This window comes from Phenylobacterium sp. LH3H17 (assembly GCF_024298925.1).
Lineage (GTDB): Bacteria > Pseudomonadota > Alphaproteobacteria > Caulobacterales > Caulobacteraceae > Phenylobacterium.
Genome location: NZ_CP101283.1, coordinates 4106576 through 4159789, shown reverse-complemented (window position 1 = coordinate 4159789; position 53214 = coordinate 4106576). Strand labels below are relative to the sequence as shown.

Below are 53214 nucleotides of genomic sequence, written 5' to 3'. Positions count from 1 at the left end.
TACGCCGCCGGCCAGTTCAAGGCCTATGGGCTGCAGCCGGCGGGAACCGACCTCTACCTGCAGCCGGTCACCTTCGCGGTGCAGAAGATCGACGCCGCCCGGTCGAGCGTCGTTCTGACGGCCGGGTCGCAGATCGCGCCGCTGCAGGTCGGCCCTGACATCATCCTGGGCTCACGCGTCCCGCAAAGGCCCAAGGTGGAAGCGCCCCTGGTGTTCATCGGCTACGGCCTGCACCTGCCCGAGATCGGCGTCGACGACTTCGCCAAGCAGGATCTGAAGGGCAAGATCGCCGTCTATATCAATGGCGGGCCGGGCGACATCTCCGCGGCGCTCAAGTCTCACTCCCGCGGCGCCCAGACCTGGCGCGCGGCCGAGGCCGCCGGCGCCGTGGGCCTGATCTCGCTCACCAGCCCCAAGACCGCCGAGGCGCCCTGGACGCGCAATATCGAGAACTCGGTGCAGCCAGGCATGTACCCGGCCGACCCGTCCCTGCAGGACGCGGCGGCGCCGAAGTTCTCGGCCTCGTTCAACCCGGCCACCGCCGAGAAGCTGTTCGCCCGCTCCGGCCACAGCTTCGCCGAGGTCCTGGCCCTGGCCGACGCGGCCAAGCCGATGGACGGCTTCGACCTGAAGGTCGGCCTCAAGGCCGATGTCGCGGCCACCGTCTCGGCGGTCACCTCGCAGAACGTCGTCGCCAAGCTGCCGGGCTCCGACCCCACGCTCGCCGCCGAGCATGTGGTGATCACCGCCCATCTTGACCATCTGGGGCTGAACGAGACCGGCAAGGGCGCGCCCTACTATCCCGGCGCCATGGACAACGCCTCGGGCGTGGCCAGCGTGCTGGAGGTCGCCCGGCAGATGGCGGCCGCCGAGATCAAGCCGAAGCGCTCGGTGCTGTTCGTCCTGGTGACCGCCGAGGAGAAGGGCCTGCTGGGCTCGAAATACTTCGCCGAACGCCCCAGCGTGCCGAGGGGTTCAGTGGTCGCGAGCCTCAACATGGACATGGCCCTGCCGCTCTGGCCCTTGACCTCGGTGATCGTCCTGGGGGCGGACGATAGCACCCTGGGCGACGCCGCCCGCGCGGCGGCCAGGGACCAGGGGCTCGAGGTGGTGGCCGACCCCTATCCGGACCGCAACTCGTTCATCCGCTCCGACCAGTACAGCTTCATACGCGTCGGCGTGCCGGCGCTCGCCTTCAAGTTCGGGTTCAAGCCGGGGACGCCGCAGGCGGAGATCGAAAAGGCCTGGCGGTCCAGCCGCTATCACGGCCTGGCCGACGACCTCAGCCAGCCTGTGGAGCGGGCCGAGGCGGTGAAGTTCAACGCCTACATGGCCGCCGTCGTCCTGCAGGCGGCCAACGCCCCCAAGCGGCCGGCCTGGAAGGACACCAGCTTCTTCAAGCGGTTCGCCGACTAAGGCGCTCCGGCGCGCAAGCTGCTAAGACCGATCCTTCGACGCGAACCCAGGATTTCCGATGCTGCTCCACCTCTCCACCTGGCAAGAGATCGAGACCTATCTCGAACACTCCAAGAGCGTGGTGATCCCGATCGGCTCCAACGAGCAGCACGGGCCGACGGGGCTCCTGGGCACCGACTGGCTGTGCCCGGAGATCATCGCCCACGAGGCCCAGAAGACCTCCGACCTGCTGATCGGGCCGACCTTCAGCATCGGCATGGCCCAGCACCATCTGGGCTTTCCGGGGACCATATCGCTGCGGCCCTCGACGTTCATCGCCGCCATCGGCGACTGGGTGCGCTCGCTGCACGCCCACGGCTTCGAGAAGATCTATTTCCTGAACGGCCACGGCGGCAACGTCGCCACCATCGAGGCGGCCTTCTCGGAGCTCTACGCCGAGGCGAGCTTCGCCCGGGTCGAGCGCGGCTTCTCCTGCAAGCTGAAGAACTGGTGGGAATTGCGCGGCGTCCTGGCGCTCGCCAACCGCCAGTTCCCCACCGGTCACGGCAGCCACGCCACCCCCTCGGAGATCGCCGTCACCCAGTGGGCCTATCCCGACCACATCAAGACCGCGAACTACGCGCCGCAGATCGCGCCCACCGGTCCGATCCGCGAGGCCAAGGACTTCCGCGCCCGCTATCCCGACGGCCGCATGGGCTCCGACCCTGGCCAGGCCACCCCGGAAAAGGGCGGCGAGTTGGTGGCGATGGCGGCCCAGGGCCTGATCGCCGACGTGGCGGAGTTCGTCGCCGAGCCGTTCCCGGCGCGGGGATAGGAGGTCGGAGTCAAAGTCCCCCTCAGTCGGCTTCGCCGACAGCTCCCCCAGAGGGGTAGCATCTGTCGTTTTGCGCTGACCTAGATCCTCCCCCAGCGCGAAGCGCGGTTTGGGGGAGGTGTCGCGTCGCCCTCTCCGGCGACGTGACGGAGGGGGCCTGGCCCTACACGGCGTAAGCGATGGCCCTACCGCGGGATGTCGCGGATCTTGGTCAGGGCCACCTGCCGGTAGACGGCGGTGATCTCGAAATACTGGCGGAAGACGGCGTGGAAATGGTCCACGGCCTGCTTCACGCCGGGGCCGCCGATCTCGCTCTCGTCGTGCCAGTAGTCGTCCAGCACCATCATGCCGCCGATATCGAGCAGGGCCGCGCAATAGGCCAGGTCGACGCCCACCGCCCACGCGGTATGGGAGCCGTCGATATAGATGAGGTCCAGCTTCTCGCCGGCCTCAAGCATCTTGGGCAGTTCGTAGGTGGAGAAGCCCTTTCGGGCGGTGAGCTTGTCGAACTTCAGCTTGGCCACGTTGCGCTGGAAGCGCGGCTCGACGGCCAGGTACTTCTCTTCCGGATTGAGCTCTTCGTCGAACCAGGGGTCGATGACCGTGACGTCCAGCCGGGCGGGCAACAGCCAGTCCATGAAGGCCAGGTTCTTGCCCTCATAGGCGCCGATCTCGAGATAGCGGATCTGGCCCTTGTCCTTGGCGAACTCGCGCAGCAGGGGCGAGACGAAGCGGAAATTGTTGTCGGCCCAGGCCTCGGTGAACTCGAAGCCCTTGGTGTCGCAGTGGGCGGCGAAGGCCGCGGCCTCCTCGTCGGCGCGCGGGGTGGCCAGCATGGTCCTGGCGAATTGCGGCGCGAACCGTCCGTTGAACGTCGCGAGCGCGCGAAGGGCGTCGGCCATGAGAGCCTCTCCTTGAAGTCGCGCCACGGTTTAGCTGGTAGGCGTTAAGGAAGCTTCTCAGGCGGTGACGATGCGAGCCCCGATGACCGCCACGGGCCAGGGACTGAGACGCTCGTCGGCGCAGGGCCCGGCGACGCAGACTCCGTCCAGGGGCCGGAACAGGGCGGCGTGGCCGCCACAGAGGATCAGGTCGCCCTCGCGGGTCAGGTAGCGGTCGTCCCAGGCGGCCAGCGGCCAGCCGGCGTGGGGGCAGGAGTCCACATAGCCCCGCACCTGGTCGCCGACCCGCACCACGAAGCCGGCGAACATCAGCCGCTCATGGCGGAAGCGAAAGCCCTTCGATCCAGGATCGGACAGGTCGGTCAGGGCGCAGAGGTCCTGGCCGGCCGCGGGCCGGGCGAGATTGTCCGGGCCGTCGCGGGTCACCCCAGGGTTCCCAGGGTGGGCTTGAAGGCGGTGACGTGCACATGGTCGAACAGGCCCGCCTGCCGGTAGGGGTCGCCGGTGCTGAAGGCCTGGGCGGCGGCGAGATCGTCGGCCTCGATGAAGATGATCGAGCCGGCCATGTCGCCCTTGTCGTCCAGCATCGGGCCGCCGAGGCGGAGCTGGTCGCGGAAGCCGCCCACATAGGCCAGATGGGCCTCGCGGGTCGCCATGCGCAGGGGCAGGGAGTTCGGCTTGTCGACGCAGAACAGGGCGAAGAGCGGCATGGCGGTTCCTATCGTTCTGTCTTGAGGGGGCGCGAGAGCAGGCCCGCGATGGCGTCGTCGACATCGGCCTCGCCGGCCAGGATGGCGGCGACCGCCTCGCAGATCGGGGTCTCGACGCCGAGCTTGGCGGCCAGGGCGCGGACGGCGGGCGCCGAGGCGACGCCCTCGGCCACCGAGACCTTGCCGGCCAGGGCCTGGTCCAGGGTCTGGCCGGCGCCAAGCGCCAGACCGACGCTCATGTTGCGCGATTGGGGGCTGGAGCAGGTGAGCACCAGGTCGCCCAGGCCGCAGAGGCCGGCCACGGTCTCGGCCCGTCCGCCCAGGGCCACGGCCATGCGGGTCATCTCGGCGAAGCCGCGGGTGATCAGGGCCGCGTGGGCGCTGCGGCCCAGGCCCCGGCCCTCGACGATGCCGCAGGCGATGGCCAGGACGTTCTTCAGCGAGCCGCCGATCTCCGCGCCCACCATGTCGGTGGCCAGGTAGGGGCGAAAGGTGGGCGTGGCGATGGCCTCGGCGAGGGCGCGGCCCAGCGTCTCGTCTGGACAGGCCAGGGTGACGGCGGTGGGCAGGCCGCGGGCCACCTCGCCCGCGAAGCTCGGCCCCGACAGCACGGCGGGCGCGGCGCCCGGCAGGGTCTCGGCCAGCACCTCGGTCATCAGTTTCAGGGAGGCCTGCTCGACGCCCTTGGCGCAGAGCAGCATGGGTATCCCGTCCCGGGCGTGGGGCGCGAAGGCCGCGAGGCTGCCGCGCAAGTGCTGCGCGGGGGTGACGTTGAGGATCAGGTCGGCCTGGGCCAGGTCGGCCAGGTTTGCGGTGGCGCGCACCGCCGGATCGAGCGCCACGCCGGGCAGGAAGATGGGGTTCTCGTGGATGCCGTTGATCCCGGCCACCACCTCGGGCTCGCGCGCCCAGAGCGTGACCGAGAGACCGGCCCGCACGCAGACCAGGGCCAGGGCCGTGCCCCAGGCTCCGCCGCCGATGACGCCCGCGCTTTTCATGCCTTGGCGCCCTTTCGGCCGTGAACGTGGATGGGATTGGCCAGCGCCGCGGCGGCGTCCAGCGGCCAGCGCGGCCTGGCCGGCGCGTCCAGCGGGTCGCTGATCCCGAGCGCCAAGCGCTCGGCGCCGGCCAGAGCGATCATGGCGGCGTTGTCGGTGCAATAGGCCAGTGGCGGGGCGTCGAAGGAGAAGCCCTGAGCCTCGGCGGTCTCCTTGAGCTTGGCGCGCACCGCGCCATTGGCCGCGACCCCGCCGGCGACCACGAACCGCAGCGAGCGTCCCTCATGTCGGCGAGCATAGGCGACCATGGCGCGGTCGGTGCGCTCGGCCAGCTGGCGGGCGATGGCGGCCTGGACCGCGGCGGCGAGGTTCTTGCGGGCGGGTTCGTCGGTCACGGTCTCCGCCAAACGCGCGGCGGCGGTCTTCAGGCCCGAGAAGGAGAAGTCGAAGCCATCGCGGCCCAGCAACGCGCGGGGCAGGGTGAAGGCCGAGGCGTCGCCGCCCACCGCCAGTTCTTCGAGCGCCGGGCCGCCGGGATAGGGCAGGCCAAGGGTCTTGGCGATCTTGTCGAAGGCCTCGCCCGCCGCGTCGTCGATGGTGGTGCCCAGCCGGCGGCAGGCGCCCACCCCGGCGACCTCCAGCAGTTGGCAATGGCCGCCCGAGACCAGCAGCAGCAGGAAGGGATAGGGAATGTCGGCGGCCAACCGCGCGGAGACCGCATGGCCCTCCAGGTGATTGACCGCCACCAGCGGCAGGCCTCGCGCCAGGGCCACGGCCTTGCCGAAGGACAGCCCCACCATCACCCCGCCGACCAGGCCCGGCCCGGCGGTGGCGGCGACGCCCGAGAGCTCGCCGTAGCTGAGGCCGGCGGTCTTGAGCGCCTCGGCGGTGATCGCGTCGATGGTCTCCACATGGGCGCGGGCGGCGATCTCCGGCACCACGCCGCCATAGGGCGCGTGGTCGGCGATCTGCGTTCCGACGATGGAGGACAGCACCGTCACGTGGCCGTCGGCGTCCAGGCGCACGACCGCCGCGGCGGTCTCATCGCAGCTGGTCTCCAGGCCAAGGACGGTCAGCGATGCGGTCATTCAGTTGCGGCCTGCGGTCCCGTCCTGTAGCGGACGGGCTCTTCCTTTCGTTCGCCGAGGTAGACCGCGCATCGTGCCCATGCAACCGCCCGTCCGCATCGGGGCCCGCGGGTCCAAGCTCTCCCTGGCCCAGGCCGGGATCATGCAGCGTCGGATCGCCGCCGCCCTGGGCGCCGATCCCAGCGACGCCGACGCAGTCGAGCGGGTCGCCCCGCTGATCGTCATCACCACCTCCGGAGATCGTATCCAGGACCGCCGGCTGCTGGAGGTGGGCGGCAAGGGCCTGTTCACCAAGGAGATCGAAGAGGCCCTGCTCGACGGCCGCATCGACTGCGCGATTCATTCGCTGAAGGACATGCCCGCGGCCCTGCCGGACGGGCTGTGCATCGCCGCCATCCCCGAGCGGGAGGATCCCCGCGACGCCTTCCTCAGCCCCAAGGCCCAGCGCATGGAAGACCTGCCCCAGGGCGCGATCCTGGGCACGGCCTCCCTGCGACGCCAGGCCCAGGCCCTGCACAGGCGGCCCGACCTCGACGTCCAGATGCTGCGCGGCAATGTCGACACCCGGTTGGCCAAGCTGGCGGCCGGGGACGCCGACGCGATCCTCCTGGCCTTGTCTGGCCTGAAGCGCCTGGGGCTGGGCCATCTGCCGCAGAGCCTGCTCGACCCCGTGGAATGCCCGCCGGCCCCAGGTCAGGGCGCCCTGGCCATCGAAACCCGGCTCGCCGACATCGGCGCGCCCTGGCTGGAGGCGATCCGCCATGCGCCCAGCGCCGTGGCCGTGGCGGCCGAGCGTGGCGCGATGGCCGCGCTGGAGGGTTCGTGCAAGACCGCCATCGGCGCTTTCGCCCGCCTGCAGACCGGCGGCCTGCACCTGATCGTCGAGGCCCTGTCGCAGGATGGCGTCCACCGGTTCCGCCGCGAGGGCTCGGCCGAACTGTCCTCGGCGCGCGATCCGCAGGAGGCGGCGCGGGCGCTCGGTCTCTCCCTTGGGGAGGCGATCGCCGAGGAAGCTGGCGATTTGATCCTGCCGCCGCATTGATTCCCGCGGCGTCCGCCGTCAGGGTTGCGAACGGTGAAGGTTCTCTCCCCTGCCATGAGTAAGACGCCCCGACGGATATGGATCACCCGCGCCCAGCCGGGTGCGGCGGCGACGGCCGCCCGCGTGCGCGACATGGGGCACGAGGCCTTCGTGGCGCCGCTGCTGGAGATGCGGACCCTCCCAGACGCGGTGATCGACCTCGAGGGCGTCGGATCGCTGGCCTTCACCAGCTCAAACGGGGTGCGGGCCTTCGCCGAGCTTACCAAGGACCGTTCCCTGCGGGTGTTCGCGGTGGGGCAGGCCACGGCCCAGGCGGCCAAGGCCGTGGGGTTCAAGCGCGTGCTGTCGGCCGACGGCGACGTCGCGGCCCTGGCCGAGGGGATCGCGGTGCGCCGCGCCGAGCTGACCGGGGCGGTGCTGCATCCCGGCGCGGCCGAATTGGCCGGCGACCTGGCGGGGGTCCTGGCGCGCAACGGCATCGAGGCCCGGCAGGCTGTGCTCTACGACACGGTGGCCGCGACGCTGGACGAAAAGACCCTTGCGGCCCTGCCCGGACTGGACACGGCCCTGGTCCATTCGCCGAAGGCCGCCGAGGCCCTGGCCGCCCTGCTGCGAGCCCAACCCCTGCCGCAATTGCGGGTTCTGTGTCTCTCCAAGGCGGTGATGAAGCCCTTGGCCCGGGCCAAGGTCGCCGCGCGGGTTTTCTCGCCCTTCCCCCTCGAAGCGGCGCTGCTGAATCTGATAGACCGTTAGGCCATGAGCGTGTCGCCCGATCCTGCCGAGCTCTCCGCCCCCCGCGATCCGGGGTCGTACGGCCGCGCGCGGGTGATGGGCCCGGCCTTCTGGGCGATGATCGTCTTCGGCCTGTTGTGCATCGTCGCAGGCTACGTCCTGGCCAGCTTCGGGCCCCGGCTGTTCCCGGCCAGGCCGCGCCCCGCCGCCGAAGCCGTGGGCTTATCCAGCCCAGCCCCCGTGCAGCCCGCGGCTGCGGTCCTGACGCCGGCGGATCCGGAGCCGGCGCTCGACGCCGGGACGCCGTCGGCCGACCTCGCGCGCCTGGCGGAGCGGCTCGAGACCCTGGAAGGACAACAGACCCGCGCCGCCCAAGCCGCGGCCGGGGCGCTCGCCGCCGCGGCCCTCATGGAGGCGGCCCAGACCTCGCGGCCCTTCCCTGGCGAGCTCGCCGCTCTTGCCGCCGTCGCCCCGCCCTCGGCCGATCTGCGCTCGCTCCGATCCTATGCCGAGCAGGGCGCGCCCAGCCGCGCCGCCCTGGCGGCCAGCTTCCCGGACTACGCCGCGCGTGCGGCCGCCGCGGCGCGTTCGCCGCAGGAGGACGCCGGCCTGCTGGCCCGCATCGGTCACGCCCTGTCGCGAATCGTCACCCTCCGCCGGGTAGGCGACGTGCCGGGAACCGGCGTCGACGCCGTCCTGGCCAAGGCCGAGCTCCAGGTGGAGGAGGGCGACATCGTCGCGGCGCTGAACACCCTCGACGGTCTGCCGTCCGCCGGCAAGACGGCGCTCGCCCCCTGGCGCGTGCGGGCCGAGCGGCGGGCCGACATCGACCGACGGATCGCCCAGGTCCGCGCCCTGGCGCTGGAGGACCTGGCCGGTCTCGCCCGGAGCGGCGGATGATTCGCACGGCCATCATCTTCTTCCTGGTGGCGGCGCTGGCCACCGCCATCCTGGCCATGACCGGCGAGCCCGGGCACGCCACCCTGGTCTGGCTGGGCTGGCGCGCGGACATGACCGCCGCGGCCTTCGTGCTGATCACCCTGTTCGCGGCCCTGGCCGCCATGATCGGCTGGCGGCTGCTGCTCTGGGTGGCGGAGACTCCGCGCCGGACCGAACGCGCCAGGGCCGAGGCCCGCCGCCGGCAGGCCAATGAGGTGCTGACCCGCGGCTTCCTGGCGGCTGCGGCCGGCGATGGGCTGGAGGCGAGGCGCCTGGCGCTGAAGGCCGCCGATCTCGCCGACGAGGCGCCCGGCCTGGTTCGGGTCCTGGCCGCCCACGCCGCCGATGCGGCCGACGATCCGGTCGCCGTCCAGGCGGCCTATTCGGCCATGCTGGGCTTCCCCGAGATGCGGCTGGCCGGTCACCGGGGCCTGATGCAGGCCGCCCTGGCCCAAGGCGACCGCGCCGCAGCCCTCAGCCACGCCGAGCAGGCCTACGGCCTGGCGCGCACCGCCCGCTGGGCCTGGCGCGCCCTGCTGGAGGCGAGGCTCGAAGCCGGTGACTGGGACGGGGCGCTCGATCTGGTGAAGGGTGCGCTCGCCCGCAAGATCGTCTCTCCCATCGTCGCCGAGCGGGCCCGCGCCGCCCTGCTGGCCGCCTCGGCGGCCCAGCTCGAAGGGTCCGCAGATCCCAAGGCCCGTGGCCAGGCCCAGGACTTCGCGGTCGAGGCCGCCAAGCTGCAGCCCGGCTTCGCACCCGGCGTGGTCATGGCCGCGCGCCTGCTCGCCGCCGACAACAAGGCCGGCCGCGCCGCCCAGGCCCTGGAAAGCGCCTGGAGGGCCGCGCCGCATCCCGCCCTGTGGCTGGCCTATCGCGACCTGAAGACCGACGAGACCCCCCGCCAGCGCGCCGGGCGCCTGGCCGAACTCGCCCAACTGAACCCCGAGGCGCGCGAGAGCCGCATCCTGGTGGTTGAGCAGGCCCTGATCGCCGGCGACGCGGACCGGGCGTTGAACGCGGCGCGGATCCTGGAGACCGAACCCCTCACCGCCCGGACCGCCGGCCTGCTGGCGCGCGCGCACTTCGCCGCCGGCCAGCCGGACGAGGCGCGGGTCTGGATGGCGCGCGGGGTGTCGGCCGCCCAGGAGCCCGACTGGTCCGACCTCGACCCGGAGGGCCGCGCCTTCGCCTATCAACCGGCCGACTGGGCCCGGCTGGTGGCCAGCTACGCGGAAACCGGCGAATTGCTCCACCCCCGCCACGAACGGCGCGAGCGGACCATGAGCGAGCTGCCGCAATTGCCTATTTCCTACGCGGATTCCGCGGCCTTTCTCTCGGCGCATGAGGGTGCGCAGGCGTCGCCCTATCCGATCGGCGAAGGCGTCTACGAAGACGAGGAGCCGCCGGCGCCCATCCCCCCTCGGGCCGGAGAACGTCGCTCGCAAGCGAGGCGGCGCTTGGCGAGCGCGCCGAGAGCCGCTAAGTAGGCGCTCGCTCGCGAACCGCAGGGTCCGCGACAGCCTTCGGGCCGCCTTAGCTCAGCCGGTAGAGCGGCGCATTCGTAATGCGTAGGTCAGGTGTTCGAGTCACCTAGGCGGCACCACCCCTGCCCTGAAATTGCACGGCAATCGGGCCAAATAACACCATTCGTCGAACAAAACGCACGTATTTGGGGAATCCCGTTGCGGTGCGGCATAGGTTCGGATTTAACCAATTGTGAACCACTGAGTTACGGGCGGGCTACTTGCGTCCGGGGGGCGTTACTCGGAGGGGCATTGGACATGTGGTTTATGGAGGGCTCCCAAGTGAGCAACTTTAAGAAGATTTTGGCCGGAGCCGTTTTCGCGGCCACGGCCACGGTCGTGGCGACTGCGGCTAGCGCCGCCGTCATTGTGACTTCGACGAATGGTCCCGACGCCCTGCCGCTTCCGGCCGGTCAGACGGTCCTGCTGGACTTTGAAAGCGGTCCCTATCCGCTTAGCGTTCTGTCGGGCAACTACAGCATCCAAACGGGCGGCCTGCCCAACCAGTACGCCGCGCCGTGGCAAGACCTGACGAACTTCATCGTCGTTCCGGCGACCGGTTCGCCTTCGCCGCAGTCCGCCACGATCCACGTTGGCAGCCTGATCAGCGGTCCGGTCCACACCTTCAGCTTCTACTGGGGGTCGAACGACCAGTTCAACGAGGTCCGCCTGCACACCGCCGGCGGCACCACGATCATCCCGGGCTCGGGCTCCGGCCAACAAGGCCTGCCGCAGACCAACCAGCGCTATAACTTCACGCTGAGCGGCCTCGACACCCAACTGGTCGGGATCGAACTTTACTCGAACGGGAAGGCCTTCGAGGCCGACGATTTCGCGTTCAAGTCAGGCGTTCCTGAACCCGCCACCTGGGCGATGATGATCATGGGCTTCGGCGGCGTCGGCTCCATGGTGCGCAGTGCGCGCCGTAAGCAAGCGGCCATGTTCGCCTAAAGCGTTTGACCGAACAAGAGAAGGCGCCGCCGATCTCACGATCGGCGGCGCTTTTTTGTTCGCAATCCACAAGACACCCGACGCGGCCCAGCCGCGCCGGTTCGCTCGCGTCCCTACGTCTTAGGGACGGCGGACGGAGTGGCCGGAGTGGTCGGAGCCGGGGCGCCGGGCTTGGCGGCCGGGGCGGCCGACTTGCCCGCTGGGGCCTTCGGGGCCGGCTTGGGCTTGTAGGCCTCGTTGTACTGGATCTTGGACGCGGCCCCCTTCTCCAGGATCTCCATCTTCTTGCCGACGGATTCCTGGACGCGGAGGCTCTTCAGGCCGGCCAGGGCGTAGGTCACCGCCCGATCGCCGACGAAGGGCGTGGAGCGAGTGTCGCGGATCTGGTTGACGATCACCGCGCCGGGGCGCGGGAAGACGAAGATCTCGCCCGGCGGCAGCTTCTCGAGGGTGGTGATGAAGGCCGGCGGCGCATTCAGCGTGTCCAGGACCACCGTGGTGCGCTGGAAGTCGAGATTGTTCGCCCGGAAGACGGCCTCGACCTGCTCGAGGGTGGTGGTCGGCTCCAGCTGCTTGCTGACCGCGGGGCTGATGGGGGTGGTGACGATCTGATCGACCACCATGACCCGGCGGTTGGCGAACATGGCCGGGTGCTCGGCCACGAACTTCTCGGCCTCGGCCTTCGGTGGATCGGCGATCCCTTGGGACATCTTCTTCTGCATCATGCCGGCGAGCAGGTTCTCCTCGGCGCGGTCGCGCTGCTGGGAGAACGCCGGCGTCTTGTCGAGCTTCTCCTCCTTGGCCTGTTGGACGAGGAGTTTGCGCAGGATGATCTGCTTCAGGGCCGCCTGCTCGGCCTGCTTGCGCTGGGTGGCGTCGGCGATCTGCACGCCGGCCAGTTCAGCGTTGAGCTCCATGGCCGTGATTTCCTCGCCGTCGACGGTGGCGACCACCTGGCCCTTCGGCGCCTTGTCGCCTCCCAGGCCGCAGCCGCTGATCGCTACGCTGGCGAGCAGGGCCGCGCCATGGGTCCAAGTCAACTTCATGGGTTCTCTCCCCCGGAATTCATGTACGTGGCAAGGCATCTCGCCCGCGTGTCGTTAGAAGAATACTACCGCTGGCAGTCTTGACCAGCCGTTCGCCCTGTTAAGCGATAAAGATGTTCAAGCGGTTGCCATTATTCGACGACTTCGCGGCGAAACGTCGAACACCTTTCCTGTTGCATGGGGGCGATGGACGGGAGAGAACGCCCGGCGCCCGCGCGCGCTGGGCCATCTCGGAACCGCCGCCATGACCGACGAGCCTCGACGCCGCCCGATCCTGAAGCTGAAGAATCCGCCCAAGGTGATCGTGCCGGGCGCGCCCGCGCCGCCGCCTCCGCCGCCTCCGGCTCACGAGTGGAAGTGCAAGCCGTGCGGGGCCGGGCTGTCGGTCGCCCCCGGGCTGGAGGACGCCGCCGAGGTCCGCTGTCCCTCCTGCAACGCCAAGCTGGGGACGGCCGGAGACTTCCGCGCCGACCCGCCGCCCGCCAGGCTGAGGGCCCGGCCCGCAAAACGGTGATCCCGACAGCGGCGCAGCTCGTCGCCGGGGATGCAGGTCCCGCCCCCCGCCGCGCGGCCTAGAGCTGACTCATGACCGGGCCGATCTCGTCGTGCAGGACCAGGTCGGCATGGATGTCCTGGTCCGTCGGCTCGCGGTTGACGATCGCCAGGCGCGCCCCGTTGCGCTTCGCCAGGAGCGGGAAGCCGGCCGCCGGATAGACCACCAGGGATGATCCGAGCACCAGGAAGAGGTCGCAGTCGAGGGTCGCGGCCTCGGCCCGGGCCATGGGCTCGGAGGGCATGGCCTGGCCGAAAGAGATGGTGGCCGATTTCACAAGGCCGCCGCAGTCGCGGCAGGCCGGTATGACCCCGCGCTCCAGGAAAGCGTCCCGGAAGTCGTCGAATTCGTGGCGCAGCCCGCAGGCCAGGCAGCGGGCGTAGTGGGCGTTGCCGTGCAGTTCGACGATCTGGTCCGCCGGCACGCCGGACTCCTGGTGCAGGTTGTCGACGTTCTGGGTGATGACGGCGGTGACCTTGCCCTCCGCCACCAGCCGCGCCACCGCCGCGTGCCCGGCGTTGGGCTTGGCTCCCGTCCATCGCGCCGCGCCCGAGAAGGTTCGCGTCCAGGCTTCCCGCCGCTTCGCCTCGTCGGCGACGAAGTCCTGGAACCTGATCGGGGTCATGCGGCTCCACACCCCGCCCGGACTGCGGAAGTCGGGCACGCCCGATTCAGTGGAGATGCCGGCGCCCGTGAACACCACAACCTTGCCCGCCTGCGCGATCGCCCGTGCGAGATCGCGGCGCGAGGCGGGGCTGCCGCGTGTTGAGAGTTGATCCATGGCCGTCGCGCCCCTTTCGGCGACATAGGAGCGCCCGGCGAGCCTGCTGGCAACCAGCGGAGCCAGGCCATCAACCGCCCGAGCGCGGTCGACCGCGTCGTTAATCAGATGGATCAGGTTAGGCCGCAAAATGGCGCCATGGTCGAACAGTCCACCGCCGCCAGCCAGACCCTCGCCAACAAGGCGATCGAACTCGCGCGCCTCATGGGGCAGTTCACCATCGGGGCGGCCTCGCCCCAGACCGCCGCGCGCAGGCCCGCCGCTTCGTCGGCCGCAAAGCCCTTGCGCGCAAGGGCCTATGCCACCCGCGGAAGCGCCGCGGTGAAGCACGAGCCGGCGTTCGAGGCCGACAGCTGGGAGGAGTTCTGATGGAAATTTCGACGTCGCGCATCCCGTCCCCCGGGGCGGAACTGATCTCGGTCCGAATCGGCGATCAGGCCTACGCCATCGACATCATGGCCGTGCGCGAGATTAGGGGTTGGACCGCGGCGACCCCCTTGCCGCACGCCCCGCCCCATGTCCTGGGCATGATGAACCTGCGCGGGGCGATCCTGCCCGTCATCGATCTCGGCGCCCGACTCGGTCTCGGCGCGGCCGAGCCCGGCCCCTCCTCGGTGGTGGTCGTGGCCCAGATAGGCGACTCCCAGATGGGCCTCGTGGTCGATGCGGTCTCCGACATCCTCACCGTCACCGAGGGCCTGATCCAGCCGGCGCCGTCGGTCGGCAGCGTGGAATCGACCACCTATGTGGCCGGGGTGATGACCACCGACACCGGCATCGTCTCGCTGCTGTCCCTCGACCACATCCTCCCGCCCGACGTTCAGGCGACGGCGGTCGCCGCCGCCGCGGCCTGACAACCCCCTTCCGCGTACCAGGACACACCCCCAAAGATGCTGGCCCGCTCGTCGATCACCGCAAAACTCACCTGGGCGACAGCCTGCGCTATGGGCGCCACGGCCGCCGCGGCCTGGGGACTGGCCGCAGCCAAGATCGGCGGCATGATGCTGATCGGGGGCGGGATCGCGGTTGGACTCCTGGCCCTGTTCGCGCTCTCCGTCGTTTTTCGCGGCCTGGTCAAGACGCCGCTGGTCGAGATCTCGGCCTCGGTCGCCGAACTGTCGGCCGGGCGCTACGAGAAGCCCGTGCATGGCCTGGAGCTGAACGGCGAGACCGGCGTCCTGGCCCGCGCCCTGGACGTCCTGCGCCATGACCTCGCCGAGGCCCGCGCCGTGCGCGCCGGCCGCGAAGCCGCCAGCACGGCAGCCGAGACCGAACGCCATCGCCTGTCGTCCGAACGGTCTGCCGTCTCCCAGCACCAGGCGGTGGTCGTCGCGGCCCTGGCCGACGGCCTGGCGCGGCTGGCGCATGGTGACCTGACCGCCCGCGTGGAGCAGGAGGTGGCCCCGGAATACGAGCCTCTGAAGCACGACTTCAACGTGGCCATGAGCCAATTGCAGAACACCATGGGCGTGGTGGTCGGGGCGACCTCAAGCATGCGCTCCGGCGCCGACGAGATCAGCCGCGCCGCCGACGACCTCTCCCACCGCACCGAGCGCCAGGCCGCCAGCCTGGAAGAAACCGCCGCGGCCCTCGACGAGATCACCGAGACCGTCCGCCGGACCGCCGAAGGCGCCACCCACGCCCGCGGGGTGGTCGAGACGGCACGCGTCAACGCCGCCCAGAGCGCAGAGGTGGTCCGAAAGGCCACCGCCGCCATGGGCGAGATCGAGGGCTCGTCGCGCCAGATCGAGCAGATCATCGGGGTGATCGACGAGATCGCCTTCCAGACCAACCTCCTGGCCCTGAACGCTGGGGTGGAAGCCGCCCGGGCGGGAGACGCCGGCCGCGGCTTCGCCGTCGTCGCCTCGGAAGTCCGGGCCCTGGCCCAGCGCTCGGCCCAGGCGGCAAAGGAGATCAAGGCCCTGATCCACGCCTCGGGCGAGCAGGTCGGCCACGGGGTGAGCCTGGTGGCCGAGACGGGCAAGGCCCTGCAGGTGATCGTCAGCCAGGTGGCTGAGATCAACGGCATCGTCTCGGAGATCGCCTCCAGCGCCCAGGAGCAGGCGACCGGGCTCCATCAGGTCAATGCCGCGGTCAACCAGATGGACCAGGTGACCCAGCAGAACGCCGCCATGGTCGAGGAATCCACCGCCGCCAGTCACGCCCTGGCCAATGAAGCGGTGGAACTCGCCAAGCTGATCGGCCAGTTCCGGACACACGACGGCGAGCCGATCCAGGCCTCCGCCCCGCCCGTCCGCGCCCGCGCCGCCCAGGGCGGCTCGCCGCGCCTGGCCGTGGTCGGCCGCCAGGACAGCTGGGAAGAATTCTAGGCGCGGGGCCGGCGCCCAGGTTTTGGGCGGGCTCCGCAAGATTGTGCCTGCACACCGGGCAGAGAGTCATGTAGCCAGGGTCGTCGAACCGCATTCTGGGGGCTAGGCGGCATGTCTTACCTGAGACGCGTAATTGGGTTGATCACCCTGGCCATGGTCGCGACTCCGGCCTGGGCGCAGGACGCCGCGCCCGCCGCCGATCCCGCGGCCACCGCCTGGATCCTCAGCGCCACGGCCCTGGTGCTGTTCATGACCTTGCCCGGCCTGGCGCTCTTCTATGCGGGCCTGGTGCGCTCGAAGAACGTGCTGTCGGTGATGATGCATTGCGTGGGCATCGCCTGCCTGGCCTCGGTGCTGTGGCTGTTCGGCGGCTACAGCCTGGCCTTCTCCGGGACCCATCCGCTGGTCGGCGACCTGGCCAAGTTCGCCCTCGTCTCGGTCGGCCGCGACGCGGTCACAGGCGCCCTCCCCGAGAGCGTGTTCTTCGGCTTCCAGATGACCTTCGCCATCATCACCCCGGCCCTGATCGTCGGCGCCTTCGTCGAGCGGATCAAGTTCTCGGCCGTCATGCTGTTCTCCGGCCTGTGGCTGCTGGTGGTCTATGCGCCGGTCTGCCATTGGGTCTGGGGCGGCGGCTGGCTGGCCTCCATGAAGGTCATGGACTATGCGGGCGGGCTGGTGGTCCACGCTACGGCGGGGGTCTCGGCCCTGGTGATCGCCTGGCGGCTCGGTCCGCGCGACGGCTTCCCGCGCGATCTCTCCCCGCCGCATAATCCGGGCATGACCATGATGGGCGCGGCTATGCTGTGGGTCGGCTGGTACGGCTTCAACGCCGGTAGCGCGCTCGCCGCCGACGGAGCCGCGGGCTCGGCCCTGATCGCCACCCACCTGTCGGCCGCTACAGCCGGGCTGGTCTGGGCGTTGATCGAGTGGGTCAAGTACAAGCGCGCAAGCATGATCGGCCTAGTGACCGGCGTGGTGGCCGGCCTGGCTACCGTCACGCCGGCCTCGGGCTTCGTGGGCCCGCTGGGCGGGGTGATCCTGGGCGCCGTGGGCAGCTTCGTCTGCTACCAGGCCGTCGATTTCGTGAAGAGCCGACTCAAGGTCGACGACAGTCTCGACGTGTTCGCGGTCCACGGGGTGGGCGGCATCCTGGGAACCTTGCTGGTCGCGGTGCTGGCGGCCCCTGAGCTCGGCGGGGCGGGTTATGCCGAGGGCGTCGACATGGGCTCCCAGGCGCTCACCCAGGTCATCGGCGTGGCGGCGGTCAGCGCCTGGTCGGCCGTGGCGACCCTGGTGCTGGTCTTCGTGGTCCGCCGGACGGTCGGGCTACGCGCCTCGGCCGAGGCGGTGGAGGACGGCCTCGACCTCGCCAACCACGGCGAGCGGGCCTATCCCTGAGGCCGCGCGCCGAAGGCGGCTTCCAGCGCCGCCTCGTCCAGGCCCTCGACCTCCAGCATCTTCAGCCGCGCGGTCTCGCCCGAAACAATGCGCACGGAGGACTTGGAGACCTTCAGGGTCTTGGCCAGGAACGCCGTCAGGGCGGCGTTGGCCTCGCCATCGGCCGCCGCGGCGCTGACCCGCACCTTCAGGTAGGTCCGGCCGCCCGGATCCAGGGCCCAGCCGTCGACCGCGTCCCGGCCGCCCTTGGGCGTCACCCGGACCGGCAGCCGCATGGGCCTAGACGACGAGGTTCAGCAGGGCGCCTTGCGCCGCCGGCAGCAGGTAGCGCTGGATGCCGCTGATCACCAGGATGGCGATGATCGGGCTGATGTCCACATTGCCCAGCGGCGGGATGATCTTCTGGAACGGCGCCAGCACCGGCCGCGTCACCGCGTCGAGGAACTTGGCGATCCCATAGACGAACTGGTTGCGCAGGTTGATCACGTCGAAGGCCACCAACCAGGAGAGGATGGCGCTGGCGATCATGGCGAAGACCAGGAGGCTCAGCAGGCTATCGAGGATGAAGAAGACGAATCCGATCAGCGCGATCATCGAGGTTTCCAGCAGGGAATGACCGGCCCTGTATCGTCTGGCCGCCCTTCCGTGGCAAGCCGCACGCTTCTGCGGCTTGACAGACCGGGGCTCAGACCCCTAATTCCGCGCCTCCTGGGGCCGTAGCTCAGTTGGTAGAGCGCCTCGTTCGCAATGAGGAGGTCAGGGGTTCGACTCCCCTCGGCTCCACCAGGAACCTTGCCGACATCGCTGTCAGGCGTCGACCACGTCGTCGACGTTCATGCGCCGATAGCGGGCCTCGGCGAAGGCGAAGAGGCCGAAGGCCATGAGACCCAGCGCGGTCAGGGCGAGGATGGCCCCCCCGAACGGCTGGCGCTCCAGGGCGTCCAGCGCCGCGCCCAGTCCGCCCTGCGCCTCGCCCGCCCGGGTGTTGAGGCCCGCCAGCATCAGGAAGCCGCCGGCCGGCAGGAAGGCCACGCCGCGGGCAAAATAGCCGACGCGGCCCAGCAGGCTCACCCAGCGCCCGACCTTGCGGTCGCAGGACATCTGCTTGCTGAAGTCGTTGGTCGCCGCCTGCCAGATGTTGCCGACGCCGACGCCCAGCACGAACAGGCCCACGGCGATGACCATCAACTCGCCGCCGGGCAGGGCCAGGGCGGTCTCAAGGCCCTCGCGGGTTTTTGCCTGGTCGTCCACCTCACGCAGGTCTTCGAGCGCGTCGATCAGGCCGTACACCGAGAACCCCAGCGAAGCGTAGACGACGCCGCTGATCGCCTGGCCGGCCCGGGAGGCCAGGGCCTTGAGCTTTCGTCCCTGCCGGTCGGCGTCGAAGACGGACTGCAGTGCGCGCCAGGCGGCGAAGCCGAAGAGGCCGGCTCCGATCAGCCACAGCAGGACCAGGCCCAGCGGCCAGTCGGCCCAGGCCTCCAGCGCGCCCATGGCCCCCTCGGCCTTCGGCGTGCGGTCCAGGGCCGCCAGCAGGGCGATGAAGCCGATACTCACATAGACAAAGCCTCGCGCCACATAGCCCGCGCGGCAGACCAGTTCGATGGCCGCGGCGAGCGGATGGTCATGCAGGGTGCGCCGATAGCTGGCGAGCGCGTGGGTGGTCACGGACAGCCCCTTTCAGGTGGAACCGTCCCCGAACGTGGCCCTGGCCGGCTCGGTTCCCGTCGCCAGGGCTAGGCGGCGCGCACGGGGTTGGTCGTCTCGGCGAAGGTCACCGGCAACTTCAGGAAGACCCGTCCCGAGGCGGACGGCTCCGGCATGGCGCCGGCACGGATGTTCACCTGCAAGGATGGAAGGATCAGGGTCGGCGGCGCGAGCGTCGCGTCGCGGGCCTGCCGCATCCGCACGAAGGCGGCTTCGTCGACCCCGTCGTGGACGTGGATGTTGCCGGCGCGCTGCTCGGCCACCGTGGTCTGCCACCGGAAGCTGTCGCGCCCAGGCGGCAGGTAATCGTGGCCGACGTAGACGCGGGTTTCCGGCGGCAGGTCCATCAGCTTGCGGATCGACCGATAGAGGGTCGCGGCGTCGCCGCCGGGAAAGTCGGCCCGCGCGGTTCCGTAGTCAGGCATGAACAGGGTGTCGCCGACGAACGCCGCGTCGCCGACCAGATAGGTGACGCAGGCCGGCGTGTGCCCCGGCGTATGCAGGACCGCGATCGAATTCGCGCCAAGCGGCAACACGTCGCCTTCCTTGAGCAGGATGTCGAACGCAGCCCCGTCGGCCGAGACGTCGTCGGCCTCGAACAGCGGGATGAACGCCTTCTGGACGCGAGTGATCTCGGCGCCGATCACCACGCGGGCGCCGGTCTCGCGGCGAATGTAGTCCGCGGCGGAAAGGTGGTCGGCGTGGGCGTGGGTTTCCAGCACATAGGCCAGGGTCAGCCCTTGGTCGCGGACGGCGGCCAGGACCCTGTCGGCCGACGCCGTGGAGAGCACCGCGCCCTTCGGTTCGAAGTCCAGGACCGGGTCGATGATGGCGGCGGTTTTCGTGGCCGGGTCGATGACCAGGTAGGTGGCGGTGGACGTGGCGGTGTCGAAAAAGGCCTGAACGTCGGGCGACATGAGGTGAACCTCCTAGGGTCTCCTGTATATATGGAATTGCTAAATTAGATTCAATGAATATATTGACCGTATGCTCGATCTCCCGACCATCGACATCATCCGGTTCGAGGCCAGCGCATCCGAAGCCGCGAAGCTTCTGCGTGCGCTGGGCAACGAGCGGCGTCTCATGATCCTGTGTCAGCTCGCGGACGGCGAGCGATCTGTCGGGGAGCTGCGGCCCTTGGTCGGCCTCTCGCAGTCGGCCCTGTCGCAGCACCTGGCCGTCCTGCGTGAGGAAGGCGTCGTCGCCACCCGCCGGGAGGCCCAGACCATCTGGTATAGGATCGAGAACCCCGCTGCTCTCAAGGTCGTGGCGACGCTCGCCGAGATATTCTGCCCGGCCGAGGCGAAGAAGACCCCGATGCCCAGCACTGCTGAGACTTGATCGATGGACCCATTCGTCACCAGCCTGGCGCTCGCGGCCGCCGGCGGCGCCGTGATCGGTCTGCTGCTGTCGGTGTTCGGCGGCGGCGGGTCCGTGCTGGCGACGCCCTTGCTGATCTATGTGGTCGGGATCGAGGACACTCACGTGGCGATCGGCACCTCGGCCGCCGCCGTGGCTGTCAACGCCCTGATCGGCCTGGCGACCCAGGCGCGCGCCGGGCGGGTCAAGTGGCCCTGCGCCCTGGTCTTCGGCGGGGCGGGCCTTGCCGGCTCCCTGGTCGGCGCGCACCTGGCCAAGCTGGTCGATGGCGGACAACTGCTGCTTTGGTTCGCCGCCGCCATGGGCCTGGTTGGCGTTTCGATGCTCTTGCCGCGCAAGTCGCAGGGCGACCCGACCGTCCATCTGGACGTGGCGCGGACCTTGAAGCTCGCGCCGCTTGGGCTGATCGTCGGCCTGGCGGCGGGTTTCTTCGGAATCGGCGGGGGCTTCCTCATCGTTCCGGGTCTGATGGCGGCCACCGGCATGACGCTCGCCAACGCCGCGGCGTCGTCCCTGGTCTCGGTCGTGCTTTTCGGCGGCGCGACGAGCGCGAGCTACGCCGCCTCTGGCCTGATCAACTGGCCGGTCTTCCTCTGCCTGGTGGCGGGGGGCGGCATCGGCGCCTTGGCAGGCGGCCCTATCGCTCAACGCCTTGCCAGCCAGGCGGACATCGCCCGCCGCGCCTTCGCGATCATGGTGCTGCTGACCGCCGCCTACGTGGCGTTCCGCACGCTTACCTAGTGCGCATCGTCCCAGTTGGCCGCGGCGCGGGCCTCGACCACCAGGGGCACGCTGAATGACACCGCCGGCTCGGCCGCCCGCTCCATGACCCGCTTCGCCACCGCGATCAGGGCCTCCGCCTCGGCCTCCGGCGCCTCGAAGACCAGTTCGTCGTGGACCTGAAGCAGCATCCGAGCCGAGAGCCCCTCGGCCTTCAGCGCCGCGGGCATGCGGATCATGGCGCGGCGAATGACGTCCGCCGCGGCGCCCTGGATCGGGGCGTTGATCGCCGCCCGGTCGCCGAAGGCCCGCTCGGCGGCCGACTTGGAGTTCACCGCCGGGATATTGACCTTCCGCCCGAAGACGGTGGTCACGAACCCTTGCGTCCGCGCCATCTGCTTGGTGCGGTCCATATAGGCGCGGATGCCGGGGAAGCGCTCGAAATAGGTCTTGATATAGGCCCCGGCCTCGTCCTGCGGGATCGACAGCTGGTTGGCCAGGCCGAAGGCCGAGATGCCGTAGACGATGCCGAAATTGATCGCCTTGGCGCGCCGCCGGGTCTCGGCGGGCATGCCCTCGATGGGCACGCCGAACATCTCCGAGGCCGTGGCCGCGTGGATGTCCAGGCCCTCCATGAAGGCCTTCTTCAGCTGGGGAATGTCGCCCACATGGGCGAGGATCCGCAGCTCGATCTGGCTGTAGTCGGCGCTGACCAGCACATTGCCGGGCTCGGCGATGAAGGCCTTGCGGATCCGCCGCCCCTCCTCCGTGCGGATCGGGATGTTCTGCAGGTTGGGATCCGACGACGACAGCCGCCCGGTGGTGGTCGAGGCCAGGGCATAGGAGGTGTGGACCCGGCCCGTCCGCGGGGCGATGGCCGGGATCAGGTTGTCGGTATAGGTGCCCTTGAGCTTGGAGAGCTGGCGCCAGTCCAGCAGGACGCGGGGCAGTTCATGGCCCTTGGCCGCTAGGTCCTCCAGCATCGAGGCGTCGGTCGAGGCGGCGCCCGTGGCGGTCATTCGGCCCGAGGCGAGCCCCATCTCCTGGAACAACAGGTCGCCGATCTGCTTGGGCGAGCCCAGGTTGAACGGCCGGCCGGCGAGCCTGTGGGCCTCGAGCTCCAACTCTCCCATGCGCACCGAGAAGTCGTTGGAGAGCTGGCGCAGGCGCTCGGGATCGACCTTGATCCCGTGGTTCTCCATCTCCGCCAGCACGGTGGGCAGCTTGCGCTCCAGGGTCTCGTAGACGGTGAGCAGGCCCGCAAGGATCAGTCGGGGCCGCAGCAGCAGCCACAGCCGCAGGGTGACGTCGGCGTCCTCGGCGGCGTAGCAGGTGGCCGGCTCCAGCGGCACGTGCTTGAAGCTCTTCTGGGTCTTGCCGGTCCCGGTGACGGCCTTGAACTTGATCGGCTCGTGGTCGAGCCACCGCTTGGACAGCTCGTCCATGCCGTGGCTCTTGTGAATACCGGCCTCCAGAACGTAGCTGATCAGCATGGTGTCATCGATCGGCGTGACGTCGATCCCGTAGCGCGACAGGACCGCGATGTCGTACTTGGCGTTCTGCGCCACCTTCAGGACTGCCGGGTCCTCCAGCAGCGGCTTCAGACGCGCCATCACCTCTTCACAGGGGATCTGCTCGATCTCGGCCGGGGTCTCGAATTCCAGCCCGCCCGCGCCCTCGTGCTCGTGGCCCACGGGGATGTAGCAGGCCTCGCCCGGCGCCACGGCCAGGGAGACGCCGCAGAGATTGGCGTTGGCGGAGGACAGCGCGTCGGTCTCCGTGTCGAAGGCCACCACGCCCAGGGCGCTGGCGCTGGCGATCCAGGCGTCGAGGGTGGCGAGGTCGCGCACACAGACATAGGCGTTGGTGTCGATGGGGCCGTGGTCGCCGGCCACGGGCTGGGGGGCCGGAGCGGTCGCCGCCGGGGCCGCCGTCCCGCCGCCGGCCACGCGCCGGGCCAGGCTGCGGAACTCCATCTCCTCGAGGAATTGGGCGAGGGTCGCGGGGTCCGGGTCGGCCACCGCCAGGTCGTCGATCGGCGAGGGCAGGGGGGTGTCGCAGTCCAGCCGCACCAGCTCCCGCGACAGGCGGATCTGGTCGGCGAAATCGATCAGGGTCTGGCGGCGCTTCTCCTGCTTCACCTCGCCGGCGCGGGCCAGGACCGAGTCCAGGTCGCCGTATTCGTTGATCAGAAGGGCGGCGGTCTTGACCCCGATGCCCGGGGCGCCGGGCACGTTGTCGACGCTGTCGCCGCACAGGGCCTGGACGTCGACCACCCGGTCCGGCGTCACCCCGAACTTCTCGAACACCTGCTCGGCGCCGATCTTCAGGTTCTTCATGGTGTCGAGCATCCAAACTCGGGGCCCGATGAGCTGCATCAGGTCCTTGTCGGACGAGATGATCACCACTTCGCCGCCGGCGTCGCGGACCTTGCAGGCATAGGCCGCGATCAGGTCGTCGGCCTCGTAGCCGGGCAGCTCCAGGCAGGGCACGCCGAAGGCGCGGGTGGCGTCGCGCATCAGCGGGAACTGCGGGATCAGATCCTCGGGCGGCGGCGGGCGGTGGGCCTTGTACTGGTCGTACAGCTTATTGCGGAAGGTCTTCTCCGAATGGTCGAAGATCACCGCCAGGTGGGTCGGAGCCTCTTCCTGGGCCTTCATGTCCACCAGCAGCTTCCACAGCATGTTGCAGAAGCCCGAGATCGCCCCGATGGGCAGGCCGTCCGACTTCCGCGTCAGGGGCGGCAGGGCGTGATAGGCGCGGAAGATGAAGCCCGACCCGTCCACCAGATAGAGCCGGACCGCCGGTCCGTCCTGGGTGTGGTCGCGGGGAAGGTCGTCGAGGGGCGGCGGGGCGGCGTCGAGGGTCTCGGTCATGGTGGGGAAGATAGGCGCGAGGGACGCCGTGGTCACCCGCCAGATCGCAATATCGCCCGTGTGCGACCGGCTGTCTTGGGGCTAGGCTTCCGCCATGGCCCAGTCCGACCCCGTCATCGTCGCCGTTCTCGCCGATTGCCACATCCATCCGGGCGGCGGTGCGGACTGGACGCCGCAGATCCTCGAGGCCCTGGCCGGGGTCGACCTGATCGTCACCCTGGGCGACATGGGCGAGGCCGCGGGCCTCGACCGCCTGGCGCAGATCGCCCCGGTGCTGGGCGTACGCGGGCAGGACGACAGCGACGATCCGCGCACGGCCCTGCAGGTCCGTGTCCTGCAACTCGGCGCGACGCGCCTGGGCTGCGTCTTCGATCCGGTGGCCGCTGGCCTCGCCAGTTCCGTCGATCCGTTCAACCCCGACTACAATTTCCGCCCGAGGTGCCGGGAGCTGTTCGGCGGCGAGATCACCGCCCTGCTCTTCGCCTCGACCCATGTCCCCCAGTCGGGCTGGTTCCCCGGCTGCATGGCGCTCAACCCTGGAAGCGCCACCCTGCCCACGGGCCTGGAGGATGGCGCGCCCGGGTCCTTCCTCCGCCTTGAGGTCGCCGATGACCGGTTCGATTTTCAGTTCGTCGAGGTCGGCCGCTAGCCGAACCGCTTGTTAAGGTCAGGCAGGTCCTTGCCCAGCATGGCCAGGGCACCGGCGTCGCCGTCCTTCAGATAGGCCGTGATCGAGGTTCCCAGCGCCGCATAGGCCGCGCGGAACGGCGCCGTGGCCGATGACAACCGCCGCACGCCGAGCGCCTGCAGCCTTGCGGCCGGGGCCACGCCGGGCCGGCCCATGACATTGAGCGGCAGGGCGATCTCCTTCGCCAGGGTCGCCAATAGGGCGTCCTCGGCGGGGCCGGGGACGAAGATTCCGTCCGCGCCGGCCGCCTTGTAGAGCTCGGCACGGCGCAGGGTCTCGGCCAGGGCTTCCTCGCCCTTGGCCAGGCCCTTCAGATAGACGTCGATCCGGGCGTTGACGAAGAGGGCCACGCCGGCCTGGGCGGCGGCCTCGCGCACGGCCTCGATCTTGCGCACGTGCAGGTCGGGATCGCGGGCGCCGTCCTCGAAATTGATCCCCACCGCGCCGGCGTCGATCACGCCTCTGATGGTCTGCGCCACCGTCGCCAGGTCGTCGGAATAGCCGCCCTCGATGTCGGCCGTGAGCGGAACCTTGATCACCCGCGCCATCTCGCCGATGGCGGCCAGCAGGGTCGGGACCGGCAGGATGTCGCCGTCGGCATAGCCATGCGCCCAGGCGACCGCGGCCGAGGAGGTGGCCACGGCCTTGGCCCCGGCGTCCTCCATCAGGGCGGCGCTGGCCGCGTCCCAGGCGTTGGGCAGCACCAGGATGTCAGGCCCGGCGTGCAGGGCGCGGAAGGTCTCGGCTTGGCTCATTGGGGGGTCGCCTCCAGGGTTTGCTGAAGGACGATATAGGTAGGGCCGCCGTGACATGCTGGCGGAAATCGGACGGGGACACCCCGTAGATGCTCCCCCTCTGGGGGAGCTGTCGGCCGATGGCCGACTGAGGGGGACTTTGACTCATCCCGCCGTGGATGAAGCCCCCTCCGTCTCGCCGCGAAGGGGCGACGATCCACCTCCCCCAAATCGCGCTGCGCGCTGGGGCAGGATCTGGGTGCTCAGTGCCCGTGCGGGCCCTCGTAGACGCCGGGGGCGAGGCGTTCGTCCTCGGGCCCTTCGGAACCCGCGGGCAGGACGAAGCGGCGGTCGCAGTAGGGGCATTCGACGAAGGTCGCCTCGCCCATCTCCAGCCAGACCCGGGGATGGCCGAGCGCGCCCCCGACGCCGTCGCAGGCGACCCGGCCGGAACGCACCACGATCACTTCCGAGGGCGGCAGGTTCGGGGTCAGGGCCGGCTTGGCCGGCATGGGCTCGAGCCTGGTCGAGCGGCCTTGGTCGGGAACGGGGGCTTTGCGGGCCATCAATAGGATCTCCGGCGGCGGAAGCTTGGCGTATGCGCCGCGCGCGCCTAGGTATGCGACCACGGCTCGGCCCGTCAATTAGGCGCTTTTGAATGACCCTTCCCGACTACGCCATTGAGGCCGAAGGCCTGGTGAAGATCTATCCGGCCACCAAGACCACGCCGGAGATGCACGCCCTGCGCGGTCTCGACCTGAAGATCCCGCGCGGTTCGATCTTCGGCCTGCTGGGCCCGAACGGGGCGGGCAAGTCGACCTTCATCAACACCCTGGCCGGCCTCACCAAGAAGACCGCCGGGACCGTGCGCATCTGGGGCCGCGACATCGACGAGCGCCCGCGCGACGCTCGCGCCGCCATCGGGGTGGTGCCGCAGGAGATCTCCGCCGACCCCTTCTTCACCCCGCGCGAAAGCCTGGAGGTCCAGGCGGGCATGTATGGGGTGCCGGCCAAGGAGCGCCGGACCATGGAGCTGCTCAATGCGCTGGGCCTGGGCGACAAGGCCGAGGCCTATGTCCGCCAGCTCTCCGGCGGCATGAAGCGCCGGCTGATGGTCGCCAAGGCCATGGTGCACAATCCCCCGGTGCTGATCCTGGACGAGCCCACCGCCGGGGTGGACGTGGAGCTGCGCCGCCAGCTCTGGGCCTATGTGGTGGAGCTGAACCGCAAGGGCGTGACCATCGTGCTCACCACCCATTATCTGGAAGAGGCCCAGGAGCTCTGCGACCAGATCGCCATCGTCAACCGCGGCGAGGTGGTGGCCTGCGAGCCCACCGCCACCCTGCTGAAGCGCCTCGACACCCGCAATGTCGTCGTCACGCCGGAAGAGCCGCTGATGGTCGCGCCCGAGGTGGCTGGCTTCGAGACCAAGGCCCGCCCGGGCGGCGCCTTCTCGGTCACCTATCGGACCGGCCAGTCTAGCGTGGAGCAGGTGCTGGCCGCCGTCCGAGCCACCGGCCTGCACATCAGGGACATCTCGACGGAGGACCCGGACCTGGAGGACGTCTTCGTCTCGCTGACGTCCAAGGCGGCGGCCTGACGGCTCTTTCGTTCGGGCGCGCTTTCCGCTAGAGGAGCCTTCCCGCGCATATGCACCCGTAGCTCAGCTGGATAGAGCGTTGCCCTCCGAAGGCAAAGGTCACACGTTCGAATCGTGTCGGGTGCGCCAGCGGTTCCCTTGAAAACCTACACCACGGGCAGCAGGCGCTTCGGCGCGGCCAGGCGCCAGCTGGCGCCCAGCCGGTCGGCCACGTGGGTCCAGTCGGTGTCGTCGGGGGCGAGGTTGATGGAGATCCAGCCCGAGGGGCCCAGATAGGCCGGCCAGCTATAGAGGTCGGGATCGAGCTCCATCAGAAGCTCCTGCTCGTCGCGCCCGGAGGTCTTGACGCAGACCACGGTCAAGTCGTCGCCGTGATGGTTGTGCCTGAAATACGCGAACATCTTGCCCGCCACCCGGAAGGCCGGGATGCCGTGCGAGATGACCTCGTCGGTCTCGGCCAGGGACAGGGAGGCGGCGCGGAGGCGCGCGAGGACGGCTTGCGGATCTGGGCTCAGCACTGGGGTTTCCGGGTCGGGCAAGCCTGAGCTTCCCTCATTCGCGCGGCGGACCCAAGGGGCGGCCGGGATTGCCCGACCGCCTCGGCTCGATCAGGGAATGCGCGCCTCATATTCGCCCTTGAGCGCCAGCCAGGCCGACCAGAACGGCTTGGGCGCGCGGCCACGGGCCTGGTCCTCCAGCACCCCCAGGTGGGTGTGCCAGCCGCCGGCGACGTTGAGCAGCTCGGCGCGGGAGGCGAGCTTGCGGTGGGTGAGGGTCAGCAGGACCTCGTCGCCGCGCTCGGCCAGCTCGAAAGTCACGTTCGAGCCGCCCTCCCAGGTGATCGCCACCATGCGCGGCGGATCGATCGCCAGGACCTCGCCGACCGCCGAATGCCCCCCGGCCATCTGCTCGAATCCGGGAGGGGGCGGCTCCTTGATGGGCGAGAGGTCGGCATGCATGAAATTCAGCTCGACCCGGCCGCCGACACGGAGGTCCCAGACCCCGGAGGCCAGCCACTTCCCGCGCATCTCGCCGTCGGTGACATAGGCCCAGACCCGGTCGACGGGACCGGGCAACAGGCGTTCGAAGCGGACGGTGTCGGGCGCGACCAGGCGGCCGTGGCCATTGGCGGACGTCATCGGATCGGTTTGCTCCTTCGGGCTTTGGCGCAGCAAGCTTTCAAGAATTCGGAAGCGTTCGGCGAGGCTGGCGCCGAGTTGTTGAACCATGTGGTTTAACATATCGGCACGGAAGGGATTGTCAACTGTTCGGTTGAACGATTGCGTCAGCCCTTGCGGAGGGCGTGGATGGCGGCGCCGGTGAAGGTTCCCGTGCCCACGTGGGTCAGGGGCGATTCCAGGTCGACCCAGATTTCCCCGCCCAGGTCGCGCCAGCGGCGGCAGAAGGCGTAGTCCTCGGAAAGGTACTGGCCGGTCCCCGGCTCGATCATGGTGTCGAACACCATGACCGCGTCGCCGCCGCCCTCGGCCATGTCGCCCATCTTGGCGGTGAGTTCGGGATGGGCCTCGACCACCGTCTTGGCGGCCTTGCGGCTGATCAGCATGAAGCCGGTTCCGCAATAGGCCACGCGCGCGAAACCGTCCTCTACCTGGACACTGTTGTCGGGCGTGGGCAGGAAGCGAACCACATACTGCTGGGCGGCGGTCTGCAGGTCCTTGGCGCCGGCCAGGATCGCGAGGCGGGCCTTCTCCCAGTTGAGGGTCTTGGCCGGGGCGACGCCGGCGACGACGTCATGGCCCGACTTAAGCAGCCGCCAGAGGTTGTCGGGCGCAAAGCCGATGTCGGCGTCGCAGAACAGGATGTGGCTGGCGTCGGTTTCGTTGAGGAACTTGGCCAGCATCCGGGCGCGGCCGCGCTGGATCAGGGCTTCTCCGCCCATCATCTCACTGCGCAGCCGCACGCCCCGGCTGATGCAGGCGGTGGTCAGGGCCAGCAGCGACTGGACGTAGTGGATGTAGACGAGGCCGCCATAGGCCGGCGTCGCGAGATAGATCGACGGGGCGGGTTTGCCGCCCTTCGCCTGACCCTTGGCCATGAAGTCCCCCTGAAACTGGGGGCGATGATAGGAGCCGTCGCGGGGCGCGGTCTAGCGCTTGCCGGGCCAGGTCAGGAAGCCGGCGGCGTCGCGGCCGGCGGCGGGACGGATGCAGGTGTTGCAGGCCGACCCACCGGACGCGTACCCGCCCGAGCTGTAGCCGCCGCTGCGTTCCGAATAGCGGACCGAGGACTCGTAGCGCTCCTCGCGGCGGACATCGTCATAGGCGCGGGCCGCGCGACGGGCTTCCTGTTCGCGCCAGGCGAGCTGCAGACGGCGTTCTTCCTCGTGGCGCGCCTGCTGCCGGCGCTCCTCGTCGCGGCGGGCCATCTCGCGATGTTCGAATTCCCGGCGCGCCATTTCGCGGCGCTCGAGGTCGCGACGTTCCAGATCGCGGCGGGCGAACTCGCGGCGTTCGTATTCGCGACGCTCGAACTCGCGATGCTCGAAGTCTCGGCGCTCCATCTCCCGGCGCTCGAAGTCCTCGCGGGCATAGTCGCGGCGTTCTTCGATGCGCGTCTCCTCGTGGCGCTCGACGCGCGCGTAGTCGCGCTCGACGGGCGCGTAGGCAGGGCGTTCGACGCGGACATATCGGCGCTCGGCACGCCGTTCGGTCCGAGCCGGGGCGCGGGCGGCGACATGGCGGCGGGCCTTGTAGGCGCCGTGATGCTTGACCTTCACCGGCGGCGCGGCGCGCTCGGGCGCCATGCTGGGAGGACAGGCGGCGACCTGGGCCGGCGTCGGGCACGCGCAGCAGCCGGCGGCCGCCTGGGTTCCCGGAGCCGCGGCCTTCGGGGCCGGCAGAACCTGAGTGACCGCGCCCGGCGTGGCGTCCTTCGAGGCGATCTTCGGCCGCTCGGCGGCGTTGTCGCACGCGGCGAGCGCCAGGAAGGCGGCGAGAGGCAGGATCGAACGCAGGCGCATGGCGGATTTTCCGGCAGCTACAGAGACGTAACCCCAAGGATGCGGATCAATTCCCGTTAACGCTGTGGCTTTCACCCCAGGGGCGAGGCCACCGCGCCTGACGGGCGACAATTAAGAATATTCTATTGTAACGAAAGGTCTTTTTCCAGCGCTGGCGGCCTCGGCTTCAAGCGCCGGGCGAGGGACCAGAAGGTTAACCCAATAACGATTCCGACGGTGTCGGCCAGGGCGTCGCGCCAGTCCCCCTGGCGGCCGAACGGCATCATGGCCTGCGCCACCTCGATCCCGACCGCCAGGCCCCAGACCGCCAGCACCACCTTCCAGCGGCGATGGGTTGAGAACAACAGGCCGATCAGCACCAGCAGCCCGAAGGCGATGGCGTGCGCCGCCTTGTCCCAGATCAGGCTGTCGCCCGGGACGTCTTCGCTGGGCGCGAGGGTCAGGTAGAGGATCACGCCGACCGCCAGCAGGAAGACGCCCAGGCGGAGGGGCCGGGGGATGAAGGCGAAGGTGGCGCGCATGCCCCTCTCTAGCCTGTGAACGCGGCTTCCGGCAAAAGCGGTTTCCACTTTCGGCGGCCGGGCGCTAGCGTCGCGCCGCATTTCAAACGGCGGATTGAATTCATGACGGTCGAGGCGGTGATCTGGGATTTCGGCGGGGTGTTCACCACCTCGCCCTTCGAGGCCTTCGCGCGCTACGAGGCGGCGAACGGCGTGCCCAAGGACCTGATCCGCAAGGTCAATTCCACCAATCCCGACACCAACGCCTGGGCCCTGTTCGAGCGCAACGAGGTCGACGCCAGGGGCTTCGACGACCTGTTCCTGGCCGAATCCACGGCGCTCGGCCATCCGGTGCCTGGTCGCGACGTCCTGCCCCTGCTGTCGGGAGCCGTGCGGCCGCGGATGGTGGCGGCGCTGCGGACCTGCAAGGCGCACTTCAAGGTCGGCTGCATCACCAACAACATGGTCAGCCACCACAGCCCGGGCGCCGATGCGCCCCAGCAGGCGGCCGGCGCCATGGGCCAGATCCTCCCGCTGTTCGACCACGTCATCGAGAGCTCCAAGGCCGGGGTGCGCAAGCCCGACCCGAGGATCTACCTGATGATGTGCGAAGCCCTGGCCGTGGCGCCGGAGAACTGCGTCTATCTCGACGACCTGGGCATCAACTGCAAACCGGCCGCGGCGCTGGGCATGCGCGCCATCAAGGTGACCGACGTCGACCTGACCCTGGCCGAGCTCTCGGCCGCCACCGGCCTGATCTTCGAGGCGGAGATCTCGGCGTGACCAGGCCGGCCAGGATCGGCGCCCAGGCGGCGCTCGCCCGCCTGCCGGGCTGGAGCACCCTGCCCGGAGAGCGCGACGCCATCCAGCGCAGCTTCAAGTTCGCCGACTTCAACGCGGCTTTCGGCTTCATGACCCGCGCGGCGATACGCGCCGAGCAACTCGACCACCATCCGGAGTGGTTCAATGTCTACAATCGGGTGGACGTGACGCTCGCAACCCACGACGCCGACGGCGTCACCGAGCTGGACGTCACCCTGGCCACCTTCATGAATGACGCCGCCGCGGCGGCCGGCGGCAAATAACAAGCGGACGGGAGACGACGATGGCGGGACGGGTCGCGGGCAAGAAGGCCTTCATCACCGGCGGAGCACAGGGGCTGGGCGCGGCCATGGCGCGCAAGCTGGCCGACGAGGGGGCCAAGGTCTCCATCGCCGACATCAATCATGAAGGCGCCAAGGCGGTCGCCGCCGAGATCAACGCGGCGCACGGGGAAGGTACGGCCTTCGCCTTCCCGCTGGACGTCACAAAGGAAGACCAGTGGATCTTCGCCCTGGAGGAGGCCGATGCGGCCATGGGCGGCATCTCGGTCCTGGTCAACAACGCCGGCATCAGCCGCGGCGGCAATATCGAGCAGCTCAGTCTCGAGGACTGGAAGCTGGTGATGAGCGTCAATGTCGACTCGGTGTTCCTCGGGACCAAGCACGCGCTGAAATACATGCGCGCCTGCCAGCCGGGTTCGATCGTCAACATCTCCTCGATCGCGGGCCTGATCGCGGCCCACAACTCGCCGGTCTACAACGCCTCGAAGGCCGGGGTCTGGCTGCTCAGCAAGGGCATCGCCCTGCACTGCGCCAAGCAGGGCCTGGATATCCGCTCGAATTCCATCCATCCGACCTTCATCGACACCCCGATCCTCGACCCCCTGCGCCAGCAGTTCGGCAAGGAGGTCGCCGAGGGCAAGCTGGCTCGCCAGATCCCGCTCGGCCACATCGGCGAGCCCGAGGACATCGCCAATGCGGTGCTCTATCTGGCCAGCGACGAGAGCAAGTTCATGACCGGCGCGGAGCTGAAGCTCGACGGCGGCATCTCGGCGATGTGAGACTGCAACAAGGGCCTAGATGCTCCCCCTCTGGGGGAGCTGTCAGCGAAGCTGACTGAGGGGGACTTTGACTCGCTTTTGTGCGCTTCAACCCCCTCCGTCTCGTCGCGAAGAGGCGACGATCCACCTCCCCCAAACCGCGCTGCGCGCTGGGGGAGGAACTGAAATAGTCAGTTCATCAGCATCGTGCCGAGCAGCAGCTTGGCTCCCTTCTGGCCCATGACCCGGTCGGTCTCGCGCTGCAGCTGGATCGCCAGCTGGTCGGCGTTGGGCGCCGAATTGGGGTTCATGCCAGAGGCGTAGATCTGCAACGACTGGACATAGGCCGCCCGCAGCCGCGGCACGAGCATCTCGGCCTTGGCCCGCAGCTTCTCGTCGGGGACGTCGATCCCGGTCTCCACCGTCAGCACCCCACGGCGGCCGTCGGGGCGGATCACCGTGGACGTCAGGGTGTTGAGCTGGATGAAGGTCAGGCCGCCGCCCTTCTTCTTCTCCGGGCCGGAGGCCAGGGCTGCGCCCGGCGCGAGCGCGGCGATCAGGGCGAGGGCGAGGAGGGGGCGGCTGTCCATGCGCGACAGCACGCCACATCATGGTTAGCGCTCTCTTTACGTCCGGGGGTCGAGAGTGCGGCGAAGATTCGCATTTCCCTTCAGGAGCGCCGCTTTTGGGCCGGTTCGCACCCACTTCCCTGGATCTCGACGGCAAGGTGATCCTGGTCACCGGCGGCACGGGATCGTTCGGGCGCCGCTTCATCGAGACCGTGTTGACCCAGGCCAAGCCTCGGAAACTGATCGTCTATTCCCGCGACGAGCTGAAGCAGCACGAGATGCAGATCGATCTGGCGGAGAAGTTCGACGCCGCGACGCTGACGCCCATGCGCTTCTTCCTGGGCGACGTGCGCGATCGCGAGCGACTGCAGCTGGCCATGCGCGGCGTCGACATCGTGATCCACGCCGCGGCGCTGAAACAGGTCCCGGCGGCGGAATACAATCCCTCGGAGTGCATCCACACCAATATCATGGGCGCCGAGAACGTGGTCTGGGCCTGCCTGTACAACCACGTGAAGCAGGTGGTGGCGCTCTCCACCGACAAGGCCTGCAACCCGGTGAACCTCTATGGGGCGACCAAGCTCGCCTCGGACAAGACCTTCGTGGCGGCCAACAACCTGTCGGGCGACATCGGGACGCGGTTCTCGGTGGTCCGCTACGGCAATGTGGTGGGCTCGCGCGGCTCGGTGGCCCCGCTGTTCCAGCGGCTGATCGCCAAGGGCGTGACCGAGCTGCCGATCACCGACGCGCGGATGACCCGGTTCTGGATCACGCTGAACCAGGGGGTCGACTTCGTGCTGTCGTCCCTGAACCAGATGCGCGGCGGCGAGATCTTCGTGCCCAAGATCCCCTCCATGAAGATGACCGACCTGGCGCAGGCCATGGCGCCGGGCGTCGCCATCAAGGTGATCGGCATCCGACCCGGCGAGAAGCTGCACGAGATGATGATCTCGGTGGACGACGCGCGCACCACGGTCGACCTGGGCGACCGCTACGCCATCGAGCCGGCCTTCGTGGAATATCCGCGCGATCCCTTCGCCCACACCCATCCCCTGGTCGAGGAAGGCTTCTCCTACGCCAGCGACACCAATGAGGAGTGGCTGTCGGGCGACGGGCTGCTGACCCTGCTGGAAGATCGCGGTCCGGACGGCCGCCGCCGCCGGGCGACCGACTAGGCCATGCTCCCCTACGGCCGCCAGACCATCGAGGACGACGACATCGCCGCGGTCGCGCAAGCCCTGCGCGGCGACTTCCTGACCACGGGCCCGACGGTGGACGCCTTCGAGGCGGCCTTCCGCGAGGTGGTGGGGGCCAAGCACGCCATCGCCTGCGCCAACGGCACCGCGGCCCTGCACCTGGCCATGCTGGCCCTCGACGTCCAGCCGGGGGAGGTGGTGATCGCGCCGTCCATCACCTTCCTCGCCACCGCCAACTGCGCCCGCTATGTGGGCGCCGAGGTGGTTTTCGCCGACGTCGATGCCGAGACGGGGCTGATGACCGCCGACACCTTGGCGGACGCGTTGACCCGAGTGGGAGACCGAAAACTCCGCGCGGTCCTGCCGGTCCACCTGCGCGGGGACACGGCCGACCTGCCGGGGCTCGAGGCCCTGGCGCGCGAAGCAGGGGCCGTGCTGGTGGAGGACGCGCCCCACGCGCTGGGCTCGACCCTGACCGTCGGCAACAACGTCGAGAAGGTGGGCGACTGCCGTCATTCGGCCATGGCCACCTTCTCGTTCCACCCGGTGAAGACCATCGCCACCGGCGAGGGCGGCATGGTCACCACCAATGACGCGCGCCTGGCCGAGCGCCTGAGGCGCCTGCGCAGCCACGGCATGGTGCGTCCCGAGGGCGGCGATCCCTGGTGGTACGAAATGCCGGAGCCGGGCTTCAACTACCGCCTGTCCGACATCCTCTGCGCGCTGGGGATTACCCAGCTCGCCAAGCTCGACCGCTTCGCCGCCCGACGCCGGCTGCTGGCCGCGCGCTACGCCGAGGCCCTGGCGCCCCTGGCCCCGCTCGTGCGTCTGGCGACCCGTCCGGACTGGAGCGACCCGGTGCTGCACCTGATGGTCGCCCTGATCGACTTCGAGGCCGCCGGCAAGATGCGGCGCGAGGTGGTCGAGGCGCTCAAGACGCGCGGCGTCGGCACCCAGGTCCACTACATCCCGGTCCACACCCAGCCCTACTACCGGGAACGCTACGGCGAGCTCGACCTGCCCGGCGCGAACGCCTGGTACGACCGCTGCCTCTCCCTGCCGCTCTATCCGGGGATGGCGGACGAGGACGTGGATCAGGTGGTCGCGGCGCTGGCCGAGGTGCTGGGAGGTTAGCAGCCATCCCTAAGCGCCGCTGCCATTAAGGCCCGCCGCTCCGCAGCTTCTTGTAGTGTCTGTACAGGCGAAGCGTAATCGGAAGGAAAATGGCCGCTTGTCCCAGGTTCATCGCCATGGCCCAGGCGCCAAACAGGGGCGTGGAGAGGAAGCCAGCGCTGTAGGCCGCCGAAGCGCCTAGATGCGCCACTATGAGCGCAGCCAAAAGGCCCAGCAGGCGAGGAATAGTCCAGAAGCCGTCGCCGGAGCGCTTTGGCTGAGGAAGGCCATCATCGACATTCGGCGTCATGGATCGCTTCGTAGCTTGGGACGCTCGTGACTCTATCATGCGCGGAGCTTCGCGCGACTTCCAAACGGTTTCGCCACCCTAAGCCGCGTGCCCCAACACCCCCAGCAGCTCGCGCACCTTGCCCATGCACTCCGGCTGTTCGATCAGGTCGGCGCGGGTGTCGTCCTGGCGGACCAGCTTGAAGGCCTCGTGTTTGGCGCGGTCGGCGGCGGGGCCGAGGGGGGCGACCTCGCCCACGGCCAGGCGCAGCATCAGCAGCAGCTTCTGCGACGGGGACGCCGGGGTGCGGGCCAGGGTCTGGACCAGTCGGGCGTCGGCCTCGACCATGCCGCCCACGTCGCCGATCTTGGCCTGGATCGGGCCGTAGTCCTCGGCCACCAGGCCGCTGCGGCCCACCGAGCGCTGCAGGGCGGCGAGGACCTGGAGCTTGACGGCGGCGGTCTGCGGGCCGTTGCGGAATTCCTTTTCGAAGCGCAGGGCGGCGACGCCGGCGCCCAGATAGCGGCCGGCCTGGCGCTTGTTGGCGCCGCCGATTACGTTCTCCACCAGCCACATCAGGGCCTCGGCCTCCTCGCGGGCCGAGCGCTCGCGGCCCAGATAGACCTCCACGAAGTCGCCGGTGACCAGCATCTTGGATCGCTGGACGAAGGCGGCCTGGATGTCGTCGAGCGGCAGCAGGGCGCCGGCCGCGGCGGTGAGCGCCATGGCCAGACCGCGCATGACCTCGATCTCGCCGGTGGCGTCGCCGGGGCGCAGGCGGCGGGGGCCGTTCAGTTCGCGCACTACGCGGCGGGCGATGGCGGCGCGGACGCTCTCGAAGTCCTCGGCCGCCAGCCATTTGGAGAGCCGGGTGGCGGCCTCCGAAAGCGGCGGCATGACCTTGGCCACCGAGGGTTCGACCCGCATCAGGGCGTCGATCGCGTCGCAGGCCGCCAGCCGGGTCATGGCCGCGAGCTGGCCGCCCAGGTCCAGATCCTTGCCGATCACGTAGTCGAGGCCAGTCTTGGAGCCGAGGATCTCGGCAAGGGGCTGTTCGATCACCTGCAGGGCCAGGCCCCGGGGCGGGCCCGTCACCGGGGCGGCGTCGGCCAGGTCGAGCAGCCGGGAAATCTTCTCCGACCAGGTCTTGGCCGGCGCGATGGAGGCGGCGACCCCGGCGCCCAACAGATAGGCCCGCTCGGGATCCTTGCTCACTCGTTCGGCGGCGCGGGCGAAACCCTCCGCGTCGATATTGGGCATGCCGCCCTTGCGGAAATCCTTCAGCAGCCGCTCGATGGCGCGCTCGACCAGGCTGGAGAAGGTCCGGATCAGTTCGTGGACGGTCATGTCCCGGGCCTGAGCCTCGGGAATGGCGACCTTCTGGATAGCGTGCTGCAGATCGGTGCCCGACGCTTCCAGCTCCTCCACCAGGTCGGCGCGGTGCAGCAGTTCGAACGGGGTGGCGCCCTTGCGCTCCAGCCAGCCTTCCAGCAGGCGGCCGATGCGTTCGCGTGCGTGGACGGTGTAGAGGTCCTGCGGCGAGACGCAGAGCGGGTCCTGGTTCTCGACGACCTTCTTCTTCTTGACGGTCTCGGTCGACCCAAGGTTCAGGATGGTGACCGATTGGAACTCGCGGGTTTCCGGATCGAGGGTCTCCTTGGTGACCCGCACCGCGGCGACCTTGCCCTCCTTCATCATCTCCTGGGCGTTGGCGATGGCCTGGGCGCGGTTCTCCGTAGCCTGGTCAAGAGTCCAGCCTCCGCCCGGCGCCCGGCGCGAGAATACTTCATAGTGGACTTGATGACCTTGCACGTGATGACGCCCTTTCAGTCCATCACGTTCGCCGAACAAGCTTAATACTCGATTTATCCTATCGCCCTGTCTCGTGTCCGAGTGTCGCGGCGGGTGGGAACTCATTGGTCCGGCGGGCTTTAACAGTCCGCGCCGGGATCGCCGGAATCCGCATGCGTCATCGCCTGTCGATCATTCGCCCCATTGAGGCCATGCTGGCGGACGATTAGCTATGCAAGCTTCGCCTGAAGGATGCGACGAGTACATATGGCCAAGATCACCCTGGTGGACGACGACGAGAACATCGTCACGTCAGTCAGCCTCGCCCTCGAGAGCCACGGTCACGAGGTCAAGGCGTATTTCGACGGCGCCGCGGGCCTGGCCGCGCTCGAGAACGAGCCGCCTGACCTCGCCATCCTCGATGTGAAGATGCCGCGCATGGACGGCATGGAGGTGCTGCGCCGCCTGCGCCGGACCTCCGACCTGCCGGTGATCATCCTCACCTCCAAGGACGAGGAGATCGACGAGATCCTGGGCTTCAACCTGGGCGCCGACGACTACATGCACAAACCCTTCAGCCAGCGCCTGCTGATCGAACGGGTGAAGGCGGTGCTGCGCCGGGCCGGGATCGAAGGCGAGGACACCGCCGCGGCGGCGGCCGGCGGCGCCGAGGTGGCGGCCCGCGCCCTGAAGCGCGGCAAGCTGACCCTGGATCCCGCCCGCCACGACTGCCTGTGGGACGGGAAGCCGGTCAAGCTCACCGTCACCGAGTTCCTGCTGCTTCAGTCCCTGGCCCAGCGCCCCGGTTTCGTGAAGAGCCGCGACAATCTGATGGACGCCGCCTACGACGATCAGGTCTATGTCGATGACCGCACCATCGACAGCCACATCAAGCGGATGCGGAAAAAGTTCCGCGAGGTCGATCCTGAGTTCGACGCAATCGAAACCCTCTATGGCGTCGGTTACAGATACCGCGAAGCCTGATCCGGCGCCGGCCAAGCCCCCACGCCTGCGCCAGTCCTGGTGGCTGCGCTGGCTGCCGGGCTCGCGGCTCGGGCGGCTGATCATCGCGCTGAACGTCCTGGGCCTGGCGATCATCATCGGCGGGTCGTTGGTGCTGAACGAGCTGCGCCGTGGCCTGGTCGGCGCGCGGGTAGACAGCCTGACCACCCAGGGCGAACTGATCGTCAACGTGATCAACCGCGCCGCGACGGTGGGCGAACCGACGCCGCAACTCGACGCCGCGGCCGCCAGTGAGATCCTGCAGATCCTGTCGAACCCCCGCTCGCAACGGGCGCGGCTGTTCAACGCCCGCGGCGAGCTGATCGCCGACAGCTACTGGGTCGCCGACCGGGTCGAGTGGAAGGTGTTACCGCCGGCCAAGGCCCGCGAGGACGGGGGATTGAATCTCGACCTGAAGATGGGCCGTCCGCCGCCGCCGCCGGCCCCCGCCGCCCAGCGGGCGCTGGCCATCGAGGTCAGCCAGGCCCTGCGCGGGGTCCATTGGGCCGGGATGCGCACCTCGGTGGACGGCGAACGCGTGGTGTCGGTCTCCATCCCCATCCAGCACGTCCAGGCGGTGCTGGGGGTCCTGACGCTGGAGGCCAGCGACGTCGACGAGATCATCGCCCGTGAGCGCGCGGCCCTGGCGCCCTTCATCATGATCGCCATCACGGTCAGCATTCTGTCCTCGGTCCTGCTGAACAATCTGATCGCCCAGCCGGTCCGGCGGCTGGCGCGCGCCGCCGACGGGGTGCGGCTGTCGCGGGCCCGGGCCATCTCCCTGCCCGATCTGGCGCGGCGCGATGACGAACTGGGCGACCTCACCCGCAGCCTCGAGGACATGACGCAGGCGCTGTCGGAGCGGATGGACGCCATCGAGCGGTTCGCCGCCGACGTGGCGCACGAGATCAAGAACCCGCTCACCTCCCTGCGCTCGGCGGTGGAGACCCTGGACCTGGTCTCCGACCCGGCGGCCCGCGATCGCCTGCTCTCGATCCTGAAGAACGACGTCCAGAGGCTGGACCGCCTGGTCACCGACATCTCCAACGCCTCGCGCCTGGACGCCGAGCTGTCGCGGGAGGACGTCCGCGCCCTCGACCTGGGCCGGCTGCTTGGCGAGGTCGTGCAGCTCTACCAGGACACCCGGCGCAAGGGCGAGGCGAGCGTCGCCTTCCAGGTGTCGGAGACTCTGGAGCCCATCATGGTCTCGGGCCGGGAAGGACCGCTGGGCCAGCTGTTCCGCAACCTGATCGACAACGCCCGCTCGTTCAGCCCGCCGGGCGGCGAGGTGCGAGTCTCCCTGGAGCGCGGCCGCGGCGAGGCCACGGCGGTGGTCGAGGACGACGGCCCCGGCATCCCGGCCGACAATCTGGAGACGGTCTTCGAACGCTTCTACACGTCGCGGCCGAAAGGGGCGGCCTTCGGCGGCAATTCGGGCCTGGGCCTCTCCATCGCCCGCCAGATCGCCGCGGCCCAGGGCGGATCGATCCGGGCGGAGAACCGCCGCGGTCCCGACGGCAAGACCGTCGGAGCGCGCTTCATCGTCACCTTGCCGGAGGCGCGGCGGTGATCGTCCATGCGGGACTGATCGCGGCCTTCTTCCCCGGCGGCTGGCGCGGGGTGCTGATCCTGGGCGAGTCCGGCGCGGGCAAGAGCGACCTGGCCCTGCGCTGCCTGGACGACGGCTTCGCCCTGGTGGCCGATGACCGGACCCTGGTCTGGACTTGCGAGGGCGCGCTCTATGGCCGGGCGCCGGACAGTCTGGCGGGGCTGATGGAGGTGCGCGGCCTCGGCGTCCTGACCGAACCCGCGCTCGGCTACTGCCGGATCGTTCTGGCGATCCGCTGCGGGCCGATGGAAAGACTGCCCGAACCGGCCGTCGAAAACTATGCTGGGTTGAGCGTGCCCGCCCTGAGTCTCGCGCCGCTTGAATCCTCCGCACCTGCGAAACTCCGTCGCGCATTGCAGCATCTTGGAGCCGGCCCGGAACGAGCGTATCAAGACGCCCTCGCGGCCGGCGTCTCGCCGCAGCCGGGTGGGGATTCCCGTTGAGAGAGTTGGCATGATCGGGCTCGTGATCGTCACGCACGGGCGACTGGCCGAGGAATTCATCTTCGCCATGGAGCATGTGGTCGGCCCGCAGAGCGCCGTGGCGTCGATCTGCATCGGCCCTGAAGACGACATGGAAAAGCGCCGCAAGGACATCCTGGCGGCGTGCGAGCGCGTGAATTCGGGCGCGGGCGTGATCCTGCTCACCGACATGTTCGGCGGCACGCCGTCGAATCTGGCCATCTCGGTGATGGAGCAGACCAAGGCCGAGGTGATCGCGGGCCTGAACCTGCCCATGCTGATCAAGCTCGCCTCGGTTCGCACCAAGCAGAACCTGGAAGACTGCGTCGCCTGCGCGCAGGAGGCCGGCCGCAAGTACATCTCCGTCGCCTCCTACGTGCTGGCCGGCGAGAAGTGAGCGAAGTCCGCAGCGTCGACATCATCAACAAGCGGGGGCTGCATGCCCGCGCCTCGGCGAAGTTCGTCAAGCTCGCCTCCAGTTTCGAGGCGGAGGTCCGCGTCTCCAAGGACGGTCAGACCGTCGACGCCCGCTCGATCATGGGGCTGATGATGCTGGCCGCCGGACCCGGCAGCGCCATCGAGATCGAGGCCGAGGGGTCGGAAGCCGCCGCGGCCCTCGAAGCCCTGGCCGAACTGGTCGCCCGCCGCTTCGACGAGGACGAATAGCGCCCGCTCAGCGCGCCACCCTGGCATAGGCGGCCAGCGCTGCGGCCACCGCCGGATGCGCGGCCTCGGGCGCCGGAATCCCCGGCGACGCTGGCTCGCCATCGCCGGCCAGGTGGCGCACGGCCTCTTCCGACAAGGTCACCATGTCCCGCGCCCGGTCGCCCTGGGGCGCGCGCGCAGCCTCGAGATCGGCCTGCAGGCGCGCGCGATAGGCCTTGGCCGAGGCGTAGGCAGGTTCGCCCGAGGTATCCACCTGCATGGCCGCGACGATCTCGCGGTCCGGCTCGGACAGGGCGTCGAAGGCCTCCAGGACCTTGGCCTGGGGTAGCGGCGGCGCGGCGTCGGGTCCGGCCCAGGCGGCGCGGGTGAAGGCGTTGAGGGTCGATTGCACCCGCTGGGCGAAGGGCGACTCGGTCAGTGTCGGGGCCAGGGCGGCCCGCTCTGCCGGCCCGGCCTCGCGCCAGCGTCCGGCCAGGGCATGGTAGGCCTTCAGCTGATGGCCCAGCGCCCCGGCGGAATCGTTCAACGCCGCCATCGCGGCGGGGAGGCCACCCGGAAAATTGGGGGCGGAGGGCCCGCTCTGGCCCACCTCAAGTCTGGAAATGTGCATAGGGCCTCGCCGACGCGCATCCTCCCGGGCGGCGCTGAATTCGACGTGAAGAATCGTCCCTAAAGGGCCTTAGGCATGACGGCCGCCTCTCGCCAGGACGCGGCGAATGCGGCAGGAAGCGGCCATGAAGAGCCTCGCCTTCCTTGCCCTCGCCCTGGCCGGCGCCTCCTGGGGACTGGGCTTTCCCCTGGGCAAGCTGGTCCTGCAGGAAACCGAGGCGGCGCATATGATCCTGCTGCGGTTCGCGGTCGCGGCCCTAGCCGCCGCGCCGTTCGCCCTGCGGCGCGCCGAGACGCGGGCGCTGTTCCGCTCACCGCCCGTCCTGCTGGCCGGCGCGCTCTACGGCGTCGCTTTCATGGTGCAGTTCGAGGGGCTGGCCCATGTCAGCGTGACCCTGGCGGCCCTGATGGTCGGGCTGATGCCGGCCCTGATCGCCCTGTCCGCCCGGTTCCTGGGCGAGCGGGTCAGCCGGGCGTCCTGGGCAGGGGTGGCGGCGGCGACCCTGGGCGCGGTTCTGATCGCCGGGAAGCCGGACGGGGCCGGTTCGCCGCTCGGGGTGGCGTTGTCGCTGGGCGCCCTGCTGATCTTCCTGGCCTGGCTGCTGGTGCTGCGCCACGCGCCGAAGCCCGCCGACCCGATGGCGGTTCCGTCGGTCACGGTGATCGTGGCGGCGGCGACCATCCTGCCCATCGCCCTCTTCATGCACGGCCCTCCGAAGCTGGATCTCAGCGCCTTCGCCTGGGCGGGCATCGTCGGCCAGGGCGTCTTCGCCACCCTGCTGGCGACCGCGGCGTGGCAGTTCGGCTCGGCCCGGGTGGGCGCGGCCAGCGCCGGGGTGTTCATCAATATCGAGCCGCTGATGGGCGCGACCCTCGGGGTCCTGGCGTTCGGCGACCACCTGACCCTGGCGCTTGCCCTGGGCGGGCTGCTGATCATCGCCGGAAGCTTTGCGGTGGTGCTGGGCGAGGGCCGCGCACCCCCTTCGGACCTGGGGGGCGCCCCGCCGCCGACCCCGGCCTAGGTCTTCAGCTTGTAGCCCGTGCGGAAGATCTGCCAGATCGCCACCAGGCAGAGCGCCATGAAGCCGAAGGTGGCGGTCAGGCTGAGCCCCACATCGACGTCGGACACCCCGTAGAAGGCCCAGCGAAAGCCCGAGACCAGATAGACCACCGGGTTGAACAGGGCGATCTTCTGCCAGACCTCCGGCAGCATGCTGATCGAATAGAAGCTGCCGCCCAGGAAGGTCAGCGGCGTGACGATCATGGTCGGCACGATCTGCAGCTTCTCGAAGCCGTCGGCCCAGACGCCGATGACGAAGCCGAACAGGCTGAAAGTCAGCGAGGTGAGCACCAGGAAGGCGAGCATCACCCCGGGATGCAGGATGCTGAAGTCCACGAACAGCCGCGCCGTGGCCAGGATGATGAGCCCCAGGATCACCGACTTGGTGGCCGCCGCGCCCACATAGCCGATGACGATCTCGAAGGCCGAGATCGGCGCCGACAGCACCTCGTAGATCGTGCCGGACCACTTAGGCATGTAGATGCCGAAGCTGGCGTTCGAGATGCTCTCGGTGAGGATCGACAGCATGATCAGGCCGGGCACGATGAAGGCGCCGTAGCTGACCCCGTCGATCTGCGCCATCCGCGAGCCGATGGCCGAGCCGAAGACGACGAAATAGAGCGAGGTCGAGATCACCGGCGAGGCGATCGACTGCAGCAGCGTGCGCCAGGTGCGCGCCAGCTCGAAGATATAGATGGCCTTGATGGCGTGCAGGTTCATGGGCGCGTGCTCACCAGGCTGACGAAGATCTCCTCCAGGGAGCTTTCCTTGGTCTGAAGGTCCTTGAAGTCCACACCCGCGCCGTTGAGCTGGCGCAGGAGGGCGGCGATCCCGGTCTCGTCGGCCTGGGCGTTGAAGGTGTAGGTGAGCTCCTGGCCGTCGGCGGCCAGTTCCAGCTGGTAGGCGTCCAGACCGGCCGGCAGGTCGGTGAGCGGGGTCTGCAGGTGCAGGGTGAGCTGCTTCTTGCCCAGCTTGCGCATGAGCACGTCCTTGTCCTCGACCAGGATCAGCTCGCCGTTATTGATCACCCCGATCCGGTCGGCCATCTCCTCGGCCTCCTCGATATAGTGGGTGGTCAGGATGATGGTGACGCCGCTCTCGCGCAGGCGCCGGACCATCTCCCACATGTCGCGGCGCAGCTCGACATCGACCCCGGCGGTGGGCTCGTCCAGGAACAGGATCCGCGGCTCGTGGCTGAGCGCCTTGGCGATCATCACCCGGCGCTTCATGCCGCCGGAAAGCGCCATGATCTTGGTGTCCTTCTTGTCCCAGAGGCTGAGGTCGCGCAGCACCTTCTCGAGGTAGCCGTTGTTGGGCGGCCTGCCGAAGAGGCCGCGGGAGAACTTCACCGTGGCCCAGACGGTTTCGAAGGCGTCGGTGGAAAGCTCCTGGGGAACCAGGCCGATCTTGGAGCGGGCGGCGCGGTATTCCTTGCGGATGTCGTGCCCGTCGGCGACCACGGTTCCGGTCGTCGCGTTGACGATCCCGCAGATGATGCTGATCAGGGTGGTCTTACCGGCCCCGTTCGGGCCAAGCAGAGCGAAAATCTCACCCTTGCGGATATCGAGGTCGACGCTCTTCAGCGCCTGGAAGCCCCCGGCATAGGTCTTCGAGAGACCGGATACGGAAATGATCGGCTGCACGCGGGCTCCGGGCTATTCTCGGCGTCCCAGCCAGATAGGCGCGCGCGCAGGGTCAAGCTAGCCCACAGGACGAATTGAACGGTTCCGCCCCGACATCGGCGGGGTCGGTCTCAGGCCTTGATGTCGATATAGACGCCGGTCTGCTGCTCCTCGCTCGCCTCGACCTTCATCTTGATCGTCTCCTTGATGCGGTTCTCGATGGCTTCCCGCAGCTTGGGGTCCAGGCCCGCCAGGTCCTCTTCCTTGAGGCCCATCGCCTCGAGGATATCCCTGCGAACCTTCTCGGCCGGCGTCATCCGCGCGTATTCGAGGAACTCTTGCTTGACCGGGCTGTCGGCCTTTTCGGGCGCGATGAAGAAGCCGGAGGCGGCGGGCTTGGCTTGGTGGGCCGCGAAGGGAGAGCTGGCGATGTGCATGGTGGGGGGCTCCAGGTGCTGCCCGCCAGGATTGCAAAATATGTGCGACACTCGCCGAGGCGAGGGTTTTCAAGGTTTTATGAACGATCCGCCGCCCACTTGCCGTCCGCGTCGGCAAGCTTCGCCGTGCACATTCTGCCGCGGGCGGGAACTCTTGCCGGGGCCGCCACTACGCCTCGACGGTCGCCTTCGCGCCCATGGTCATGGGCCGCATGCCCAGATCGGCCATCAGGGCGGCGTCGGTGTCCTTGTCCGGATTGGCGGTGGTGAGCAGCCTGCCGCCGATGAACATGGAGTTGGCGCCGGCCAGGAAGCACAGCGCCTGCAATTCGCGGCTCATATGCTCGCGGCCGGCCGAGAGGCGGACCACGGTCTTCGGGCAGACGATGCGGGCGACGGCGATCATCCGGACGAACTCGAAGCCGTCGACCGGATTGGAGCCGCCGAGCGGCGTGCCCGGGATCGGCATCAGGTCGTTGATCGGAAGGGAGTCCGGGTGGGCGGGCAGGGTGGCCAGCGCATGCAGCAGGCCGGCGCGGTCGGTGCGGGTCTCGCCCATGCCGACGATGCCGCCGCAGCAGGTGGCCATCCCCACGGAGCGGACGGCTTCCAGCGTGTCGAGCCGGTCCTGGTAGGTGCGGGTTGTCACCACCTTGTCATAATAGTCCGGGCCGGTGTCGAGGTTGTGGTTGTAGTAGTCCAGGCCGGCGTCCTTCAGCGCCTGGGCCTGGTCGCGGGTCATCATGCCCAGCGTCGCGCAGGTCTCCAGGCCCAACGCCTTCACACCCGAGATCATGGCGGCCACCTTGGGCACGTCGCGGTCCTTCAGGTCGCGCCAGGCCGCGCCCATGCAGAAGCGCTGCGCCCCACCGGCCTTGGCCTCGGCGGCGGCGGCGATCACCGTCTCGGCGTCCAGCAGCTTGGTGGCGGTCACCCCGGTCTGGAAGTGCTGCGACTGGCTGCAATAGCCGCAGTTCTCCGCGCAGCCCCCCGTCTTGACCGACAGCAGCTGCGAGAGCTGAACCTCGGCGGGGTCGAACCACGCGCGGTGAATCTGCGCGGCGCGGAACACCAGTTCGGCGAAGGGAAGCTCGAACAGGGCCTCCACCTCCGCTAACGTCCAATCATGCCGAGGTTGCGCGGGATCGACGGGACGGACGTGAGCGTTCATCTAGGGTCTCCTGAAGCGAACGGGCGCCACCTTAGGCGGCCTGACTCCCAGGCGGGAGCGCCACCAGCCGGGAGCCTTTAGCCTATGCACGTAGCGGAAGACGAGATTGAGCTGAAATTTCTGTGCGAGCCGGCCGACCTCGCGGCCGTGCTGGCCGCCGCCCCGGACGGCGAAACGGAGAGCAAGGATCTCGTCTCCACCTATTTCGACACCCCCGACGGCGACCTGCGCAAGCAGCGGATATCCCTGCGGATCCGCGAGGGCGGCGGCAAGCGGGTGCAGACCCTGAAGCGCGGCGACGGCTTCGCCCGCGAGGAGCATGAGGCGACCCTGAACGGGTCGGCCCTCGACCTCGCCATGCCGGCCCTGAAGGCCGCCCTGCCGGGCGCGGCGCGGCGCAAGGCGCTGGGCCCCCGCTTCACGGTTCGGGTGGTGCGTCGCCAGCGGACTTTCGACTTCGGCGGTTCGCGCATCGAGATCGCGGTGGACGAGGGCGAGGTCCAGGCGGGCGACCGGGTCCGGAGGGTCAGCGAGGTGGAGCTGGAGCTGAAGGCCGGCGGCTGCGACGGCATGTTCGAACTGGCGCGACAGCTTTCCAGGACCGCGCCGCTCTATCTCTCCTTCGACGGCAAGGCCTCGCAGGGCTACGGCCTGGCGGACGGGACCGACCGCGCCCCGCGCCGGCACGACAAGGCGCCCCTGGCCCGCGGGCTCTCCACGGCCCAGGCCTTCCAGGCCATAGCCCGCAACACCCTGGTGCAGATCGCCGCCAATGGCGTGGTGCTGCGCGAGGCCGACAGCGTCGAGGCGGTGCATCAGCTGCGCGTCGCCGTGCGCCGCCTGCGCAGCGCCATCTCCACCTTCAAGAGCATCACCGCCGGCGAGCCGGCCGAGGCGATCAAGGCCGAGCTGAAATGGCTGGCCCGGGCCTGCGACGAGGCCCGCGACCTGGACGTCTTCGCCCTCGAGAACGACGAATTCGCCGAGCCCGGCCTGGACCTCGCCGCCCTCGCGCCGGTGGTGGAGGCCGCCCGCCAGCGCGGCCACGCCAAGGCCTGCGCCGCGGTCGCCTCGAGGCGTTTCCGCGACCTGGTGCTGGAGGCCACCGCCTGGGTGGAGACCGGCGCCTGGCTGACCGCCCATGGCAAGGCCGCCCGCCGCGCCCGCGATGCGCCGGTCCAGGGCTTCGCGGCCAAGGCGCTCAGCCATCGGCGCAAGACCCTGCTGAAGCTCGGCCGCGACGTGGAAACCCACTCCGACGTCGACCGCCACGAAGCGCGGATCGCCGCCAAGAAGCTGCGCTACGCCGCCGAGGCCTTCGCGCCGCTGTTCGACGCCGACGCCAAGCCGTTCATCAAGACCCTGAAGGTGCTGCAGGAACATCTGGGGGCGCTCAACGACGGCGTCGTGGCGGCCGAGCTGGTGGCGCGGCTGTCGCTCAAGGGCCCGGCGCTCGCCGCCGCCAAGCGCCTGCTCGCCGCCCGCGCGGCTCAGAAACCCGAGACCCTGAAGGCCGCCGCCAAGGCCATGACCCGGCTCGCGGAGACGCGGGTCTATTGGTGAATCCAGTCATATAAAGATTTCTTTATATGTCTTGTTGCTCCGTATCGACCTCACGGCTATAGAGCCGTCAAACGCACTTCCGCCGACAGGACGCCCCATGACCGACTATGTCGTGAAAGACATCACCCTCGCCGACTACGGTCGCAAGGAAATCGAAATCGCCGAAACCGAGATGCCGGGCCTGATGGCCGTGCGCGCCGAGTTCGGCAAGGCCCAGGTGCTGAAGGGCGCCCGGATCGCCGGCTCCCTGCACATGACCATCCAGACCGCCGTGCTGATCCAGACCCTGGAAGCGCTCGGCGCCGAGGTCCGCTGGGCCTCCTGCAACATCTTCTCCACCCAGGACCACGCCGCCGCGGCCATCGCCGCCAACGGCACCCCGGTCTTCGCGATCAAGGGCGAGAACCTGATCGAGTACTGGGAATACGCCCACAAGATCTTCGAGTGGCACGACGGCGGCTACCCGAATCTGATCCTCGACGACGGCGGCGACGCCACCCTGCTCTGCGTGCTGGGCCCCAAGGCCGAGAAGGACCCCTCGGTCCTCAACAACCCGCAGAACGAGGAGGAAGAAGCGCTCTACACGGTGATGAAGCGCTATCTGAAGGAAAAGCCCGGCTTCTATTCGGCCATCCGCGACGCCTGCACCGGCGTGTCGGAAGAGACCACCACGGGCGTCCACCGCCTCTACCAGATGAGCGAGCGCGGCGAGCTGCCGTTCCCGGCCATCAACGTCAATGACAGCGTCACCAAGTCGAAGTTCGACAACCTCTACGGCTGCCGCGAGAGCCTGGTCGACGCCATCCGCCGCGGCACCGACGTCATGCTGTCGGGCAAGGTCGCCGTGGTCCTCGGCTATGGTGACGTGGGCAAGGGCTCGGCCGCCTCGCTGAAGAACGGCGGCGCCCGGGTCATCGTCACCGAGATCGACCCGATCTGCGCCCTGCAGGCGGCCATGGAGGGCTACGAGGTCCAGACCATGGACGACGTGGCCGACAAGGCCGACATCTTCGTCACCGCCACCGGCAACAAGGACGTCCTCACCGTCGACCACATGCGGCGGATGAAGAACAACGCCATCGTCGCCAATATCGGCCACTTCGATTCCGAGATTCAGATCGCCGGCCTGAAGAACTTCAAGTGGGACGAGATCAAGCCGCAGGTCCACCATGTGGAGTTCCCGGACGGCAAGAAGATCATCGTCCTGTCCGAGGGCCGCCTGGTGAACCTGGGCAACGCCACCGGCCACCCCAGCTTCGTGATGAGCGCCAGCTTCACCAACCAGACCCTGGCCCAGATCGAGCTGTGGACCAACGCGTCGAAGTACGAGACCAAGGTCTACACCCTGCCCAAGCACCTCGACGAGAAGGTGGCCATGCTGCACCTCGGCAAGCTGGGCGCGAAGCTGACCAAGCTGTCGAAGGAACAGGCCGACTATATCGGCGTGCCGGAAACCGGCCCGTTCAAGCCGGACCACTACCGCTACTAGGATGATGTAGGAGGAGAGGATGCCGCTCGCGCTGATCCTCTCCTCCTATGTCGCCGCCGACCGGATCGGCGGCGGGGCGCAGCAATTCGCGCTCGCGGCCTGCGGGATCGATCCGGTGCTGGTCCCCACCGTCCTTTACGGCCGCAGCCCCGCCAAGGGCGGGCGCGGCAAGGCGGTGGAGGCCGACCTCTTCCACGACCTGCTGAACGGCGTGGAAGCCCAGGGCCTGTTCGGCCTGGCCGACCTGGTGATCACCGGCCACTTCTCCACTCCCGAGCAGGTGGCGCTGGCCTGTCAGACCATCGCCCGGGTCCGCGCCGCCGGCCGGGCCGGAGCCTTTCGCCCCGCCCCCATGGTGGTGGTCGATCCCGTTCTCGGCGACATGCCCAAGGGACTCTATGTGAAGCCCGAGGTCGCCCGGGCGATCGCCGATGACCTGGTCCCCCTGGCCGACTGGATCACCCCCAATCTCTGGGAACTCTCCCATCTCACCGGCCGGGAGATCGCCGATGCGGCCGGCGTGGTCGAAGCTGTGCGCGCGCTCGGCAAGCCGGCCCTGGTGACCTCGGTTCCGGCCGGCGAGGGCGAGATCGCCATGGTCTGCAGCGAGCCCGCCGGATCGACCCTGTTCGCCCACGCGCGCCGCGACGGCGTTCCCAATGGGACCGGAGACCTGGTGACGGCGCTGTTCGGTGCGGGCCTGGTCGAGGGGCTCTCAGGCCCGGCCGCCGCCGAACGCGCCGCCCGCGCCGCGGCCATGGCCGTGGACGCGGCGCGCGACTGGCGCGCGTTCGACCTGCCCGTCGTGGCCCTGGGCGCGCGGCTGATGCGCCCGGACGCCGAGATGCGTATAGAACCCCTCGCCTGAGACTTTGAAATTGAGCTCTTTCCCATCGAAAGGGCTCCGGGAGCGCCGATGGTCGAGATTCACGGTTTCGCGGGCGAGGGATTCGACGCCGTGCGCGACGCCTTCGCCGCCAATTTTGAGTCCGGCCAGGAGCTAGGTGCGCGCTTCACCCTGGTCAGGGCCGGCGAAACGGTGGTCGACCTCTGGGCCGGCCACGCAGACCGTAAGCGGACCCAGCCGTTCGACGAGAACACCCTGACCCCGGTCTTCTCCACCACCAAGGCCATGGCCGCCCTGCTGATCGCCCGCCTCGTGGACGCCGGAAAGCTCCGGTACGACCAGCCGGTCGCCGAGGTATGGCCTCAGTTCGTAGAGGCCGGTAAGGCCGCGATCACCGTCGAGCAGGTCATGAGCCACCAGGCGGGACTTAGCGGCTTCCCGGACGAGATGGACCCGGCCTTGTGGTTCGACTGGGACGCCATCTGCGCCAGGCTCGCGGCCATGGCGCCCCTGTGGCCGCCGGGAACCGCCAGCGGCTACCACCCGATCACCTTCGGCTATCTGGCGGGCGAGATCTTCCGCCGGGTCGACGGGCGCAGCATGGGGACGGCCCTGCGCCAGGACCTGGCCGAGCCCTTCGGCCTGGACCTCTGGATCGGCCTGCCCGATTCCGAACATCACCGCGCCGCAGATTTGCAGCGACCGAGCGGTCTGCCGAATTTCGGCGAGGTCAACGCGGCCACGCGGGCCGCCTTCCTCACACCCTGGTCTTCCCCCGCCGGCCGCGGCCAGGCCGAATGGCGGCGGATCGAGATCCCGTCGGCCAACGGCCACGCCACCGCGCCCGCCCTGGCCCGGCTGATGGGCGCGCTGGCCAATGACGGCTGGCTGGACGGCGAGGTGATCCTGTCGCCCGCCCTGATCACCGAGGCGGCCCGCGAGCGCATTCGCGGCCAGGACCTGGTCCTGCCCTTCGAGATGAGCTGGGGCGCGGGCTTCATGCGCAATGCGCCGGTCAAGGCCTGGGGCCCGGGCGAGGAAACCTTCGGCCATTCCGGCTGGGGCGGCTCCTGCGCCTTCGCCGATCCGCAGACCAGGCTGGCGGGCGCCTATGTGATGAACAAGCAATCCACCGACCTGCTGGGCGACGGCCGCCCAAAGCGGTTGATCGAGGCCGCCTACGCTTGTCTTTGACAGCGCGCTGTCATCCCTTGCCCTGGATCACGGTCTCGCCCCGCGCCTCCTTGTAGGCGTTGGCGATCAGGTCGCCGGTGAACACCGCCGAAAGCACGTAACGCAGCCAGGGATCGTCGCCGGCGAAGGCCTTGCGGATCGGCTCCAGGTCGATGCGCCTGCGCACCTCGTCGAGCGGCAGGTCGGCCTTGGCCAGGGGCGCGACCTGGGCGCGGACGCTCTCCAGGGCGGCGATCAGCCGGTCGAGATAGGCCCGATCGGTCTGCGGCGGCCCGTGGCCGGGGATCAGGAGCTTGAAGTCGTAGGCCTTCAGCTTGCGCAGCACCTCGATCCAGTCGCCCGGAAAGGTATGGGCCGCGTAGGGAATCGGGGCGACCACGATGTCGCCGGTCGCCAGCACCCGCTGCTTCGGCGCCCAGACCACCACGTCGCCGTCGGTGTTGGCGCGGCCCAGATAGGCGATCTCCACCGGCGCGACCTCGTCGGCGAGCTTGATGCGGCTCTCGAAGGTCAGGTCGGCGGGATAGGGCTTGAGGTCGGAATAGGCCTCGACCATGGCCGGCCCTGCCTCGGCGGCGCGGCGCCAGCCGTCGCGCAATGCCTGGGGTAGCTTGGCGTCTCCGGCCTGGGCGGCGGCGAAGGCGGCCATCTCGCCATAGGATTTCCCGTAGGTCGTCACATAGGCCATGGGCGGCCCGGTCATGTTCTCCCGGGTGCGGGCGCTGGAGACGATCTGGACGCCCGGCCAGGCGGCGCGGACGGCGCCGGCGCCCAGGTTATGGTCGCCGTGATAGTGGGTGTAGACCAGCCAGCTCACCGGCTTGCCCGACAGCTTGCGGATTTGAGCCACGACGGCCTGCCCCGAGACGGGCGCCCCGCCGGCGTCGACCACCACCAGGCCCCTGGCCTGTTCGATCACCACCACATTGCCCTCGAAGGGCGGGTCGGTGACGGCCGGCTTGGCGATCAGCCAGATGTGCGGCGCGACGGCGGTGGTCTCGCGGGCGAAGACCTGGGCCGGCGTCAGGGCCGCGGCCACGGCCGGGCCCGCCAGAGCCAGGGCCCAGAGCGTCAGGATGGTTCGGATCATGCCAGCCTCCGGCGAGGAGGCTAAGCCCGTCCTGGCCCGGCGGCCTAGTTAAGCCTTCGTCATGCGGCGGCGCTTAGCGCCCGCGCGCGACGCCATGCGCCATAGGCGAACACCACCGCCCCGCCCCAGATGAACACGAAGGAGAGCGCCCGCAGCGGCGTGAAGGCCTCGCCCTGGGCGACGCCGATGGCGAAGCTGATCGTGGGGGCGATGAACTGCAGGAAGCCGATGGCCGACAGCGGCAGGCGCCGCGCCGCCCAGGCGAACAGCACCAGGGGCACGGCGGTGATCGGCCCCGAGGCCAGCAGCCAGGCGGTGGCCGCCGGGTTTCCGAGGAAATGCCCGCCGCCCTGCTGTTCCAGCCACAGGATGAAGGCCAGGCTGGGCAGGCCCAGGATCAGGCACTCCACGAAGAGGCCGGTCTGGGCGTCGGCGGCCACCTGTTTGCGCACCACCCCGTAGCCGCCGAAGCTGAAGGCCAGGATCAGGGAGACCAGCGGCAGGTGGCCGAGCGCGAAGGCCTGGATGGTGACGCCCAGTATGGCCAGGCCGATGGCCGCCTGGCCGATCTTGTCGATGCGCTCGCGGAACAGCAGCGCCCCGCAGGCCATGTTGACCAGGGGATTGATGTAGTAGCCGAGGCTGCTTTCCAGCACCCGGCCGGAATTCACCGCCCAGATGAACACGATCCAGTTGGCGGTGATCAGGGCCGATGACAGGCAGAGCCAGGCCAGCACCTTGGGCTGGCGGAACACCGCGACCACCTGGCGCCACTGGCGGGCCAGCAGCACGAAGATCAGCGCGGTCGGCACGCTCCAGACGATCCGGTGCGCCAGGATCTCCCAGGAACCGACCCCGAAAGCGCCGATCACCTGGAAGGCCAGGGGCACGAAGCCCCAGATGAGGTAGCAGGCGATCCCGGCCATGAGCGCGGTGTTGGCGGGCGTCTTGGCCAAGGCGGGCCTTTCGGGCAGGCCAGGGTCGCCTGGCGCGTCTTACCTAGGGTCGCGGGCGGCTCGGGCAAGCCCCAGGGCTCACCCGATCAGCGGGTTTCGGACGCGCAATTCGTGGGCCCGACCGGCCTAGGCGATGGCCTTCGTCTTGATCAGGCCGCGCTCATGCAGCAGTTCGGCGATCTGCACCGCGTTGAGCGCCGCGCCCTTG

General features: G+C 69.3%; 61 protein-coding genes and 3 tRNA genes (2 of these 64 only partly in view). 34 read left to right on the top strand and 30 right to left on the bottom strand.

What is annotated here, in order from left to right:
* Together M9M90_RS20620 and M9M90_RS20615 are read left to right on the top strand one after the other, a co-directional pair.
* On the top strand, positions 1 to 1416 hold the 3' portion of the coding sequence (locus M9M90_RS20620; RefSeq protein ID WP_254835097.1) for a M28 family metallopeptidase. Its footprint begins 165 nt before the window's first position; the window shows 1416 of its 1581 coding nt (coding positions 166–1581); its start codon lies off the left edge, out of view; it ends in the stop codon at positions 1414 to 1416.
* A gap of 58 nt (positions 1417 to 1474) precedes the next feature.
* Complete coding sequence (locus M9M90_RS20615; protein ID WP_254835096.1) at positions 1475 to 2230, top strand: creatininase family protein; 756 nt, start codon at positions 1475 to 1477, stop codon at positions 2228 to 2230.
* 185 nt (positions 2231 to 2415) lie between these two features.
* Here the strand turns inward: M9M90_RS20615 and M9M90_RS20610 are convergent, their stop codons facing one another.
* From M9M90_RS20610 to tsaD, 5 genes are read right to left on the bottom strand one after another with little or no spacing between them, the layout of a single operon-like run.
* Positions 2416 to 3132, bottom strand: coding sequence for a class I SAM-dependent methyltransferase (locus M9M90_RS20610; protein ID WP_254835095.1), 717 nt, complete (start codon positions 3130 to 3132; stop codon positions 2416 to 2418).
* Positions 3133 to 3189: 57 nt separating this feature from the next.
* A complete protein-coding gene (locus M9M90_RS20605; protein WP_254835094.1) occupies positions 3190 to 3558 on the bottom strand; it encodes a Rieske 2Fe-2S domain-containing protein in 369 nt (122 codons plus the stop codon).
* Positions 3555 to 3842, bottom strand: a complete 288-nt coding sequence (locus M9M90_RS20600) for a YciI family protein (RefSeq protein WP_254835093.1) — start codon at positions 3840 to 3842, stop codon at positions 3555 to 3557. Before M9M90_RS20600 ends, M9M90_RS20605 begins: the two co-directional genes overlap by 4 nt.
* 8 nt (positions 3843 to 3850) lie before the next feature.
* Positions 3851 to 4840 (bottom strand): NAD(P)H-dependent glycerol-3-phosphate dehydrogenase, encoded by a 990-nt coding sequence (locus M9M90_RS20595; RefSeq protein WP_254835092.1) that lies wholly within the window; start codon positions 4838 to 4840, stop codon positions 3851 to 3853.
* Positions 4837 to 5928, bottom strand: a complete 1092-nt coding sequence (gene tsaD / locus M9M90_RS20590; protein WP_254835091.1) for a tRNA (adenosine(37)-N6)-threonylcarbamoyltransferase complex transferase subunit TsaD — start codon at positions 5926 to 5928, stop codon at positions 4837 to 4839. Before tsaD ends, M9M90_RS20595 begins: the two co-directional genes overlap by 4 nt.
* Positions 5929 to 6001: 73 nt before the next feature.
* Here tsaD and hemC point away from each other — a divergent pair, with 73 nt between their 5' ends.
* From hemC to M9M90_RS20560, 6 genes are all read left to right on the top strand, one after another.
* Positions 6002 to 6970 carry a hydroxymethylbilane synthase gene (hemC, locus tag M9M90_RS20585; protein ID WP_254835090.1) on the top strand — a complete coding sequence of 323 codons (969 nt, stop codon included), beginning with the start codon at positions 6002 to 6004 and terminating at the stop codon, positions 6968 to 6970.
* 54 nt (positions 6971 to 7024) lie between these two features.
* Positions 7025 to 7723 (top strand): uroporphyrinogen-III synthase, encoded by a 699-nt coding sequence (locus M9M90_RS20580; protein ID WP_254835089.1) that lies wholly within the window; start codon positions 7025 to 7027, stop codon positions 7721 to 7723.
* A gap of 3 nt (positions 7724 to 7726) precedes the next feature.
* Positions 7727 to 8602, top strand: a complete 876-nt coding sequence (locus M9M90_RS20575; protein WP_254835088.1) for a COG4223 family protein — start codon at positions 7727 to 7729, stop codon at positions 8600 to 8602.
* Entirely contained in the window at positions 8599 to 10128 is a 1530-nt protein-coding gene (locus M9M90_RS20570; protein ID WP_254835087.1) for a heme biosynthesis protein HemY, read from the top strand. The genes M9M90_RS20575 and M9M90_RS20570 overlap by 4 nt, the downstream gene beginning before the upstream one ends.
* A gap of 40 nt (positions 10129 to 10168) precedes the next feature.
* Positions 10169 to 10244, top strand: a tRNA-Thr gene (locus M9M90_RS20565).
* 172 nt (positions 10245 to 10416) lie between these two features.
* Positions 10417 to 11115 carry a PEPxxWA-CTERM sorting domain-containing protein gene (locus M9M90_RS20560; protein ID WP_371876883.1) on the top strand — a complete coding sequence of 233 codons (699 nt, stop codon included), beginning with the start codon at positions 10417 to 10419 and terminating at the stop codon, positions 11113 to 11115.
* A 113-nt stretch (positions 11116 to 11228) separates the two neighbouring features.
* Here M9M90_RS20560 and M9M90_RS20555 read toward each other — a convergent pair whose 3' ends face one another.
* Positions 11229 to 12161, bottom strand: a complete 933-nt coding sequence (locus M9M90_RS20555) for an EpsD family peptidyl-prolyl cis-trans isomerase (protein WP_254835086.1) — start codon at positions 12159 to 12161, stop codon at positions 11229 to 11231.
* A 244-nt stretch (positions 12162 to 12405) separates the two neighbouring features.
* Between M9M90_RS20555 and M9M90_RS20550 the strand changes: the two genes are divergently transcribed.
* Positions 12406 to 12675 carry a hypothetical protein gene (locus M9M90_RS20550; RefSeq protein WP_254835085.1) on the top strand — a complete coding sequence of 90 codons (270 nt, stop codon included), beginning with the start codon at positions 12406 to 12408 and terminating at the stop codon, positions 12673 to 12675.
* 58 nt (positions 12676 to 12733) lie between these two features.
* On the opposite strand, the gene M9M90_RS20545 is transcribed toward M9M90_RS20550, so the two are convergent.
* On the bottom strand, positions 12734 to 13495 hold the full coding sequence (locus M9M90_RS20545; RefSeq protein WP_254835084.1) for a Sir2 family NAD-dependent protein deacetylase: 762 nt from the start codon (positions 13493 to 13495) through the stop codon (positions 12734 to 12736).
* A gap of 138 nt (positions 13496 to 13633) precedes the next feature.
* On the opposite strand from M9M90_RS20545, the gene M9M90_RS20540 reads away from it, so the two are divergent.
* The 4 genes from M9M90_RS20540 (at position 13634) to M9M90_RS20525 (ending at position 17226) form a co-directional block, all read left to right on the top strand.
* Positions 13634 to 13864: a hypothetical protein gene (locus M9M90_RS20540; RefSeq protein ID WP_254835083.1), complete on the top strand. Its 231-nt coding sequence runs from the start codon at positions 13634 to 13636 to the stop codon at positions 13862 to 13864.
* Complete coding sequence (locus M9M90_RS20535; RefSeq protein WP_254835082.1) at positions 13864 to 14349, top strand: chemotaxis protein CheW; 486 nt, start codon at positions 13864 to 13866, stop codon at positions 14347 to 14349. Before M9M90_RS20540 ends, M9M90_RS20535 begins: the two co-directional genes overlap by 1 nt.
* 36 nt (positions 14350 to 14385) lie before the next feature.
* Entirely contained in the window at positions 14386 to 15825 is a 1440-nt protein-coding gene (locus tag M9M90_RS20530) for a methyl-accepting chemotaxis protein (protein WP_371876882.1), read from the top strand.
* A gap of 111 nt (positions 15826 to 15936) precedes the next feature.
* Positions 15937 to 17226, top strand: a complete 1290-nt coding sequence (locus M9M90_RS20525) for an ammonium transporter (RefSeq protein WP_254835081.1) — start codon at positions 15937 to 15939, stop codon at positions 17224 to 17226.
* Here the strand turns inward: M9M90_RS20525 and M9M90_RS20520 are convergent.
* Together M9M90_RS20520 and M9M90_RS20515 are read right to left on the bottom strand one after the other, a co-directional pair.
* Complete coding sequence (locus M9M90_RS20520; protein WP_254835080.1) at positions 17217 to 17501, bottom strand: DUF167 family protein; 285 nt, start codon at positions 17499 to 17501, stop codon at positions 17217 to 17219. The two genes, M9M90_RS20525 and M9M90_RS20520, sit on opposite strands and share 10 nt — an antisense overlap.
* A 4-nt stretch (positions 17502 to 17505) precedes the next feature.
* Positions 17506 to 17820, bottom strand: a complete 315-nt coding sequence (locus M9M90_RS20515; RefSeq protein WP_254835079.1) for a YggT family protein — start codon at positions 17818 to 17820, stop codon at positions 17506 to 17508.
* 116 nt (positions 17821 to 17936) lie between these two features.
* Between M9M90_RS20515 and M9M90_RS20510 the strand changes: the two genes are divergently transcribed.
* Positions 17937 to 18012 (top strand) — tRNA-Ala (locus M9M90_RS20510).
* A 21-nt stretch (positions 18013 to 18033) separates the two neighbouring features.
* Here M9M90_RS20510 and M9M90_RS20505 read toward each other — a convergent pair.
* Positions 18034 to 18894 carry a DUF1206 domain-containing protein gene (locus M9M90_RS20505; RefSeq protein ID WP_254835078.1) on the bottom strand — a complete coding sequence of 287 codons (861 nt, stop codon included), beginning with the start codon at positions 18892 to 18894 and terminating at the stop codon, positions 18034 to 18036.
* A gap of 68 nt (positions 18895 to 18962) precedes the next feature.
* A complete protein-coding gene (locus M9M90_RS20500; protein ID WP_254835077.1) occupies positions 18963 to 19850 on the bottom strand; it encodes an MBL fold metallo-hydrolase in 888 nt (295 codons plus the stop codon).
* Between the two features lie 70 nt (positions 19851 to 19920).
* Here M9M90_RS20500 and M9M90_RS20495 point away from each other — a divergent pair, with 70 nt between their 5' ends.
* Positions 19921 to 20274: a helix-turn-helix transcriptional regulator gene (locus M9M90_RS20495; RefSeq protein WP_254835076.1), complete on the top strand. Its 354-nt coding sequence runs from the start codon at positions 19921 to 19923 to the stop codon at positions 20272 to 20274.
* 3 nt (positions 20275 to 20277) lie between these two features.
* A complete protein-coding gene (locus M9M90_RS20490; protein ID WP_254835075.1) occupies positions 20278 to 21054 on the top strand; it encodes a sulfite exporter TauE/SafE family protein in 777 nt (258 codons plus the stop codon).
* On the opposite strand, the gene polA is transcribed toward M9M90_RS20490, so the two are convergent.
* Positions 21051 to 23909, bottom strand: coding sequence for a DNA polymerase I (gene polA / locus M9M90_RS20485; RefSeq protein ID WP_254837178.1), 2859 nt, complete (start codon positions 23907 to 23909; stop codon positions 21051 to 21053). The two genes, M9M90_RS20490 and polA, sit on opposite strands and share 4 nt — an antisense overlap.
* Before the next feature lie 94 nt (positions 23910 to 24003).
* On the opposite strand from polA, the gene M9M90_RS20480 reads away from it, so the two are divergent.
* Positions 24004 to 24558: a metallophosphoesterase gene (locus M9M90_RS20480; protein ID WP_254835074.1), complete on the top strand. Its 555-nt coding sequence runs from the start codon at positions 24004 to 24006 to the stop codon at positions 24556 to 24558.
* On the opposite strand, the gene M9M90_RS20475 is transcribed toward M9M90_RS20480, so the two are convergent.
* On the bottom strand, positions 24555 to 25352 hold the full coding sequence (locus tag M9M90_RS20475) for an isocitrate lyase/phosphoenolpyruvate mutase family protein (protein WP_254835073.1): 798 nt from the start codon (positions 25350 to 25352) through the stop codon (positions 24555 to 24557). The two genes, M9M90_RS20480 and M9M90_RS20475, sit on opposite strands and share 4 nt — an antisense overlap.
* Positions 25353 to 25594: 242 nt before the next feature.
* Positions 25595 to 25843, bottom strand: coding sequence for a zinc-finger domain-containing protein (locus M9M90_RS20470; RefSeq protein WP_254837177.1), 249 nt, complete (start codon positions 25841 to 25843; stop codon positions 25595 to 25597).
* Positions 25844 to 25989: 146 nt separating this feature from the next.
* Between M9M90_RS20470 and M9M90_RS20465 the strand changes: the two genes are divergently transcribed.
* Both M9M90_RS20465 and M9M90_RS20460 read left to right on the top strand, forming a co-directional pair.
* A complete protein-coding gene (locus M9M90_RS20465) occupies positions 25990 to 26931 on the top strand; it encodes an ABC transporter ATP-binding protein (RefSeq protein ID WP_254835072.1) in 942 nt (313 codons plus the stop codon).
* A gap of 52 nt (positions 26932 to 26983) precedes the next feature.
* Positions 26984 to 27060 (top strand) — tRNA-Arg (locus tag M9M90_RS20460).
* A gap of 17 nt (positions 27061 to 27077) precedes the next feature.
* Here M9M90_RS20460 and M9M90_RS20455 read toward each other — a convergent pair.
* From M9M90_RS20455 to M9M90_RS20435, 5 genes are all read right to left on the bottom strand, one after another.
* On the bottom strand, positions 27078 to 27470 hold the full coding sequence (locus tag M9M90_RS20455; protein ID WP_254835071.1) for an MmcQ/YjbR family DNA-binding protein: 393 nt from the start codon (positions 27468 to 27470) through the stop codon (positions 27078 to 27080).
* 69 nt (positions 27471 to 27539) lie between these two features.
* Positions 27540 to 28070 carry an SRPBCC family protein gene (locus M9M90_RS20450; RefSeq protein WP_254835070.1) on the bottom strand — a complete coding sequence of 177 codons (531 nt, stop codon included), beginning with the start codon at positions 28068 to 28070 and terminating at the stop codon, positions 27540 to 27542.
* A gap of 146 nt (positions 28071 to 28216) precedes the next feature.
* Positions 28217 to 28987, bottom strand: a complete 771-nt coding sequence (locus M9M90_RS20445) for a hypothetical protein (protein ID WP_254835069.1) — start codon at positions 28985 to 28987, stop codon at positions 28217 to 28219.
* A gap of 51 nt (positions 28988 to 29038) precedes the next feature.
* Positions 29039 to 29911 (bottom strand): hypothetical protein, encoded by an 873-nt coding sequence (locus M9M90_RS20440; RefSeq protein ID WP_254835068.1) that lies wholly within the window; start codon positions 29909 to 29911, stop codon positions 29039 to 29041.
* Positions 29912 to 30033: 122 nt separating this feature from the next.
* Positions 30034 to 30432, bottom strand: a complete 399-nt coding sequence (locus M9M90_RS20435; RefSeq protein WP_254835067.1) for a VanZ family protein — start codon at positions 30430 to 30432, stop codon at positions 30034 to 30036.
* A 102-nt stretch (positions 30433 to 30534) separates the two neighbouring features.
* Between M9M90_RS20435 and M9M90_RS20430 the strand changes: the two genes are divergently transcribed.
* The 3 genes from M9M90_RS20430 to M9M90_RS20420 are packed head-to-tail and all read left to right on the top strand — an operon-like array spanning position 30535 to position 32293.
* Complete coding sequence (locus tag M9M90_RS20430) at positions 30535 to 31194, top strand: HAD-IA family hydrolase (protein WP_254835066.1); 660 nt, start codon at positions 30535 to 30537, stop codon at positions 31192 to 31194.
* Positions 31191 to 31496, top strand: a complete 306-nt coding sequence (locus tag M9M90_RS20425; protein WP_254835065.1) for a 4a-hydroxytetrahydrobiopterin dehydratase — start codon at positions 31191 to 31193, stop codon at positions 31494 to 31496. Before M9M90_RS20430 ends, M9M90_RS20425 begins: the two co-directional genes overlap by 4 nt.
* A gap of 20 nt (positions 31497 to 31516) precedes the next feature.
* A complete protein-coding gene (locus M9M90_RS20420) occupies positions 31517 to 32293 on the top strand; it encodes an SDR family oxidoreductase (protein ID WP_254835064.1) in 777 nt (258 codons plus the stop codon).
* A gap of 170 nt (positions 32294 to 32463) precedes the next feature.
* On the opposite strand, the gene M9M90_RS20415 is transcribed toward M9M90_RS20420, so the two are convergent.
* Complete coding sequence (locus M9M90_RS20415; RefSeq protein ID WP_254835063.1) at positions 32464 to 32862, bottom strand: Tat pathway signal protein; 399 nt, start codon at positions 32860 to 32862, stop codon at positions 32464 to 32466.
* Between the two features lie 95 nt (positions 32863 to 32957).
* Here M9M90_RS20415 and pseB point away from each other — a divergent pair, with 95 nt between their 5' ends.
* Both pseB and pseC read left to right on the top strand, forming a co-directional pair.
* Entirely contained in the window at positions 32958 to 34016 is a 1059-nt protein-coding gene (gene pseB, locus M9M90_RS20410; protein ID WP_254835062.1) for a UDP-N-acetylglucosamine 4,6-dehydratase (inverting), read from the top strand.
* A gap of 3 nt (positions 34017 to 34019) precedes the next feature.
* Positions 34020 to 35171 carry a UDP-4-amino-4,6-dideoxy-N-acetyl-beta-L-altrosamine transaminase gene (pseC, locus tag M9M90_RS20405; protein WP_254835061.1) on the top strand — a complete coding sequence of 384 codons (1152 nt, stop codon included), beginning with the start codon at positions 34020 to 34022 and terminating at the stop codon, positions 35169 to 35171.
* A 25-nt stretch (positions 35172 to 35196) separates the two neighbouring features.
* Here pseC and M9M90_RS20400 read toward each other — a convergent pair whose 3' ends face one another.
* Both M9M90_RS20400 and M9M90_RS20395 read right to left on the bottom strand, forming a co-directional pair.
* Positions 35197 to 35460, bottom strand: coding sequence for a hypothetical protein (locus M9M90_RS20400; protein WP_254835060.1), 264 nt, complete (start codon positions 35458 to 35460; stop codon positions 35197 to 35199).
* Positions 35461 to 35538: 78 nt separating this feature from the next.
* On the bottom strand, positions 35539 to 37251 hold the full coding sequence (locus M9M90_RS20395; RefSeq protein WP_254835059.1) for a hypothetical protein: 1713 nt from the start codon (positions 37249 to 37251) through the stop codon (positions 35539 to 35541).
* 246 nt (positions 37252 to 37497) lie between these two features.
* Here M9M90_RS20395 and M9M90_RS20390 point away from each other — a divergent pair, with 246 nt between their 5' ends.
* Genes M9M90_RS20390 through M9M90_RS20370 form a run of 5 tightly spaced genes read left to right on the top strand, consistent with a single transcriptional unit; the run spans position 37498 to position 40968 of the window.
* Positions 37498 to 38214 carry a response regulator transcription factor gene (locus M9M90_RS20390; protein WP_254835058.1) on the top strand — a complete coding sequence of 239 codons (717 nt, stop codon included), beginning with the start codon at positions 37498 to 37500 and terminating at the stop codon, positions 38212 to 38214.
* Positions 38183 to 39802 (top strand): ATP-binding protein, encoded by a 1620-nt coding sequence (locus M9M90_RS20385; protein WP_254835057.1) that lies wholly within the window; start codon positions 38183 to 38185, stop codon positions 39800 to 39802. Before M9M90_RS20390 ends, M9M90_RS20385 begins: the two co-directional genes overlap by 32 nt.
* On the top strand, positions 39799 to 40284 hold the full coding sequence (locus M9M90_RS20380) for an HPr kinase/phosphorylase (protein WP_254835056.1): 486 nt from the start codon (positions 39799 to 39801) through the stop codon (positions 40282 to 40284). Before M9M90_RS20385 ends, M9M90_RS20380 begins: the two co-directional genes overlap by 4 nt.
* Before the next feature lie 10 nt (positions 40285 to 40294).
* Entirely contained in the window at positions 40295 to 40699 is a 405-nt protein-coding gene (locus tag M9M90_RS20375) for a PTS sugar transporter subunit IIA (protein WP_254835055.1), read from the top strand.
* Complete coding sequence (locus M9M90_RS20370) at positions 40696 to 40968, top strand: HPr family phosphocarrier protein (protein ID WP_254835054.1); 273 nt, start codon at positions 40696 to 40698, stop codon at positions 40966 to 40968. Before M9M90_RS20375 ends, M9M90_RS20370 begins: the two co-directional genes overlap by 4 nt.
* A gap of 7 nt (positions 40969 to 40975) precedes the next feature.
* On the opposite strand, the gene M9M90_RS20365 is transcribed toward M9M90_RS20370, so the two are convergent.
* Complete coding sequence (locus M9M90_RS20365) at positions 40976 to 41494, bottom strand: hypothetical protein (protein WP_254835053.1); 519 nt, start codon at positions 41492 to 41494, stop codon at positions 40976 to 40978.
* A 208-nt stretch (positions 41495 to 41702) separates the two neighbouring features.
* Here M9M90_RS20365 and M9M90_RS20360 point away from each other — a divergent pair, with 208 nt between their 5' ends.
* On the top strand, positions 41703 to 42599 hold the full coding sequence (locus tag M9M90_RS20360; protein ID WP_254837176.1) for a DMT family transporter: 897 nt from the start codon (positions 41703 to 41705) through the stop codon (positions 42597 to 42599).
* On the opposite strand, the gene M9M90_RS20355 is transcribed toward M9M90_RS20360, so the two are convergent.
* The 4 genes from M9M90_RS20355 to bioB form a co-directional block, all read right to left on the bottom strand.
* Positions 42596 to 43357 carry an ABC transporter permease gene (locus M9M90_RS20355; RefSeq protein WP_254835052.1) on the bottom strand — a complete coding sequence of 254 codons (762 nt, stop codon included), beginning with the start codon at positions 43355 to 43357 and terminating at the stop codon, positions 42596 to 42598. The genes M9M90_RS20360 and M9M90_RS20355 overlap by 4 nt on opposite strands.
* Positions 43354 to 44280 carry an ABC transporter ATP-binding protein gene (locus tag M9M90_RS20350; RefSeq protein ID WP_254835051.1) on the bottom strand — a complete coding sequence of 309 codons (927 nt, stop codon included), beginning with the start codon at positions 44278 to 44280 and terminating at the stop codon, positions 43354 to 43356. Before M9M90_RS20350 ends, M9M90_RS20355 begins: the two co-directional genes overlap by 4 nt.
* A 110-nt stretch (positions 44281 to 44390) precedes the next feature.
* On the bottom strand, positions 44391 to 44696 hold the full coding sequence (locus tag M9M90_RS20345; RefSeq protein ID WP_254835050.1) for a hypothetical protein: 306 nt from the start codon (positions 44694 to 44696) through the stop codon (positions 44391 to 44393).
* Positions 44697 to 44865: 169 nt separating this feature from the next.
* Positions 44866 to 45867, bottom strand: coding sequence for a biotin synthase BioB (gene bioB / locus M9M90_RS20340; RefSeq protein WP_254835049.1), 1002 nt, complete (start codon positions 45865 to 45867; stop codon positions 44866 to 44868).
* Positions 45868 to 45951: 84 nt separating this feature from the next.
* Between bioB and M9M90_RS20335 the strand changes: the two genes are divergently transcribed.
* From M9M90_RS20335 to M9M90_RS20320, 4 genes are all read left to right on the top strand, one after another.
* On the top strand, positions 45952 to 47430 hold the full coding sequence (locus tag M9M90_RS20335) for a CHAD domain-containing protein (RefSeq protein ID WP_254835048.1): 1479 nt from the start codon (positions 45952 to 45954) through the stop codon (positions 47428 to 47430).
* Between the two features lie 97 nt (positions 47431 to 47527).
* Positions 47528 to 48919, top strand: a complete 1392-nt coding sequence (gene ahcY, locus M9M90_RS20330; protein WP_254835047.1) for an adenosylhomocysteinase — start codon at positions 47528 to 47530, stop codon at positions 48917 to 48919.
* Positions 48920 to 48938: 19 nt separating this feature from the next.
* A complete protein-coding gene (locus tag M9M90_RS20325) occupies positions 48939 to 49787 on the top strand; it encodes a PfkB family carbohydrate kinase (RefSeq protein ID WP_254835046.1) in 849 nt (282 codons plus the stop codon).
* 48 nt (positions 49788 to 49835) lie between these two features.
* Positions 49836 to 50960, top strand: coding sequence for a serine hydrolase domain-containing protein (locus M9M90_RS20320; RefSeq protein ID WP_254835045.1), 1125 nt, complete (start codon positions 49836 to 49838; stop codon positions 50958 to 50960).
* A gap of 10 nt (positions 50961 to 50970) precedes the next feature.
* Here M9M90_RS20320 and M9M90_RS20315 read toward each other — a convergent pair whose 3' ends face one another.
* The 3 genes from M9M90_RS20315 to M9M90_RS20305 form a co-directional block, all read right to left on the bottom strand.
* Positions 50971 to 52050 carry an MBL fold metallo-hydrolase gene (locus tag M9M90_RS20315; protein ID WP_254835044.1) on the bottom strand — a complete coding sequence of 360 codons (1080 nt, stop codon included), beginning with the start codon at positions 52048 to 52050 and terminating at the stop codon, positions 50971 to 50973.
* A 59-nt stretch (positions 52051 to 52109) separates the two neighbouring features.
* Positions 52110 to 52976 carry an EamA family transporter RarD gene (gene rarD, locus M9M90_RS20310; RefSeq protein WP_254837175.1) on the bottom strand — a complete coding sequence of 289 codons (867 nt, stop codon included), beginning with the start codon at positions 52974 to 52976 and terminating at the stop codon, positions 52110 to 52112.
* Positions 52977 to 53132: 156 nt separating this feature from the next.
* Positions 53133 to 53214, bottom strand: the 3' portion of a protein-coding gene (locus M9M90_RS20305; RefSeq protein ID WP_254835043.1) for an aspartate-semialdehyde dehydrogenase. It continues 950 nt past the right edge of the window; 82 of the gene's 1032 nt are visible here — the last part of the coding sequence; its start codon lies beyond the right edge, outside the window — the gene reads right to left on this strand; the stop codon is at positions 53133 to 53135.

What these genes read in the sequence shown, in the direction of transcription:
- M9M90_RS20500 (WP_254835077.1), bottom strand. Translation starts at nt 19,850, where the DNA reads ATGTCGCCCGACGTTCAGGCCTTTTTCGACACCGCCACGTCCACCGCC.
- M9M90_RS20390 (WP_254835058.1), top strand. Translation starts at nt 37,498, where the DNA reads ATGGCCAAGATCACCCTGGTGGACGACGACGAGAACATCGTCACGTCA.
- M9M90_RS20415 (WP_254835063.1), bottom strand. Translation starts at nt 32,862, where the DNA reads ATGGACAGCCGCCCCCTCCTCGCCCTCGCCCTGATCGCCGCGCTCGCG.
- M9M90_RS20535 (WP_254835082.1), top strand. Translation starts at nt 13,864, where the DNA reads ATGGAAATTTCGACGTCGCGCATCCCGTCCCCCGGGGCGGAACTGATC.
- M9M90_RS20530 (WP_371876882.1), top strand. Translation starts at nt 14,386, where the DNA reads ATGCTGGCCCGCTCGTCGATCACCGCAAAACTCACCTGGGCGACAGCC.
- M9M90_RS20550 (WP_254835085.1), top strand. Translation starts at nt 12,406, where the DNA reads ATGACCGACGAGCCTCGACGCCGCCCGATCCTGAAGCTGAAGAATCCG.
- M9M90_RS20325 (WP_254835046.1), top strand. Translation starts at nt 48,939, where the DNA reads ATGCCGCTCGCGCTGATCCTCTCCTCCTATGTCGCCGCCGACCGGATC.
- M9M90_RS20520 (WP_254835080.1), bottom strand. Translation starts at nt 17,501, where the DNA reads ATGCGGCTGCCGGTCCGGGTGACGCCCAAGGGCGGCCGGGACGCGGTC.
- M9M90_RS20430 (WP_254835066.1), top strand. Translation starts at nt 30,535, where the DNA reads ATGACGGTCGAGGCGGTGATCTGGGATTTCGGCGGGGTGTTCACCACC.
- M9M90_RS20465 (WP_254835072.1), top strand. Translation starts at nt 25,990, where the DNA reads ATGACCCTTCCCGACTACGCCATTGAGGCCGAAGGCCTGGTGAAGATC.
- M9M90_RS20470 (WP_254837177.1), bottom strand. Translation starts at nt 25,843, where the DNA reads ATGCCGGCCAAGCCGGCCCTGACCCCGAACCTGCCGCCCTCGGAAGTG.
- M9M90_RS20440 (WP_254835068.1), bottom strand. Translation starts at nt 29,911, where the DNA reads ATGCGCCTGCGTTCGATCCTGCCTCTCGCCGCCTTCCTGGCGCTCGCC.
- M9M90_RS20580 (WP_254835089.1), top strand. Translation starts at nt 7,025, where the DNA reads ATGAGTAAGACGCCCCGACGGATATGGATCACCCGCGCCCAGCCGGGT.
- M9M90_RS20570 (WP_254835087.1), top strand. Translation starts at nt 8,599, where the DNA reads ATGATTCGCACGGCCATCATCTTCTTCCTGGTGGCGGCGCTGGCCACC.
- M9M90_RS20525 (WP_254835081.1), top strand. Translation starts at nt 15,937, where the DNA reads ATGTCTTACCTGAGACGCGTAATTGGGTTGATCACCCTGGCCATGGTC.
- tsaD (WP_254835091.1), bottom strand. Translation starts at nt 5,928, where the DNA reads ATGACCGCATCGCTGACCGTCCTTGGCCTGGAGACCAGCTGCGATGAG.
- M9M90_RS20450 (WP_254835070.1), bottom strand. Translation starts at nt 28,070, where the DNA reads ATGACGTCCGCCAATGGCCACGGCCGCCTGGTCGCGCCCGACACCGTC.
- M9M90_RS20610 (WP_254835095.1), bottom strand. Translation starts at nt 3,132, where the DNA reads ATGGCCGACGCCCTTCGCGCGCTCGCGACGTTCAACGGACGGTTCGCG.
- pseC (WP_254835061.1), top strand. Translation starts at nt 34,020, where the DNA reads ATGCTCCCCTACGGCCGCCAGACCATCGAGGACGACGACATCGCCGCG.
- M9M90_RS20515 (WP_254835079.1), bottom strand. Translation starts at nt 17,820, where the DNA reads ATGATCGCGCTGATCGGATTCGTCTTCTTCATCCTCGATAGCCTGCTG.
- M9M90_RS20575 (WP_254835088.1), top strand. Translation starts at nt 7,727, where the DNA reads ATGAGCGTGTCGCCCGATCCTGCCGAGCTCTCCGCCCCCCGCGATCCG.
- M9M90_RS20335 (WP_254835048.1), top strand. Translation starts at nt 45,952, where the DNA reads ATGCACGTAGCGGAAGACGAGATTGAGCTGAAATTTCTGTGCGAGCCG.
- M9M90_RS20345 (WP_254835050.1), bottom strand. Translation starts at nt 44,696, where the DNA reads ATGCACATCGCCAGCTCTCCCTTCGCGGCCCACCAAGCCAAGCCCGCC.
- M9M90_RS20545 (WP_254835084.1), bottom strand. Translation starts at nt 13,495, where the DNA reads ATGGATCAACTCTCAACACGCGGCAGCCCCGCCTCGCGCCGCGATCTC.
- M9M90_RS20320 (WP_254835045.1), top strand. Translation starts at nt 49,836, where the DNA reads ATGGTCGAGATTCACGGTTTCGCGGGCGAGGGATTCGACGCCGTGCGC.
- M9M90_RS20540 (WP_254835083.1), top strand. Translation starts at nt 13,634, where the DNA reads ATGGTCGAACAGTCCACCGCCGCCAGCCAGACCCTCGCCAACAAGGCG.
- M9M90_RS20385 (WP_254835057.1), top strand. Translation starts at nt 38,183, where the DNA reads ATGGCGTCGGTTACAGATACCGCGAAGCCTGATCCGGCGCCGGCCAAG.
- M9M90_RS20495 (WP_254835076.1), top strand. Translation starts at nt 19,921, where the DNA reads ATGCTCGATCTCCCGACCATCGACATCATCCGGTTCGAGGCCAGCGCA.
- rarD (WP_254837175.1), bottom strand. Translation starts at nt 52,976, where the DNA reads ATGGCCGGGATCGCCTGCTACCTCATCTGGGGCTTCGTGCCCCTGGCC.
- M9M90_RS20360 (WP_254837176.1), top strand. Translation starts at nt 41,703, where the DNA reads ATGAAGAGCCTCGCCTTCCTTGCCCTCGCCCTGGCCGGCGCCTCCTGG.
- polA (WP_254837178.1), bottom strand. Translation starts at nt 23,909, where the DNA reads ATGACCGAGACCCTCGACGCCGCCCCGCCGCCCCTCGACGACCTTCCC.
- M9M90_RS20480 (WP_254835074.1), top strand. Translation starts at nt 24,004, where the DNA reads ATGGCCCAGTCCGACCCCGTCATCGTCGCCGTTCTCGCCGATTGCCAC.
- M9M90_RS20445 (WP_254835069.1), bottom strand. Translation starts at nt 28,987, where the DNA reads ATGGCCAAGGGTCAGGCGAAGGGCGGCAAACCCGCCCCGTCGATCTAT.
- M9M90_RS20595 (WP_254835092.1), bottom strand. Translation starts at nt 4,840, where the DNA reads ATGAAAAGCGCGGGCGTCATCGGCGGCGGAGCCTGGGGCACGGCCCTG.
- M9M90_RS20400 (WP_254835060.1), bottom strand. Translation starts at nt 35,460, where the DNA reads ATGACGCCGAATGTCGATGATGGCCTTCCTCAGCCAAAGCGCTCCGGC.
- bioB (WP_254835049.1), bottom strand. Translation starts at nt 45,867, where the DNA reads ATGAACGCTCACGTCCGTCCCGTCGATCCCGCGCAACCTCGGCATGAT.
- M9M90_RS20555 (WP_254835086.1), bottom strand. Translation starts at nt 12,161, where the DNA reads ATGAAGTTGACTTGGACCCATGGCGCGGCCCTGCTCGCCAGCGTAGCG.
- M9M90_RS20420 (WP_254835064.1), top strand. Translation starts at nt 31,517, where the DNA reads ATGGCGGGACGGGTCGCGGGCAAGAAGGCCTTCATCACCGGCGGAGCA.
- M9M90_RS20315 (WP_254835044.1), bottom strand. Translation starts at nt 52,050, where the DNA reads ATGATCCGAACCATCCTGACGCTCTGGGCCCTGGCTCTGGCGGGCCCG.
- M9M90_RS20615 (WP_254835096.1), top strand. Translation starts at nt 1,475, where the DNA reads ATGCTGCTCCACCTCTCCACCTGGCAAGAGATCGAGACCTATCTCGAA.
- M9M90_RS20375 (WP_254835055.1), top strand. Translation starts at nt 40,295, where the DNA reads ATGATCGGGCTCGTGATCGTCACGCACGGGCGACTGGCCGAGGAATTC.
- M9M90_RS20475 (WP_254835073.1), bottom strand. Translation starts at nt 25,352, where the DNA reads ATGAGCCAAGCCGAGACCTTCCGCGCCCTGCACGCCGGGCCTGACATC.
- M9M90_RS20435 (WP_254835067.1), bottom strand. Translation starts at nt 30,432, where the DNA reads ATGCGCGCCACCTTCGCCTTCATCCCCCGGCCCCTCCGCCTGGGCGTC.
- M9M90_RS20355 (WP_254835052.1), bottom strand. Translation starts at nt 43,357, where the DNA reads ATGAACCTGCACGCCATCAAGGCCATCTATATCTTCGAGCTGGCGCGC.
- ahcY (WP_254835047.1), top strand. Translation starts at nt 47,528, where the DNA reads ATGACCGACTATGTCGTGAAAGACATCACCCTCGCCGACTACGGTCGC.
- M9M90_RS20600 (WP_254835093.1), bottom strand. Translation starts at nt 3,842, where the DNA reads ATGCCGCTCTTCGCCCTGTTCTGCGTCGACAAGCCGAACTCCCTGCCC.
- M9M90_RS20490 (WP_254835075.1), top strand. Translation starts at nt 20,278, where the DNA reads ATGGACCCATTCGTCACCAGCCTGGCGCTCGCGGCCGCCGGCGGCGCC.